The following is a 57,671-nucleotide window of genomic DNA, read 5'->3' as shown; positions in this document are numbered from 1 at the left end:
TAATCAAAATCCTTTGTGGTGGATGCAGCAGCGGATGAAAGATTTTTTAAACCTGTAGTTAGGAGGTAGAAAAATGAAAATTTGTATGTAGTTAAGCTTTAGCTATTTTTTCAAGCAAAGAACCAATAAAGTATTAATGATTACCTAGTTAAAATAAATGAAAGCAATGGCTGAAAACTTAATTCTAACTACTGTTTCGACAAAAGAAGTGAGGTTGAAACCTGGAGGTGTACCAGCATCTTTTGATGTAAATGTGATTAACGACAGTCCGGGGTTTGCCAGCTTTCAAGTAGAACTATTGGCTGCCGGTGCTGATGAAGATATAACCCATGATTGGTACAAAATTTCTCCTAACGTTAGCAGCAAAAAACCGACCGGTGATGTAACGGATTTTCATGTCAGCATTATCGATACGCCGATACCGGGATTTGTCGGTTTACTTAGTGTTACGGTGCGGGTTTTTTCGATGGAACTACGCGACGAAGACCGAGTTCCGATCCGTGTAGTTGTCGAGCAAGGCAACACTATGCCGGCTGTGAAATTGAGTTTGCCGACGGGGGAATTTAATGTTTATCCGGGGGATCAAGTAGAGATGCCGGTGGTGGCGCACAACCCCAGCCAGTTAAATGCTTTGGTAACTCTCAGCTTTGTTGGTTTAGATCCCGCTTGGCTTGTGGGTGGGATTGAGCAATCGTTACAAATTCCTGCCGGAAAACGAGTGCAAACGAGCTTTGTCTGTCAGCCGGCGGCCAGCAATAAAAGTGTGAGTCAAATTTATTTGTTTACAATTAAAGCAAGTCAAAATAACGGCCCCTCTTCTGAAACTTCGGGCCGGTTGGAAGTGCGAGCAATTGGGTTTCTGGAAACAATTTGTCAGCCTAAAAAACAGTCTCTCCCGAATAAAACATCCTGGGCATTTTGGCGGTCTGACCCTGTGACTTATCTCATTTCTTTGAAAAATTCCAGCAATTTACGTCAGTCGGTAAGTGTGAAAATCGAGGCCGATGAGGAATACAAATGCAATTTAGAACTGGAGCAAAACACGGCAGAATTAGAAGCAGACGAAACTGGTGAGTTGTTATTAAAAGCTCAGAAAAGACGGCCTTGGGTGGCCAGAGAACAAAAACTACTGCTGGAAGTGCAAACGGTTTGGTCAGACCAGCGGGTAGAAACGCGCAATAGCAACCAAACTTTGGAATTAAAGGTGAAGCCGGTTCTGCCTAATTGGTTTTTAGCCCTCGGTACGCTCGGCATCCTGTGGCTGGCTTGGTGGGCTTCTTGGCTGAACCCTGACAATACCAGGTATGGGCATCAAGATGCTGTTACTTCGGTGCAGTTTAATGGCTTCGGACGGTCGCTGATTAGTTCGTCAAGCGATCAAACCACAAGGCGGTGGAAGATTGAGGGCTTCTTTTCCTCCTTGATTAACCCAGAAATTGGCGTAATAGAAAAAGTCGATAAAGCGGTGCGAGTCATCCGTCACAAACCTGTTAATAATGATCAAGTTGCAGGGGGTTTAGAAAATGGGGCGATTTATTTATGGGATTTGTTAGGAGACGATGCCATATTTAAGCAATCTTTTTTCTACGAGAAAGATGACCGAGTGATGAGTTTAGATTTCACCCAAGGCTCACGTTTTTTGTTTAGTGGTCATGGCAGCGGTATGGTTTTGCAATGGAAACTTTTAGAAGATTCTCCCCCTCCTCCTTCTGATTCGGGTTCGATTATTCGCCAAACTCCAGAACAGCGTGGGGAAGTATCAAGTAAGCAACCGGCCAAGAAAAAACAACTGGGTTTCGCGGTTTATGCGTTAAAATTGGCGGGAAAAGATGATAGTAATCTGGTGATAGGAGGCCGGTATAATCAGTTGGCGGTTTGGAATTGGGTAGAAGATAAATTACAGTCAATTCCTTACCCCAGGCAAGGCAGTCAAAATGACTACATTTTTAGCATTGATATTGCCGAATCAAAGCCTAATTTGATGGTGACTTCTGATAACCAAGGTTACATTACTTTATGGGATATGGAAAAATGTTTTACGAATCCAACAAAATGTAAACCTCTCGATGAGTGGTCTGGGGGTCACGGTGGGCAAGCTGTGCGAACGGTAGCTCTTAGCCCTAACGGTTGTTATCTGGCTAGTGGTGGCGATGACGGGCGGGTTTTACTGTGGTACTTAGGCTCTGATGGCCGGCTCAGCAGCCCCAAGAGCAAAGAAGTCATCAAATCATTTGATGGCAAAAAAATTAACAGTACCGATATCAGACTTACGAAAAAATATGTTTTAATAGCCAGTGGAAGTGATGATACTCAAGTGCGCGTAAACAAGTCCGAACGTATCTCACAAGGGGGCTGTGACCGGCCTTAACGTTGCCAAAACTGATTTTTTACCTCCTACCAAGTTTTGCTGTTTTTTACAACTTAAAAACCCTAATTTCTAGTTTTAGTTGGGGGTGGGGGCTAGTAGAGGAGGGTATGGTTTACGCCATGTATGCCCCTAAGCAACATTATTCAAAAATCTGCCCCTACTTTGCTAAAAAATCCAACCTTCAAATGTCAAATGACATGAAAACCAAAATCGCCTCACACCACCCTCAAAAAGGGGATACTTTGGACTAATGACAAACTTAAAAAAAAAGAGTTATTAATTATGGCAGTTCAAAATTTTAGTTTAAGTGCATCTCCTCACAATGGCTATCAAGAAAACGACCGTTTGGGGACTCTGGCGAACCCTTTAGCGATAATTCTTAACCCTTCTGGCGACATAAATGTGATGGCCGGCAGCGTTTTTGAAATTAGCATTACTATTACTAATCAAGGCGACCGCAGTGCCCTAATTGATATTTTTATTGACGAAAGCTGTGAGGTGGCGCAGTGGTGTTTGTCGCCCGGTGAACGGGTTGGGTTAAACCGCTACCAAAGTACAGAAGTAGTTTTGCAATTTGAAGTCCCCCTAGAAACACCAAGCGACACCTACGATTATTTACTCAAAATTGATGCCCCAAAACACTACCCGGAAGATACTCCTATTGATCGCAGGGGTCGGGTTGTGGTTATGCCTTTTATTGAAGAAACGCGCACCGCAACAGACCCAACTTTTAGCCTACAACCGGCCACAAATTCTGTCGCACCGGCTCGCTTGCAACCAGGTTCTCAACTTCAATTACAAGCATTTGTTCATAACCGTTCTGATCGCGTTGACCGATTTTATTTAAGCTGCTCGGACGTTCCTGATAGCTGGTTAACTGTTATTTATCCAGAAAATTTGCCCCTAGAAGGACTTTTTGCCTCAACCGGCTCGCTGGAACTCAACCCAGGCGAACAAAACCAAATATTGCTGATGTTTAACCCGCCTCTAAATACACCAGCAGGAATTTATGCCCCCACAGTCCGCCTCCACTCCACCAACCATCCCGATTTAATTCTGCTTGATCTTGTTCACCTAGAAATTTTGCCTACCTATTTACTAAATGTGGAATTAGTCACCCTCCAAGGCAAAGTAAAAAATAAACCCGGCCTCTATGAATTGCGTTTTCAAAACTTAGGAAATACTCCCCGCTCTATCCAACTGCAAGCCAAGAACACTGAGGAAGAACAAACCTGCTCTTATACCTTTGCCCCTGATTATATCCACCTAGGTTTATCCCAAGAATCCCTAGTAGGTTTACAAGTAAAACCCACTAAAAGATGGCGGCCATTTTCTGGGCAGTTATTTAACTTTATTATCGAGCTAGAAGACAAACAGCAATTACCCCTAACCCTAAACCGGTTTCAAGGATCTTTGATGTGGGAACCTCGCCCCTGGTGGCAATTTTTGCTGCTTGTTCTTGCCATCACCGGCAGCATCGCCTCAGTGATTTTTCTGATTTTTTGGTTGTTAACTCGCCCCCCCAGAACTCCAAAACTACTTGATTTTTCCCCTGAACGCAGCTTTTACCAAGAATTTGTAGGTGACAGAATTCGCTTGAATTGGAAAATCGCTAACCCAGATAAAATTCAATCTTTAAAAATTATCGGTTTATCTCCCGAAGGAAAAGTTATCAGTGGCCCCTTTAATTATGATTTGAGCGCCAATTTTCCCCCGTCTCTGCAAAATTTTTGCCAGACAAAAAAAGAAACCGGCACGACTGTTTTGCTGTGTCAAAATGTCTGGACAGATGCTCGCGCTGCCGGCAATTATATTTTTGAGCTTACGGTTACTCCTAAACAAACACAACGGCCTTTTTTTGCCAGAGATAACTCGCCGCAGGTACTCAGTCTGAAAACAAATACGATTACAATTTCTGCTACCCCGCTACCCAAAATTGTCGAATTTTCATCCGACCAACCAGTGTATAAAGAAGGAGGGGGAGTTTCATTGACATCTATGCCTTTAAGTTTAGGGGCCGGTTTATCCTTAACTGCTTCTCTTCCTAATACTCAAACTCCTAATATAACGCCACAAACCGGCAGCATTCTCCTTAATTGGAAAGTAATTAATGTTTCGGAACTTAAAGAATTAACTTTGATTGGTCGCGCTCCTGATAACTCAGTTAATAGCCCTTTAAAACGCTACGATTTCAGTCAAGGTATCCCCCCAGAACTTAAAGGCTATTGCCTTACAAACCAAGTCACAGGAGAGTTGCCGGTTTTGCTTTGCCAGAAAATTCCAACGGGCGCAACTAGCCCCGGTGATTATGTGTTTGAATTAGCGGTTATTCCCAAAACCAGCAGTGGGGTTCCTTCCGAAATAGTTAAAACTAATACCCTAAAAATTTTACCGCTTCCTGGGGCAAAAATTCTCGAATTTGCCTCTACACAACCGGCTTACCAAGAAGCAGTAGCTTCCACCGCTACTCCTAGTGATCCAGCCTCTCAACCGCCGGCCACAAGCAGTAATTCTGTGCTTTTAAATTGGAAAGTTGCTAATCCCAAACAAATTAAAGAATTAACTTTGATTGGTCGCGCCCCGGATAACTCGGTCATTAGCCCTTTAAAACGCTATGACTTTAGTAATGGTACACCGGCGGAACTGCAACCTTATTGTGTTGTTCCACCGGCCACAAATGAAACTTCCGCACAGGAGGTTGAATCGGAAACTTTAGTGTGCCAAAATGTGCCAACAAACGCGACTCAAGCCGGAGAGTATATTTTTGAGCTAACGGTGATACAACAGCAAAATTTACCCGAAAAATTAGAATCTCAAAAAACAGAAAAAATCAAAGTTACCGCCGCTGCGGTTGTTACAGAAATTACGGAATTTAATATTAATGGCAAACCGGCTCCGCCTAAATATATTGTTGATTTGGCAACAAATAAGGAGCGTTTTATTATTTTTTCTTGGCAAGTTCAAGGCAGCAAAAATATAAAAGTGGAACTGGTACCCTCTCCTGGTAGTGTGCTGGCACAGGGGCAGGTGGCTTACCCAATCAGTCCAGAAGCGGGGACGGAAACGCTGACTCTTCAAGTTACAAATGAGGAGGGCAAAGAAATTAAAAGATCGGTGATTATTGAAAGATTGGCTCCACCGCCACCTCCTCCTCCGGCTCCACCAAAAGATGGGGCTACTTCAGGGAAAGATGGGGCGGCTTCAGGGAAAGATGGGGCCGGCGGTGATGGGGCGGCTTCAGGGAAAGATGGGGCCGGTGCCGGTGCCGGTGCTGATGGGGCCGGTGCCGGTGATGGTGCGATTAAACCACCGCCAGATGTGCCTCTCGAACCGGCAGAATTATCGCCACAAGTGAATTGATGTTCTAAACCGGGCTGATGCCAAAAAAGGGGAGAAAAAGAAGCGATGGAGGGTAAATAATATGATGATGATCGGTATTTTTTGGGGGATAAATTATTTAGTTAAAAAGGCCGGTTTTCCGGTCAAAATTTGGCTAGGAATTCTGCTATTTTTGGGATGTTTGTATTTGCCAACACCCACACGCGCTGCCAGTCAGCGACAACTAGAACAGTTAGAAAAAACAGGACAGTGTGCCGAGTGTAATTTACGGGGGGCGAGGCTGGCCGGTGTTGAGCTTCGCGGTGCAAATTTGAAAGGGGCAGATTTAACTGATGCCGATTTGGGGGATGCCAAATTGGAAGGGGCAAATTTGGAAGGAGCAAATTTGGAAGGAGCAAATTTAAAAGGAGCAAATTTATTTCGGGCGAATTTGAAAAATGCCAAGCTGAATGAGTCGGGGTTGACAAATGCCAATTTAACCAATGCAAATTTGGAAAAAGCCACTCTTAAGCAAGCAATTTTAGAAGGGGCGAACCCAGAAAATGCCAATTTAAAAGAGGCGGATTTGTCGGAAGCAAATTTGAAAAATGCCCAAATAAAAAATGCCGATTTGGAAAAAGCAATTTTAAAAAGTGCGAACTTGGAAGGCGGAAGTTTGGAAGGGTCGAATTTAAAAGGTGCAAATTTAGAAGCAGCGAATTTATTTCGGACAAATTTAAAAGGCACGACTATAGACGATGCAACAAAACTCGATAGCAAAGGTCAGCCGGTGTGGCAACTTGTCAACAAAGGTGCTGCCGGTGAAACAATGGTGGGGGCAAATTTAAGTGGGGCAAGTTTACAAAGTTTGGATTTACAAAAAGCAAATTTGCAAAGGGTGAAACTAGAATCAGCTTACCTGTTTATTGTGGACTTGCGGGGAGCGAATTTAAGCGGTAGCAATTTGACAAATGCGAGTCTGCTTTATGCTGATTTGAGGGGTGCTTCTTTGGCTGGGGTAGATTTGGCCGGTGCTGAACTTAAAAATGTCAATTTGGAAGGTGCTAATTTAAAGAATGCTAATCTGAAAAATGCCAAATTAGGAGAGAAAGTTTTATTAGAAAGTAAGTGGCGATTAGTCTGGGAAATTGTGAATAAAGAAGTAGAAGAGAGGGATTTAACCGGCGCTGATTTGGAGGGTGCAAATTTGCAAGGATCTAGCCTGAAACGTGCTAGGCTGAGTAATGCAAGTTTGGCCGGTGTTAATCTGAAAGAAGCAAATTTACGGGAAGCAAATTTGTTTAATGCGGACTTGAGAGATGCGAATTTGCAAGGGGCAATCTTGGAGTGGGCGAATTTAAGTGGAGCCAATCTCAAGGGTGCTAATTTAGAAGGCGCTGATCTAAGCAAAGTTAACTTGTGTGGAGCAATTATGCCCGATGGAAAACAACAAAGTTGTCAGTAAAAGCCACCCATTGTCCATAAAAATTGGGCATAATTTTATTGTTTATTTCTCAATTTTTGGCTTGACTTTTGGCGGGCAATGTGCTAAGTTAATGGCTGCCGAAAAGGTGCAAGATTTTAAATACTGGGCTGATTTGTGTGGAAGTTTGGCAGCCACAGGAAAATATGAAGAAGCGTTGAAAGCTTGCGATCAAGCGTTGGGTTTGAATCCTAATGATCCGGCCTTGTGGTCTGAGCGGGGGGATGTGCTGCTGGTGCAGCGTCAGTATGAAGAAGCGGTGGCGTCTTATGACCGGTCTTTGCGTTTGCAACCGGCCAACTCTCAAGTATTAACAAATCGGTGTCAGGCGCTATCAGAATTGGGTAAACATAATGATGCTGTGCAAACTTGCGAAACAGCACTAAAGTCTGATGCGAATTGGGGAAAAAATAGCCCGCCGGCAGCTTGGTATTATCGAGGGGAAGCCTTAGCAAAATTAGGAAAATTTAGCGAAGCTTTGGTGGCGTATGATTGGGCGATTCAGCTAAAACCTGATTACTCTTTGGCTTTTGCCGGTCAGTGTGTTGTACTCTGGCAGCAAGGCAAATCTTATGAGGCTTTGGATGCTTGTGATCGGGCGCTCCAAATTAATGCAAATTGGGGAACTGGTACAGCGGCAATTGCTTGGCTTAATCGAGCGCAAATTCTAACAAAATTGATGCGGTATGAAGAAGCAATAACAGCTTATGACAGGGCGTTGGCAATTGAGCCTAAAAATGCTGATGCTTGGACACAACATGGAATTCTTTTAGGAATTATTGGCCGGCATCCTGATGCTGCAAATTCTTATCAATGGGCTCTGAAAGTTAATCCTAAATATTCTCTGGCTTTGGTGAATCAATGCGCGACTTTAAACCGGCTAAATATGTACAAAGAAGCTTTAGAAGCTTGTGATAAATCCATTCAAGAAGGAGATGGAAAATGGGGAGAGTTCGGGTTAGCTTATGCTTGGAATCAACGGGGAACAGCACAGACCGGCCTAGGCAATTTTGAGGAGGCGTTGGCGTCTGCTAACCGGGCAATTGGTTTAGAGGCAAATTATGCAGATGCGTGGAGTAACCGCAGTGGTATTTTGTGGCGTTTAGGCCGGTATCAAGATGCTTTGGCATCAAGTCAGCAGGCAATTGCTATTAATCCAAATTCTTCTAAAGCTTGGTTTAATCAAGGTAGAATTTTAACAACTTTGGGGCAGCATGAAGATGCGGTGGCGGCTTACGAACGCGGACTTAGGGGTGATGCGAATGTGGGCGACTCTCCAACATTGGCTGATTTGTGGGTGAATCAAAGTGCTGCTTTGTGGCGGTTACAGCGTTATGAAAGTGCGATTGAAGCCGCAGATCGCGCTCTTGGAATTAATCCAAATTTGGCTCAAGCTTGTTACAATCGAGGCTTGGCTTTGATGTCTTTAAAACGTTATGAAGAAGCGGTGACGACTTACAATCGCGCCCTTAAAATTGATGGGAAAAATGCTGATTTTTGGGCCGGTAAAGGAATAGCTTTAAGATTTTTGGAAAAATATCCAGATTCTTTGCTGGCTTTGAATGAAGCTTTGAAACTGAACCCATCTCACCCGCAAGCGCTGCAAAATCGAGAGTTTGTGCAGAGGAAATTAGTTGCTCCTCCTGCGAGGTAAAAGGTTTATATTTGTTCTGCTACGCTCACACCTATTTTTTTTTCAGGCGGCGCGTAGTAGGCGCAAAAACATAGCTGTTGTTGGTTTAAGTTTGGGGAAGTAGTGCAGGCAACATGATCTGTTAGTTGCGTCGCAGGCATATATACAGATATGAAACTTATACCGAAGTCCGAGGAATAGCAGTAAACAGTCCAAACTTATCGAATTTCCCTGCGGTGATCTCCTGTTTCAATATGTTTGGCCTAGCTAACATCAACGCCATGAAAATTATGCGCGTGCGCGATTTCAAACCATTGCTCAACAAGATTGTATAAAAAGGAGGCAGTCGAAAAATCACTCAATCGCAAGTCTTACCCGGTTTATAAATTTCCATCCTAGAAGAAGCATTACAACGCAGCCGCCAACAAAATCATGGAAAAGCCGGTTCTTGGTTACTCGCCCAATTTCAACAATAAACTACCCACCATCAAACGCTTAAAATCCACCTTGAAATTTTCAATAAAATTTTCAAACCTTCCCAACACTTAAACCTTTATAACCCCCGGAGGGGGTTTTCTTCTTGTAGACACCGATTTTAATCGGTGGTTTAATCGGTGGTTTAATCGGTGGTTTAATCCGTACCAAACCTCAAACAACCAACCGCGCCAAACCCAAAAACTTAACTCCTTCTGGAGACACATCAAACCGGCACGGCAAAACCTCCAAACCCCTCTTAATCCCCTCCCTCAACAACTCCCCATAAACCCGATCAAACGCATCCCCCGGCGAAAACTCCGTACAATCTCCCCGATTAATAAAATACAACATCACCCCCCGCGAATGCGGCAACAAAGCCATCAACTCCCGCAAATGTTTTTGACCCCTTTCCGTCACAGTATCAGGAAACAAAGCCAAATTACCCTCAGATAAAGTCGTATTCTTCACCTCCAAATAAATAGGCCGATCCACATCATTTCCTAACAACAAAAAATCTACCCTACTCTTCTTATCCACCCCATACGGAACCTCCCCCTTAACCTGCGAATAAAACCCCAACTCAGGAAAAAACTTTTCCTCAAGCGCCAACTTAATAACCCGATTCGGCAAACCCGTATTCACACCCACCCAAACCGGCTGACTTTTCCCCAAATCAATCAACTCCCAAGTATAAGCCAACTTCCGCTTAGGATTATCCGAGCAAGAAACACAAACCCGCGCCCCAGGCACACAAACCCCCGTCATCGGGCCGGTGTTCGCACAATGTGCCGTCACAACCTCCCCACTCTCCAACTCCACCTCCGCAAAAAACCGCTTATACCGGCGAATCAAAATCCCCGACAACAAAGGCGGATACTTGTAAACAAACTTCATCATTAAGCTTAAATAAACAACGGTAGCCCTAACTATTCTCAACCATCAGTGACAAAACCTAAAACCCGTTCCCTCATCAACATCGCCGGCATCGTCGCCGCCGCCACCCTCATCAGCAAAATTTTCGGCCTCATCAGGCAACAAGCCATAGCCGCAGCCTTCGGAGTCGGCGCCGCCGTAGACGCCTACAACTACGCCTACGTCATCCCCGGCTTCCTCTTCGTCCTCTTGGGCGGAATTAACGGCCCCTTCCACAGCGCCATCGTCAGCGTCCTCGCCAAACGCAAAAAAGAAGACGCCGCCCCCCTCGTCGAAACCATCACCACCCTAGTCGGCGGCATCCTCCTGATCGTCACCATCCTCCTCATAATATTTGCCGCACCCGCCACCGACCTCGTAGCCCCCGGCCTCACCAGAACCCCCGAAGGCCAAATCATCCGCGACATCGCCATCCAACAATTCCGGATCATGGCCCCAATGGCCGTACTCGCCGCCCTCATCGGCATAGGCTTCGGCACCCTCAACGCCGCCGATCAATACTGGCTACCCTCCATCAGCCCCCTCTTCTCCAGCCTCACCCTCATCCTTGGTTTGATCGGGCTCACCGTCCACCTGGGCCCGAACATCACCCAACCCCAATACGCCCTCCTCGGCGGACTCGTCCTTGCTTGGGGAACCTTGGCCGGTGCCATCCTCCAATGGCTAGTTCAAGTCATTGCCCAATGGCGGGCCGGTCTTGGCACCCTCCGCCTGCGCTTCAACTTCAACCAACCCGGAGTCAGCGACATCCTCAAAATCCTTGGCCCCGCCACCTTCTCCTCTGGAATGCTGCAAATCAACGTCTACACAGACCTTTGGTTTGCCTCCTTCATCCCCCAAGCCGCCGCAGCCCTTGGATACGCCGGCCTCCTCATCCAAACCCCCCTCGGCATCATCTCCAACGTCCTGCTCGTCCCCATGCTCCCCATCTTCTCCCGCCTCACCGACCCCCAAGACTGGCCCGAACTTAAAAACCGCATTCGTCAAGGACTAATCCTCACCGGCTTGACAATGTTGCCCCTCAGTGCTATAATGATCGCCCTTGCCTATCCCATCGTCCGAGTCATCTACGAACGCGGTGCCTTTAACCAAAACGCCTCAAACTTTGTCGCCCCCGTCCTCATCGCCTACTCAGTCGGAATGTTCGTCTATTTGGGAAGAGACGTATTAGTGCGAGTTTTTTACGCCCTAGGCGACGGCGAAACCCCCTTTCGGATCAGCATCATAAACATCTTCATCAACGTTGTACTCGACTACATTCTAGTTAAATACTTTGCCGCCCCAGGCTTAGTCTTAGCCACCGTCGGAGTCAACGCCATCTCAATGATCATGCTCTTGTTTTACCTAAACCGTAAACTCAACGGCTTACCCTGGCAAGACTGGGGATGGCCGCTTTTAACCCTCACCGGCGCAAGTTTTGTCTGCGGAGGAGTCACCTGGGGAGCACTATTAGCAACCCAAAAACTCCTAGGAACCGAAGGATTACTAATTCAACTTATCCAACTTTGCCTAGCCGGAGGGGCCGGTTTAGCCATTTTTGCCCTCCTCGCCACCCAGCTAAAATTACCCGAAGTTGATATTTTCGTGGCCCGTATTCGCCAAAAACTCAACAGATAACCCATAAAAACTAACCACAGATAATCGCATTTATCTGCGTTTATCTGCGTTTATCTGCGGTTAAAAAAATCCCCAACTACATATTCCGCTGAAACTCTTCCAAAACATCCATCAACTGAACTTGAGCTTGCACCGGCACCAAATCAGACAGAGGAAGCTCCCTTTTTCCCCCACCCAACTTAACAATAGTCCCCTGCAAAATACGCAAAACCTCATCCTCATTCACCCCATTCTTTTCTAACAGAGGAAAAAGCTGCTGAGCCAAAACCGTATGCAAATGAGCCTCCCGCAAATACAAATGCCATTTGGCAATATCGATATAAACATTTTCCCCAATTTCCGCAGCCAACGCTTCCACCGATTCAGTCGTATTAACTTTAGCCATAATCTTTTTATCCTCCTTTCCAAAAAAATCTTATCTTGCTGTTTTGAAAACGCCGTCCGCCAAAAGGCGGACTTTGTTGTGGATTTAGCCTTTAAGGAGCCGTTTGAATGCCCAGATTGTTTTTGAAATTACGCGGGCCGGTGTATCCAGAAATATCTGCCAACTTTTCAAGAGATTGTACCCCTTGCAAAATTTGGCCTTTAATTTCCCAACTTGGATAACCCTTAATTCCCGCATCTACACACATTTTAGTCCGAGATTTTTTGCCCTCTTGGTCACACTCCACATAATCCAACAAAGCCGAAGCTTCTTTACCAAACAATTGCTTTTGATCATAACAATGCGGACACCAAAAAGCCCCGTATTCCTTCGCTCCTACTTGGGTTAGATGACGAGCAAGGGCAATTTCTGACTCACCCGAAACCGTCGTCACCGCTGGCGCTTCTCCCTTACCCGGCGCTGCATTCGGAGCATTGGCCGTATTCGGTGAAATGACATTATTAGCATTAGCATAGACTCCCAACGCCGCAATTATCGTCACCATCGCCACAATCACGCCATTAAAAAATAGCTGACCAATATCATCCCAATCTCGCCCAACCAAACTCAGAACAAACAGAGACAAAGAAAACAAAGCCGAAGCCAAACAATAAGGACAAAACGCCTTAATATTAAACGCCAAAATATACATCAAATAACCGCTGAAAACCACCATTGCCGTAGCAAGAATAAACATCAGCGGCCAAGTGGTATTTTCTAACTTAAGGCGTAAATCCTTATTAGTTGACTGATTCACAGCCAAAGGCGCCGCCGCCAAACCGGCCATCGTCGCATAAGCCAAAAAACCAAACAAAGTCAGCGGTACACCAAATATCTTTGCATAAGGACTCGTAAGCACCTGCTCACAACCGCTGGTTGGACAAACCGCACTCGCCTTACCAGCAAACTCAACCACCGTCAAAAAAGCAGTTTCCAAAGCCCCCGCAACAGCAATCCCAGCCATAAGCAACCGAGACCTGCGGTGAATCCAAGGAGTAGAACGTTTGCGAGCCATAACCCTTTTTTAGATTTAACGATTTTAGATTTTAGATTTTAAGTTGTCGTTGGTTGTTTGTAACCGGGCCGGTGTGACAGTGCCGGTGACAACTAACCAATCTCGTTTTGATTCTATCGTTTGCAAATTAAAAATGACGACGTATGCGGGGCAAAGCTCAGCATTGAATTCTGGATATTAGATTCAAACTTTGAAAAATTTTGCCCACCATTAAAAGGCCGGTGGGCGTAGCCAAGCCTACAACACCGGCAGAGCTTTTGTCTGCACACTCACCGGCTTAGAAGCAACATAACGGCGTGTCGCCTCCACAAACTGACTAACCCGAATGGGATCAATAGCCTGGTCAATTTTGCCATGACGTTTCAGCGAAGAAGAAACAATCACCCCATCAGCCGCCTGCATCAGCGTCGAGATATTTTCCCAACTTGCGCCACTGCCAATAAACACCGGCACACCATCAGCCGCCGCCGTCGCCAACTCCAAATCTTCCAAAGTCGGAGGCGAGCCGGTGGCCCAACCCGACAAAATTACCCCATCCGCCAAACCTCGCTCAATTGTTTCTTGTACAGCCGTTGTTAAATTCGGGCTACCCAGCGGACGAGCGTGTTTAACCAAAACATCCGCCAAAATCTTTACATCACTGCCCAACTCGCGGCGGTAACGCATCAACTCGTGGGCTTGACCTTCTATTAACCCTTGATCCGTAGCCATGATGCCGGTTAAAACATTAACGCGGATAAACTTTGCCCCCACACAAGAAGCAATGGCCAAAGCACTTTTGGCATCATTCCGCAAAACATTAATCCCCACCGGCACCGTAACCAAATTCATCAACTCCCCGACGATCAGCGTCATCGCACTCACCACCGCCGGATCGACCGACCCCTTCGTAAACGGAGCATCAAAAAAATTCTCAACAATGATGCCATTCACACCCCCAGAAGCCAAAGCAGTCGCCTCTTGCTGTGCTCGGTCGAGAACAGCCCGCAAACTGCCACCCCAACGGGGCGAAGTTGGCAGGGGCATCAAATGAACAACACCTATAATCGGGTTCGCTGTTTTAAAAATTTCAATTAAGTCCACAATCTACCCTTCGGACGCGGGCTACCAGTCACACAAAAAAACACAGGCATATAAAACACCTTAAAGTAATATAGCCGGCAACCTCCCCTACCACAAACACAACAACCAAAACGCCACCCCCGTAGAATTCCCTCAATCAATGAAACTATCTCTCGTCTTGGTGTTTGTAACCCTCCTCAGCAGCCTTTTGCTGAGCCTCGAACTAGCAGGCAGGCTCATCTTTGGTCTGGGAAACCCCCTGCTCTACATTCCCCATCCGCGTATCGGCTACCTGCTGAGCCCGAACCAAAAAGTTAAACGCTTTGGCAATCAAATTTCTATTAACCAATATTCAATGCGGAGCCAGCCGATCTCCCCTATCCCACCGGCCAATACTAAGCGAATTTTACTCCTGGGTGATTCTGTGGCTAATGGCAGTTGGTGGACAGATCAAAACCAAATTCTCTCTGCCCTCATTGAGCGGCTATTGGTAGAACGCCTCCAAACAACCCCCAACCCCCAACCTGTCGAAGTTCTCAACGCTTCTGCTAATTCCTGGGGGCCCAGAAATCAACTTGCCTATTTACAAGAATTCGGCATTTTTGGCGCTGAGGCTGTGGTTTTGCTGATCAATACCGATGATTTATTTGCCACCGCCCCCACAAGCGAGCCGGTGGGCCATGACCTCAACTACCCTGACCGCAAACCGCCCTTGGCCCTCGTTGAGTTATTTACGCGCTATCTTTTGCCTAAACCGGCCCCCTCAAAAGCCCTCCAAGCCATCCAAGCAGAAACCGGCGACCGCGTAGGACGAAACCTGGCCTCTTTACACCAAATTAACGAAATTGTCAAGAGCCAAAACAAAGTTTTTTTGGTAGGAATGACACCCTTATTAAGGGAAACCGGCGATCTTGGGCCACAAGAGTATGAAAAAATAGCCCGTCGGCGACTTGAGGAATTAACCAAGGCAGAAAACATTCCCTACATTGATTTTTTGCCGATTTTTAATGCAATCGAGCAGCCTAAAAACCTTTACCGCGACCACATCCACCTCAGCAGTAAAGGCAACGAAAAAGTAGCGCAACCTATCGCAGATGCACTGGCTCAGTAGGGTTGCCGGTGGCCGATAGCCGAAAAGGCCGGTCGGCAGAGCATCGCCCTACAGATTAGGCTACCGGCACTGAGGCTGTATTCAAAGCATGAGAACCCGATGGGGAGTGCCAAACTTGACCATCGAGAGCCATTTGCTCAATCAAACTAGCTAAACGTAAAGCCTTAAGAGCTTGTTCGCCTCCCACCGAAGGTTTTTTGCCACCGCGTACACAGTTAACAAAATGTTCTAATTCGGCGTGTAGGGGTTCGATGTTGCTGGTATAAACCTTTTCAATCAAACCGTCTTGACGATAAAGCACTTGGCCGTAGTCGGTCATGTAATTGGCGGTTGTTTGCCGGTGTATCAAAATTTCGTTATTGAGAAAATCAGCCTCCGTCAAAGAATTTTTGCAGTGGGCCACAATCCGCCGCAATTTACGGTGAGTGACTTTGCTGGCAGTTAAAGTACCAACAATCCCATTAGAAAAGCCCAGAGTCGCGGTGACATAATCTAAATAGCCGCTTCCAGAAGCACGACTGCCACTGGCGGTTAATTTAATCACCGGCGCACCAACCACTTCCAATAGCAGGTCAATATCGTGGATCATTAAATCCAAGACCACCGACACATCATTGGCGCGATTGGAATAAGGACTCATTCGGTGTGCTTCCACTGCCAGTAATTCTTCAGTGTTCAGCACTTTGCTGAGTTCTTGGAAGGCTGGGTTAAACCGCTCAATGTGTCCCACCTGCAAAATACACCCCGACTCAGCCGCCGCATTCACCAGCGATTCAGCCTCGGCAATACTTGCGGCAATCGGTTTTTCGATCAAAACATTGACCCCCGCCTGTAAACAGGTCAGACCGACCGGGTGATGCAGTTTTGTGGGAACTGCAATACAGACGGCATCGACACGCGGCAGCAAGTCCCGGTAATCTTCAAAAAAGCGGATTCGGTATTTGCTGGCGGTATCTAAACCCCGCTCAACATTGATATCGGACACTCCCACCAATTCGACATCTTTTAGCAAGCTAAGGACGCGGGTGTGATGTTGTCCCATGTTTCCTACCCCAATGACGCCAATGCGAATGGGTTCTGGTTGGGATCTAGGCATAGAAATATTGGAATATCCTACTGACATTCGTTCTGGCACTCCTGGTTTCTCCTCCACCACCACAAGGCTCAAGCCAATCGGCAGCCTCAAGCCGCCTTAAACCATCCAGATACTATCACAGCCTTTCCATTTGTGAAGAATTCCAAAGTACAGTTATGGTTGTGTCCTAAGTAATAATACTTGTTGGGTGTTTATGGTTTAGGGTGGGTGACTGCCTGTTTTTGCTTGAATACAAAGGCTCTCCAGCGGCACAGCTTGCACGAAACCATTACAGCTTGGCAAGGGATACCAATTCTGTTAACGCCCTTGTCGTGGGTTTAAGATTTGTTACCGATTATTAACATTCTTGTAGCCGCCGTCAAGACTGGCACCGGCCCAAATGATGAAATTATCAAAGCCGGTGTCAAAGAGCACGAATCAAGGTGCCATTGTTGGCCAACCCTTCAAAACTGCCCTAGAATTCCACTTGCTGCTGGTTATTGGGGTTACTGAATAAAACAATAGGGCTGGGATTTGCTGCTTGGATAGGCTCGACGATATATTGTTGGCTGTCAGATAAGCTTGGCAAAGCAACCGTTGTGGCATTAACTTTAACAGTTAATTCAGAAAAATATTCGCAAAAAATAAAACTTATTCAATATATTTTCTATTTATTGGCACAACAAATTAAATATTGGAATAAAAAATTGGCCCAACAAAAAAATCCTTGTATAAACCATGCTCCCCACAAATAACCTATCCGCGTTCATCTGTAGTGGAGCAGGCATCTTGCCTGCTATACATCTGCGGTTAAAAAATCCCCCCATAAAAACTACAGTAAACCCTCAAAAACCCAGCCTTTAAATCCCCAATTATGTTAAAATAAAGCGGTTTTTCCCAAAAATAATTATGGATATAAACTCTTTAAACCCTCAGCCTACAAATTTCTTAACACCGGCTGTTTACATAGTAGGTGCCGGCCCTGGTGATCCTGACTTATTAACCGTAAAAGCCCAGAAAATATTAGCAAAAGCTGATGTAATTATATTTGCCGATTCATTAGTACCCCAGCAAATTTTAGTCGGCGTGCGTGCGGATGCAGAAATTATCCCAACCGCTGACAAAACCCTCGAAGAAATTGTGCCGCTGATGGTAGAAAGAGTGCGACAAGGTAAATCTGTGGTGCGCTTACATTCAGGAGATTTAAGCCTTTACAGTGCGATGAGCGAACAAATACAAGCCCTCATAAACGCAGAAATTACGTTTGAGGTAATCCCTGGCATTAGCGCTTTTCAAGCAGCAGCAGCAGCGCTAAAGGTTGAGTTAACTGTACCTGGCTTAGTTCAAACTATTATTTTATCGCGAGTCTCTGGTCGCACCGGCATTCCAGACTCGGAAGATTTAGCAAATTTAGCAGCAATCAAAGCAAGTTTATGTTTATATTTAAGTGCTCGCCATCTGGAACAAGCACAAGAAAAATTGATGCGATATTATCCCTCAGATACGCCGGTGGCGGTTTGTTTTCGTTTGGGTTGGCCGGATGAGAAAATATGGTTAATTCCTCTTCACGAAATGGCACAACATACAAAGCAAGAAAATTTAGTCCGCACGACGCTTTATATTATTAGTCCGGCTTTGGCTGCGTCGCAATATCATCAAACAGCGAGGTCGCGTTTATATCATCCTGAACATAGCCATTTATTTCGCTCGATTTCTGACGGCCAAAGCTGAACTCGAAAACGCTGAGTAGCAACTTGAGAAATTTGTTAAAGTTTATGATAAAATGAGCGGAAATTTTAGAGGGAAGTGTAGCGATCTCATGCTGGACGAACAAGCGAAAAAGACGATGTTACGGAAAATTCCGCACGGTTTGTATATCTGCGGGGTGAAAGATGGGGATGAGGTTAATGGCTTTACGGCTAGCTGGGTAATGCAAGGATCTTTTACGCCGCCTTTGGTGGTGAATTGTGTTAAAAATGATTCGACTTCCCACGCGATGATTAAAAGTAGTGGGGTGTTTGCTTTGTCGGTTTTGGAGGCCGGCCAAAAAGATTTGGCGCAGAAGTTTTTTAAGCCTTTGCGTCGCGCCGGCAATAAGTTTGAGGATGTGGATTTTTATTTGGGTAAGGAAACAGGCTGCCCGATTATTTCTGATACTTTGGGTTATGTAGAATGTCGTGTGATTGGTTCAGTAGAACATGGTGATCATACGGTGTTTGTAGGCGAAGTTGTGGGGGCCGGTGTTCATCGAGAAGGTGAGGCTTTGTTGTTAGAAAGCACCGGCTGGAATTATGGCGGCTAAAGCCGTTGGGTGGGCAAATGCCCACCGGCTGTTTATTTTTTTTGCTGTGAATTAAAAGGGAAAATTTTATGCCATTAATTAAAGTTAAAACTTCGGTTTCTACACCCGAAAAATCCACAGTTGAGCAATTGCTAAAAAGTCTTTCTGCAAAACTTGCTAAACACACCGGCAAACCGGAATCTTATGTGATGACGGCTTTTGAGCCAGAGGTAGCGATGACTTTTGCCGGCACAGTTGAGCCGGTTTGTTATATCGAAATTAAAAGTGTTGGTTCGATGAGTGGGGCGCAAACAAAGACGATGAGCCAAGATTTTTGTCAAGAAATTAATCGAGTTTTGGGAGTACCGGCAAATCGTATTTATATTGAGTTTGCTGATGCTAAAGGCTCGATGTGGGGTTGGAATGGTTCGACGTTTGGTTAAGCAATAACCCGTAGGGGGGCCGGTTTATCAAAGACGTTTTTTTACATTGGTTCTAAAGCGATCACTCTACTCGTCAGAATGATCGCCTTAAATTTTCTTTTAGCGCACGGTTTCCCGCATGGCTTCGGCATCAATTCCTTTAAGTAAATAAATCCGCAAAAGATGGCCGCCGATGGACAATTGTAAGGGCAATTTCCGCAATTTTTTAATCCACTTCGGTTGAGAACTGCTCTCAATTTCAGCCATTTGCAAATTCAAATCCGAACAGCGGTGTAAGCGTTCAAAAAACTCTGGATTTTCTGTGTCGAGAACGGAGGGAAAAGCACGCGCTGCTGTTTCGTTGGTTTTACGAATTACTTCTGCATCAAACTCGGTGGGATCGAGTCCTAATATTTCATAAAATTTCGAGCGTTCGTGTACGGTTAGTGTATGGGTGGCAAAGACGGTTAGCAAGAAAAACCGGCTCCATAAACGCGATTGCCAAGTTTGCCAAAGTTTGGTTTGGGAACGCAATAAGACTTTAAAAATATCTCCATGCCGGTTTTCATCCTGACACCAGCTTTCAAAGTAGTTGAACAGGGGATAAAATTGATTTTCTGGATGTTTTTCTAAATGGCGATAAATAATGATATAACGCCAATAACCAATTTTTTCTGACAGATAAACGGTATAAAGCACCCATTCAATAGGGAAAAATGTATAAACTCGATTTTTTGTCAAGAAGGCTAAATCCATCGTACAGCCAAAATCTGACATTGCTTTATTGAGAAATCCAGCGTGGCGGGCTTCATCTCGCGCCATTAAGCTAAACATTTCGGAGAGGGAGGGATTTTGATCTTTGAGTTTGCGAGATAATTCTTTGAAAAGCAAAAAGCCGGAAAACTCAGAAACGCAGGATCTCTCAAGGTAATCGATAAATGCTTGTCGCGCTTCGCCGGTAATATGATCCCAGGAGCCTTCAAAGCTGTCATCGCGGATAAAATGGTGCCGGTTGTAGTCGGCTCGCATTTCGTTGAGCATCACCTCAAACTCTGTCTCTTGCGAAGATAAATCTAGCTTTGCCGTTTTTTCAAAGTCTGTGGTGTAAAACCGGGGCGTAAGAATGTTTTCCTTAATTGCTTTTGTCTTGGCTTGAGATAGATCCAGCTGAGGTTTTGGGGCAGATGTAACCATCGTCTAAGGTTTCCTAAACTCTATAGCTATTAAGTTATAGCTATTCGCGCTTCTTGAACAGACCCTTGGGGGAAAACTGTAAAAAATCTTTACTCAACAAGGATTTTATTAAGTTTTGAAAAGGTGGGCTGCTTTTATAGCTCAATAGCGATATAATGGGCTGCTTTGGTTAAATAAATTGGCCAAGAAAGCGGGTTTGTTTTATAATGTGGAGATTTTTTTAGGAAAAATTGCGTTTTGTTTGGTACACTAAAACCGGCCTGTCAATGCCTTTAAAACGGTATTCATCCATGAGCAAAAAGTCTTGGGGGGATTGCAATAAGCTATAGGTTGTTTCGCTGATTACGCATTCACCGGGAGGACAAATGGCTTCCATGCGTGAGGCTTGATTAATGGTGGCTCCTAAGACGGTATAATCGACGCGAGATTGACTACCTACATCACCAACAACGGCTTTACCGCTATTAATTGCGATGCGTAATTGTAGGGGTTCTCGGAGGAGATTGTTGGCGTTAAGATAGGAGAGCCGGTCGAGCATTCCTTTGGCGGCGGCGACGGCGCGATCTGCGTGATCTTGTTGGGGTTCTGGGGCGCCAAAAAATGCCATGATGCAGTCACCAATAAATTTATCAAGGGTGCCACCGGCTGCAAAAACTTCTTGGAGCATTTCTTCAAAAAAATCATTGAGTAATTCGGCAATTTCGGCAGGACTTAAGCGTTCAGAAAGGGCTGTAAATCCTACAATATCTGCAAATAAGATGCTGAGGTCTTCTTCTTTTGGGGCAATGCGACCGGCTTGTAAGGCTCCTTCGGCCATCATTTGTTGCACAACTCCGGGGGAGTGATAGCGCTCTAATCGGTGACGAATTGTTTCTTCGCTTCGGAGTTTGCGAGTGAGTAACCAACGCTGAACGCTGGAGGCTACTAAGTTTGCTAAGGTGGAGAAAAAACTAAGGTCGTCTTCGCCGCCTTCTGTCCAATTACTAAAGGAAAGATGGGCATCTGCATAGAGAACTCCGACGACTTTTGTTTCATCCCACAAGGGTACTGCCATTGCGCTATGAATGTTGTTTGCAATGATGCTTAATTCATGTTCAAAGCGCTTATCCATTTGGGCGTCGGCGGTTTGGATGGCGAGTTTTTCGGCAAAGACTTTTTGACAAATACTTCGACTGATCCAGGTGCCATTGGCGGGGAGGTGATGTTGTTGGGCTGCGTCGCGGGTGGCGCAGTTTAAAAGTTCGAGTTTTCCGGTGCCGGTGATGTCGATTAATAGGGCGAGCCGGTCGATGCTGCTGAGTTCGCGGAAGACGACTTTTTGAACTTGAGAAAAAATGGCTTCGATAGATTCGGCATAGTTTAATCCTTTGGCGATATCTACGAGGTCTTTTAAACGGCCAATTGCTTTTTCTTTTGTTCTGATGTTATCGCCGCCGGCATCGGCATCAATCCATTGTTTTTGCAGGTCTTTGGCATTTCGTAAAATCGTCATGCCGGGGCCGAGAGTTGTGGCTAAAGGGTTTGTTTTGATTTGCGGGCGAACGTTCATTACTGCCTGCAAATTTTGGGGTGGATTTAAAAGAATAGTTAGATTAATATTGCCTAAGTTAATAAGATCGCCGTGTTTAATTAAGGAAGGTGATATTACGGGTAGCTCGTTTAATTTTGTGCCATTTTTGCTTCCCAAATCTTCAATAAGCCAGCTTCCGTTTTCAGTTTTTACAAAGCGAGCATGGCATCGAGAAATGGAACCGTAGGGTAAATGTAAATGGCATTGGGGAGAGCGCCCCATTGTAAATTCATCTCCATCTACTGTAACGGTTTTTTCTATATTTCCTTCTAACTGTACGCGCAGATTTAGCTCTGCCATAATTATTAAACCTCCATGAACTGCGGGGCATTTAGAATGTGCGAGAAAAACCGGAGGGGTAGAGGCCGGTTAAAAATTTAATGCTAGAAGAATCTGGCGTTTTACCGGCAATTCCTGAGCATATATTAACGCGCTAAAAATATAATTTAGTTTTCCAGCGATTGGGCGGATGTGTGTGCCCCCCAGAAGGATCTCGCACCCATAAGACCCTTATTGCAGATCGTCTTTGACCGTGAGTTTTTGGCGCCGACGCCAAGGACGTGCGCCTGTGTTATTTCTGTGATAGCACAGTTGGGCAAGCACCGGCACTCTGTGGGGTAGGTGAAAGGGCAACAAGGCTCGTGTTTTTAAGGCCGGCATCGGATTTTTATTGCTGGCGCTCAACTTTTTGGGGCGCTTAGATGGAATTTTAATAAATAGAAATATCCGGCCAAGTTTCGAGGGGTTGGGTGGAGGAAACCAAGTGCATACCGGCATCAGCAAAGCGTGTAAATGCTGCATCTGCTTGTTCTGTAAAATCAATAATGCCTGGAACGACAACCGGCGAGGTGCAATCTTCTAATAAATAAACTTTTTTGGTTAAGTTGGCATCAATGGCAAGGATTTCTGTTAGTAAATCGTCAATTGTCCAAGCCACGCAATGACTTTTTGCTTGACCGGCAATCACAATTTTATCAAATTCCAGCAATTTATGAATCAATTTTGTATTTTTTTGATCGATGGGTTCGCCGTCGTGGCTATCTAAAACTTCGGGTCTTAAAACTGAATAATTTTCTGTTAAGGGATTGTTGCCTTTGATTTCAAAAAAAGTTTGGGTATGGCGGGCAATGCTATGAAAAAATATTGCTTCTTCTACGGCAGAAACTAAGGCGTGTCCGATGCCGCCTAACATAGAGTGATAAGGCCAAACTGTGAGGGGATATTTGCCTTCGTCACTGAGTTTTTTAACATAGTGAAAAGCGTGTTTTTCCAGGCGTTGATAATCTCCGTTGGTGAGGCTTGCTGCCAGGTTTGGGTTAACTTTCCACTGGCCGGTTTTTACGTCTTCTAGGGTGATGTTGGTGGCGCTGGGGGTGGGGTGTTCTCCGCTTTGGTTTACCCAAAAAATGGGATGGAAAATTTGCAGGGCGCTGTGGGTGTCTAGGGTGGGGGCTATGCTGGTGATGATGCCTAAGTTGCGGTAAATAAATTCACAGAGGCGGATGTTGTCTTCTATGGCGCCGGTGCCGGTTTTTCCGCCTACAAATAATTCAAAATCATGCAGGCAAAATGTGTTCTGCACATCGATGGCTAAAAGGCAAATTTTGGTTTGATCTTTGGCTGCCGGTTGGATGTTGTTTTGTCTTGCCCAGTTGCGGGCTTCGGCGGCGCGTTGTTGGTAGGGAACTCTCCAAACTTCAGAGACTTTTTTGGGGTGAAAGTGGGGAGGTATTGAGAGGGGGATAGACGTCATATAAGAGGTGGAGGTTTTGGGTAATTAAAGTTGGTTTTAACCGTTGTTTTTACAAAAAATTAGGGCGCTTTAAGTTGCGTCCTTTGGGTGGGCTTGTAAAGCGGAGGAATCGCCTTGTAAATTAATTCAATGTCTGCAATGTCGGCAGCATTTTTTAATTCTAGGGAAATCACTGTTTTGTCTTGGGGTTCTTTAGCTGGAAGGGTTTCAGCTTCTACGGTGCTGATATTTGTGGTTAAACTATCGAGGATTTTTCTGCCTTCTGGGGTTTGTTCTAAATAAGGCAATGCTGCTTCAATATATTGATAAACGACGTTCCAATAAAATTTTGGAAAGCCGGCTCTTAAGTCGCCTGGATTTTTGTATCCCAGGTGTTTATTGGTGCCGGTTTCTTCAAATTCATAAAATAAGGCGGGAAGTTTTTGTAAATATTCAGGATCGCTCAATTGTCCGATTAAGTCTGCGGCGCGAACTAACCCCGGATAAGTGACAGTATCTTTGTGGGTTTCGCCTGGGGGAACGGGGAAACGGGTATGTTCAATGTTGCGCTGGATGACGTTAATATCGATGAGTTGGCAATTGCTTAAATATTGTTGGACAAATAGTTTTCCTCTGTCTATATGATAGGCTGTGAGGCTGGCATCGGTGGCGGAAGTTGGGACAGAAATCATGTCTTTATTTGTGCCGGTTTGATAGAGTCTTTCTGCGGGTTTGTCGCACCGGCAAACGCCTTTTACATAGCCGATATCATGGCACAACCAAGCTATTATGCAATGCACCCAATCTTCCGGGGATACGTTACCTTCTTTAATTTGTTTGCCTCTTAAAATTTCTTGTCCTACGAGGGTGACAAGAATTGTATGGTCGATGTTGTGATAAAGTGCATCGGTTTTAGCAATATTTTCTAGGGCTATGTTGGCAATGCAAGCGATGAGATCAGCATAGGCGGGGTTTTGGTTGCCGAATGTTTGGCGATAGCCGGTTTGTAAAGGGCGAATAAGGCTGTCGATTTTTAATTGAATAAGATTAAACATTGTTTTTCCCCTGACGAACTTGATGGCGACTTTGTAGGCAGTTCTTTTTCATACAATGTGTGGCTGGTTGTGAGGGGAGCATCTCAGCAATGACGAGACTAACCCCCCTACCTCCCGTCCCTAAGAGGGGAGGTGGGTAGGGGGGAGAGGTTTCTTTGGGTTTGATGCCAAAGTGAGAGGCTCTTGGTTGTGAGTTGTGGGTTGATTTTTGCTTGCCTAAGTGAACCGGCACGGCGATGGCTTTTTTTTTATGGTGATTCATAGTTGGCAAAATTGTCACCAGAAAGTTAGGTTTTTTTTAAAAAAAATACAGAAAACTCCTGTAAAATTTTTCTTCATTTCATCAAACCTCAGAAAATCTCAAAAAACCGGACATTCTGGCTTTGCTCAGGCATTCTTTAACCGGCGCTCAGTTGCTCCTCTGACGAGGGGATGCCTTTTTGAAGCAAAGGGCTGGGTGAGCGCTTGGGTTTAATCATAAATTTTCAACGATTTTTATGAAAACGTCAATAATAAGATTATAGTTTAGAGTTTAGATTTTAGATTTTAGAATAATTTTTGCTTGGGAGTTTGGCAAGACGAATTCTCTAAGCTTGCGCCGCCAAAATTACCGCTGAGATTGCCCTTACGGTTGGGGATTTCTCTCATTGTTTAAGATACATTAAATTACAGTTATCTTGCCACAAATTATGAACGAAGAAAATCAAACCATTAGACTCGGACAATTTTTAAAATGGGTGGGTGCCGTCCCCACCGGCGGCCAAGCCAAATTAGTCGTTCAAGGCGGACAAGTGAAAGTTAATGGCCTCCTTGAAACTCGGAGAGGCCGGCAATTAATTTCTGGTGATTTAGTGACATTTCAAGGCAAAACTTATGAAGTGGAATTAGAGCGATGGGGCTATTTTATTGAGTAATAAATTTTCAATTCTTCCCTTCCTTTTTACTAGGAGAGGGGGAAGGGAAGTTTGGTTATTGCATTGCCATTCTCTGCCGTTCTTTGGCGGCTTCTTGTTGCAATCCGCCTTGCTCTAAAAGGGTAATTAAACTGTTCATAAAAGCTGGATGGTTTGGCTTAGTTGCTGATAGTTTATAAGTCGTTTCTAGGGCATCGTACCACAAACCGGCACTGGCATAAATTTCGGCTTTGTCTTGCTCAGATGTTGCGGTGGCTAATTTTGCCATCACTTCCGGTGCCGGTGAAACCCGCTCGATCCAAGAGTGAGCAAACACATCCGCAGAGCGGCGATTGGCATTGCAAATAATGCTAACTGACCATTTATATTTTTGCCCTGCTACCAACTCTGGCAATTCTTTGGGCATTTCTATTTGCACAATACCCGCTTGTTTTGGCTGCATTTGTTTAACGAAAAGCGGTTTGGCCACCCCAGGCTGAACCAAAGCAAACTCAAGCGGTGCAGCCGGCACGTCGGACAAATACCAAAAAAACGCGGGATGACCGGCTGCCGTCAGGCCGGTGTGGTCATTAGGGGCCAGCAAGCTCAACCCCACCGGCCCCGCATCAGGACATCCCCGCGAGCCGGTGCCTTGAGTGCTGCGCGGTGCTCCTCGGTTCGGCGGTCTGTAGGTCATTGCCGTTTGACCGGCCTGTGCTGGTGATGTTAATTCACCCAGAAAATTGCCGCTAAATAGGGAATTTTGCGGAGAATTGATAGCCGCCATTAACTGCATTAATAGCAGCGATGTTGTGCCGGTCAAGATTGTTGTTATTCGGCGGAAATTCACGATGCTTTTAACTCCAGATTCCAATTTTTTGCTTTTTTGTTCTGCCTTGTACCACAGCCGAAATTTATTTAATAGCTTGGCAGACTGTCACAAATTTAATAATTTTGTTGCTATTATAACTCAACTTTCCCTCACTGCCAAATACTTTTTTGGTCAAAAATCCATAAAAAAAGCCAAATAATCATAAAAATCCCCTTTCTCAGCCTACTTTATCCAAAATGCTCTAGTAAGCAGCCAGCCAATCTTATTAAAATTCGTCACAAAACTTTTATGATTATTTTTCGAGCATAACATGATAAATATCAACCGGCTTTTTGCGACCTTTCAGCAATTCTGAGCCTAAATATCGCGTGGCAAATTTATCTTTGATATGAACATAAGTTTCTTCACTAATTAAAATCCGACAAATTCCCCCATCAATAGATTTATCAAAACTTTCTAACCGAGCAGCAATATTTACACTATCCCCAATTACCGTATAATCTTCTCGTTCTCGACTACCCAAACTGCCAATAACCACCGGGCCGGTGCAAATACCAACCCGCATCGCTATCGTCGGGTCTCCTTTTTTTTGCCAATACTGATTAAGCAAGCGCAATTTTGAAGCCATTTCCAAAGCACAACTCACCGCCGCCACAGCATCCGAAGCAACTCCATCTGGCGTGGTGCGAGCAAAAGGCACCCCAAAAACCGCCATCACAGAATCGCCAATAAACTTATCAACGACTCCCCCCTTTTCTAAAACCAAACCCGCCATTTCTTCCATATATTCATTAAGCCAACACATTAACTTTTCCGGCTCCAAATTTTCAGCAATACTGCTAAAATTTTTAATATCAGTAAATAAAACAGTCGCCGTAACTTTGCGGCCAGATAACCGGCCTTGTTTAAGAATTTGATCACGTTCGCGCCAAATTGCCTCAGCAATTTTTGGAGAAACATGACGACCAAATAAATTCATAACCGTGTAGCGGTCTTGGCGTTCAAGATAAGCCAAATAGCTATTAATAATCGCAAAAGAACTCAATAAAGAAAGAACCGGGGGCACCACAGGAAGCCACCACCCAGCCAAAAAAGCCACATAACAAATACCAACAACCTTAACCTTTGCCACCACCACCACCAACACAGTCCAGCGCCGCGAACCCACCACCCAACTAATCCCAGAACCCACCCCACACCACAAATAAAGCCAGAAAATTTCCAGCTTGTCATCCCACACTTTAATCAGCGGACGATTTTGCAAAGCAGCGTTAATAATTTGGCTAGTTAAAGTTGCTTGAACTTCCACCCCAGCCGTTTGTTGAGGCGTACTAAAAGGCGTATAAAAATAATCTTTTAAACTCGTTGCCGTCGGGCCAATAAAAACAACTTTATTCTTAAAAAAATCTTGAGGAAGCCGATTTTCCATCACCTCTTGCATAGAAACATGAAAAAAAGTCCGCGCCGGCCCCCGATAATTCAACAAAATTTGATATCCCCCAGCATCCGCCTTAACATACGCCCCATCGTTGCTTTCAAAAGGCACAAACTCCGCCTTATTAAACTTCAAATTAACCGAATTAGGATCAGGAGAAACATTTTTTCCTTGTAAATAAATCATCGCCAACATCAAACCCAAACTCGGCAAAGATTCGCCATCAGCCGTATCTAAAAAAAGCAACCCCCGACGCAATTTACCATCATTATCAACCACCACATCATTAACCCCAACTTGACCGAGTTCTTTCAAAACCGGCGAAGCCGCAACCGCCGAACTATATTTATCCCCAACTTTTTTTTCAATACCAATTAAATTAGGAGTCGATTTAAAAACCCTTACCAATTCTTCATAACCAGATTTAACCGGCATATCCCGATACAAATCTAAACCAATCGCCACCGGCTTTTGTTTCCTCACCTTATCAATCAATTGCGCCAAATTTTCATCAGAAACCGGCCAGCCATATTTTTGTAAATCCGACTCCTCAATCCCCACAATCACAATTTTCTCATCCCTAGACTCAGGAGGACGCAAGCGAAAAAACAGATCCAAAGCCATCCATTCCAAAGGCTGCAACCAGCCAGTCAACCGCACCGCCAGCAACACCCCCCCCACCACAGGAGTCGTCAGCCACACCCCCCGCCATTGCCAAATTTGTTGTTTCAGCTTTGCCCAAACCATCCCTTAACCCCATTGCTATATGCTTTAAGCGGTTGGCTTTTCATCTTAAATTGTAGGGACGTTTTACCAACTAAAATTTTTCTCAAACGCTAAAGAGTAGGGGTTAAACAGCGTTCAGTAAGAGATAATTTTGCCCTAATCAAAATCCCTCTGATTTCTAACAAAAAAAGAACTATAACCAATTGCCAATGACAATAAAAGGAGACCAAACCGCCGGATGAGCATAATCTTCATTTTTAATTAACATTAATTGCGCTCTCCGCAGAGCCTCCGCCTTAGTAATCTCTGGTTGCCGCAATTGACGATAAAACTCCTCAATCAGCGGTACAGTTGACGCATCATTAATATACCACAAAGAAGCCAAAGCACTTTTCACCCCCGCACGCACCGCCACCCCCGCAATACCCAAAGCCGAACGATTATCACCCGCCGCCGTTTGACAAGCACTTAAAGTTAATAACTGCACCGGCTGCCGCAAATTCACCCGCAATAAACGGTCAATTTCCTCCACAGAAATTCGCGTATCATAAGCCAACAAAAACGTACTTTCCGTATCCACCCCAAACTTTCCATGCGTAGCCAAATGCACAATAGGATAAACACCTTCCGCCAACGCATTCTCTAAATTTGCCAGCGTAAAATCCTTATCCAAAATACTTTTTCCCCCCAAAATCTTCTCTACCCCATTAACCTCAGCCTCCACATTACTCAACGCAGAAAAAGGCGGTTTGGCAACCGTTAATCCAGCCATCAAAGCCTCTAAATTTTGACGTTCCAGCGGTAAAGAAGCCGTCAAACTTAAACTAGCAGTTGTAGAAATCGCATATTTCTCAATAAAAAACCTTTCCCCATCATGCAGCGCCGCCATAGGAACCTGCCGCAAAACCCCATCATTTACAAAAACCAAAGTCTTCGGTTTTACCGCAATCAAATCAACCTCAAGAGGGCGAATTAACAACTCATAAACTTTTTGAGATTGTGTTAAATATTCATTCGTACTCCGCCTTTCCAACAAACTCCGCAAAGCATTAATTTCCTCTTTTATCTCCTCTTCTTTCACCAGCACTGTAAAATTTTTTAGCCTTCCATCCGCTAATTCCAAAATCAGATAAGTCTGATTAGGCAAAATTACCGAATAAACAATCGCCGCCGATTTATCCACTAACCGGCCATCTTTTTTCACCGTATCTTGTGCCACCTCCACACACTCATCGCCAAAAAAGTTTTGCAACTCCGCCAACTTCAGCAAATCCAAAACATCCAAAGCCTTGCGAATATTTTGTTGATTATTTGTTGGTAAATTAATTTCTGAACTCAACAACAAATCAATATACTGACGATAAACCGGCTCAACCGAATCTCGAAAATCAAACTGCAATTCCTTATTAGCCGCAACCAAATCACCCCTAATACTTTCTAACGTAGCAATAGCCTCCTCAAAACCCACTTTTGCCGCCAAAAACTCCCCATTTTTTCGCAACAAACGCGCCCCTTGCCACTGCCATAAATAGAGACTTTCAGCCGCCCTCACTTCCTGCGCCGCCAACTGCGCCAAACGGGTAAATTCCATTGCTTTTTGATCATTTTTTGCCGTTTCATAAAGCTTTCCTAATTCTCCCAAAGCAAAAGATTCTGCCCGCCGATCAGCAATATTTCTTGATACCTGAATTGCCTCGTTTAAAATCTCCAAAGCCTCAAGAGAAAAAACCTTTCCCCCATAGCTCATTTGATTTCCTATCTCAATCAACCCAAAAGCCTTATCCCTAGAAGCCGGCAAAGACCTTAAAATTCCCAAAACCTTGTTAATATTTCGCTCTAAAATATTAGGATCTGGTTCCTCAATTTTTTGCAAAAAATTGTTATAACCAAGCAGCGCCCGCACCTCAGAAAAACCCCCAACCGCCGAACTTTCTAGCAGATTAACTTCAAAAACATCCGCTGCCGAAAGCCGATCATTTTTAGCTAATTTTTTCAAATTTTCCTCTTCTTTATCATCCCCTTCTAATCTCGCAGAATTCGCTTGAATTGCATATCTTTCCGCACGCTTTATATACAAATTACCCACATTATTTAAAAGCGTAGAAACATAAACTTTTTGATTCAATTCCCGCGCCAGTTTTAATCCTTCTTGGTAACGCTCAATAGCCCTATCATAATCACCCGCCCCCGAAAAAGCATTTCCCAACGCCCCAAGCGCCGCAGCCCGCGTAAATTTATCATTAGAAGCCAAATCAAGAGCCGTTTTTAACAACTCAATTGCCCTGCGATATTGTCCCAAATCACTATAAGTTTGTCCTTGCTCAATTCTAATCTTTGCTAATAAAATCCCATCCGAATTTTCCGATTTTTGATAAAAATCAGCCGCCAAATCCCAAACTTTAATCGCCTCCGATAACTGACCCACCTGCCGGTAAGCCATCCCCAAATTCCGATAAATAACCGCCGCCTCCTTAGCCGGCAAACTATTACCAGAAAGCGCCTGTTTCCAAACAGAAATCGCCTCTAAATAATCTCCCTTCTCATAAAAATCAACCCCTTGGCGAATCAAAACCGGCACCTCTTGACTGTTCGCAGGCACTTCCATCGCCAAAACACCCAAAAACCCCACAAAGAACAAAACAATCGCAACCTTATAAAACCTCAATTTGCTTAAATAAACCACCCGCCGCCAAAATCTAAAACCATTTGCTAAAAAAAACGCAAATTTCCGCCATTTTTTGATAAAAAACTTATCCATCACTTCCCTTTAATAACCCTAAAATTTACCTACTTTCAACACAAAAAACATCCCTCACCGACACACCCCCATTTTGAGCCAAAACACCCAATAAAACCCGACCATCAGCAGTTTTAACCAAACCCTGAGCCTCCTGAATAGGATCACCAAACTGCCAACCCAAAGCCGGCAAACTTAACCGGCTATCACTCATAGAAACCTCACCATAAAATTCCTCAACCCCTAAAACATCAAACCGGCCATTTATCCGATCAAAAGGAGTCACCGGCACCCCACCAGTACCAGAAACAGTAAAACTCCCCCGTTGTTCATTTCGCCGAGAAATACAACTATTTGCCACCAACTGCTCAGAAGAAACAAACTCACCCGATAAAGGAGTAAGCGTATTTTCCAACTGAGTATCAGGCGTTTTAATCTCCACCACCCCACTAATACCCCGCTGAGAAGAAGCAGTAATCAAACTATCAGGCGACAAAAAAACCCCCTGCGTATTAATCAAAATATTACCCCCCCTACCTTGAAAAGCATTCGCCACAATATCGCTATTTTCCAAAGAAGTAACCGTATCCGCATCAATCGTAATATTCCCCCCATTCCCAGACCCCTCAGCCTCCGTAGAAATTTGACTATTTTGGCGTAACTGTAACTGCTGCGTGAGAAGCCGAATATTACCCCCCTCACCCGACGCAGTAGCCGCCGTCAAAAACCCATTATCTAAGCGAATTCTCCCCGCCTCAATTTGCAAATTTCCAGCATTTCCTGTACCCGATCCACTAACCTGAATTTGACCTTGATTTCGCACAATTAACTCAGACGTTTTCAAAACCAAATCACCCGCCGTCCCCTCCCCACTCGTAAAAGCAGAAATAGAACTACGAACCCTCCCCTCGCGCACTTCATTAGTCAAACCCAAACTTTCTAACCCAGTATTATTAGAAACCCCAAAACCGCTGATTTCCAAAAACTCCGAAGCATTCACCCTCAGCGAACCGGCAGAACCCTTTCCCCCCGTTGCCGCCGAAACTTGCGCCCCATCCCGCACCATCAAACGTTGCGTATTTACCGCCAAATTTCCCGCCGCCGCATTGCCCCGCTGACCGGCCACAATCAAAAGCGAAGACGACGTAAACAACCCCCCCAACCACCGGCCATCCTCCGAAATTCCCCCCAATTCTATATCCTCAGCATTCACTGTCAAATCGCCACTTTGACCGGCCCCCGAAGCCGCCGCCGAAATTTGCGTCCCATTAAGCACCCTCAACCTGCGCGTATTTACAATTAACTCGCCTGCATTTGCCGCCCCCAGAGTCGTTGTAAACAACCCCCCCGGCACAGGATAGCCAACCGGCACACCATTAAGTTCCACAGACTCAGTTGCATTCACCGTCAAACTACCACCAGTTCCCGTTGCCGTTGGTGCCGGCGAAGTAGTAATCACACCCCCATCATTTGCTGTTAAATTGCGAGTATTAATAAAAATATTGCCAGATTTACCAATTCCCGCCGTCCCATTATTAATTAACGAACTTCGCAACACAGACATTGATTCACTAGCATTAAAATTCATATCTCCCCCCGAACCAGTGGCCAAAGCTACAGACAATAAAACAGCCCCATCTCGCACAGTAAAAATGCGGCTATTAATATTAATTTCTCCCGCCTTTCCAGCACCTAAACTCAGGGTAAATAAGCCATTTGACTCATCGGTGAGGGGGTTAAAAGTTCCCGATAACAATTTGCCGATAACATCGCTGGTACCAGCGCCGACAATTTCCACCGTATCCGCATTAATATTAATATTCCCAGCCGCACCCGCGCCAAAAGTAGAAGAAGATAAAAACCCTCCCGCCGAAACACTTAATTGATTAGCACCAATATTAATACCGACGCCTGAATTTTCCCCAAGCGTATTTGCTAAAAGTTGTGATTTGCCGGTAATATTTATTTGGTTTCCTTGCAATTGAATTCCACCCCCACCGCTACCACTGGTATTTAAAACCGCATTATTTGATAGCAGAATATCCCCAGAACCAAGTTCAATAGTTCCTCCTGGGGTTGCCAGTTTGCCACCTTCGATAACAATATTTCCCCCAACCAGAGAAATTTTTTGCCCCGCAGGCACCTCTAACTGCGAACCCTCAACCCGAATAGGTGCAGAATTTGACCCCAAACCCAACCCCACCGGCACACTCACAGTTAAAATCGGTTCAGTTTCGCTTGCTTTTGCCCCAAACTGCGCCCCATCAGCAAAATTAAAACTCTCTGCGGTGGTTGCTAAAAAAGAGCCCCGCACATCTAAACGCGCATTTGGGCCAAAAACAACACCATTCGGGTTAAGCAAAAATAAATTAGCATTGCCCAACACTCCCAGAGTGCCGAAAATATTGGAGACAGAAGAGCCGGTGACTCGTGTAAAAATATTCTCAACATTGCTGGGGTTAGAGAAATAAACACCTGTCCCCTCACCGACATTAAATTGCTCAAAACTATGGAATAAATTTATCCCCCGCAAAGCACCGCCATCGATGCGGTTGATAACTTGACCGTTAAATTCAACATTTCCTCTTACCGTAGAATTTTCTCTTCCCAAGCTTGCATCAGGGATAATTTGGGCGGTCACACCTGCCGGCCACAACAATAAAATCATAGGGATTAATAATTCTTTACATTTTGTCAGCGGAGAGTGAAATACAGTTTTTGTTGATCTTGCGTTGTTTACAGGCATGGCAGGGGTATTTTTTTGCAAGGGGAGTGCGTAAGTATTTGTACTTTTATATACTAGAGTTAACAAAAAGATAAAAATATCTGTGGTAAGTAGAGACGTACCCCTCCGGGCTTGGGAAAACTACATAAATGAAAACGGCAAATAACAGCATGGCTCAGCAGACATTCAGAACACGCACCCAAGATAACTTAGGAGCGACAAAAAAATACGATGCGGAAGCAATACGCCGGTATTACCGCTTCCGTCCTTGGAAAGTCATCGGGCGAGCTATCAAAATCTTTTGGTTCTTCACCGGCTTTGTATTAGGGATGTGGCAAGACAGCCGACAACACCAACAAAGCGAACACAAATCGCAAAGAGCCGAACAACTAAGAAAAATTTTAACCGCCCTCGGCCCGACAGCCATCAAAGTCGGTCAAGCATTGTCTACAAGACCCGACTTAATCCGCAAAGACTTTCTCGAAGAACTGGTGAAGCTACAAGACAGCCTACCGCCATTTCCCAACGAAATCGCTTTTCGGATCATCGAAAGCCAACTAGGCAAGCCGGCCAGAGAACTCTACAGCGAAATTTCAGAAAATCCGGTAGCAGCAGCATCATTAGGGCAAGTGTACAAAGCCAAACTGCACACCGGCGAAGATGTAGCAGTAAAAGTTCAGCGACCGAACTTAAGACCTATTATTACGTTGGATCTTTATTTAATGCGTTGGGCTGCCGGTTGGATAGCACCCTGGCTACCGCTGAATTTAGGACACGACCTCACCCTAATTGTCGATGAATTTGGCATCAAACTTTTTGAAGAAATCGACTATATAAACGAAGGAAGAAACGCCGAAAAATTTGCCGTCAATTTCAGCAACAGCCCCCAAATAAAAGTCCCTGATATTTACTGGCGTTATAGCACGAATAGCGTTTTAACCCTAGAGTGGATTAACGGCTTTAAACTAACAGATACAGTTCAAGTTAAAGCTGCCGGTCTTGATAGCGACACCCTAGTAAGAATAGGAGTAGAATCCGGCTTACAACAACTCCTAGAATTTGGATTTTTCCACGCCGATCCTCACCCCGGAAACTTGTTTGCCATGCCTGATGGACGACTGGCTTATATAGATTTTGGGATGATGGATCAACTAGAAGAAAACACCAAAGAAACTCTAGTCGATTCTGTCGTGCATTTAATTGACAAGAATTACATAGCACTTGCTGAAGATTTTGTCAAGCTCGGATTTTTAACACCAGAAACCGATATTTGGCCAATTGTGCCGGCTTTAGAAACAGTCTTAGGGGACATAATAGGAGAAAGCGTCGGCAACTTCAATTTTAAAACTATCACCGACCGATTCAGCGAATTAATGTATGATTACCCCTTCCGAGTGCCGGCCAAATTTGCCTTAATTATCCGTTCTTTGGTGACACAAGAAGGCTTAGCCCTGACCTTAAATCCTGACTTCAAAATTGTAGAAATCGCCTATCCTTATGTAGCAAGACGCTTGCTGACCGGCGAATCAGCGCAATTAAGACGCCGGTTAATAGAAGTGTTGTTTAAAAATGGTAAATTCCAATGGGAACGCCTAGAGAACCTGATTGCCATTGCCCGCGCTGATAAAAGCTTTGATCTGCTGCCAACAGCCCAGTTAGGCTTGCAGTATTTGCTCTCCGAGGAAGGCAAATTTCTCCGTCATAAATTGCTGGTAGCCCTCACCGAAGATGAGCGCCTCCACACCGAAGAAGTGCGGCGTTTGTGGAACCTTGTTAAAGAGGATTTACAACCTAACCGCATCTTTAATGCAGCCTTGGTTGCGTTAGCAGAATTTGGCAGCGAAGGTGCGGCAGCAATTTTACCGGCATTTTCCCGTTCTTAAATTAGGCAAAGCCCCTATTTTTTCACAACACCCAGGAGTCAATTCGTGTACTACTACTATTACATCCCAGAACCCCCGTATTTTTTATTTGTAGCGAGTTTGCTGGCCGGTATAGCAGCCGGTGCAGCCTTTGACAAAACCCTGCGTCAATTGGTGCAAGAATGGTCAAAAAACCGCTCAACTCAAACCCTAAAAAACCTCCAAGGCGCTCAACTTTTAACGCCATTTTTAGGCATTTCTGGAGGGATTGCAGTTTTTCTAGCTTCTGGGTTACAAGTTTTTGGAATTCCTGGTAAATTCGCCTATTTTGTTTCAGTCGCACTCACCCTTTTAGTCGCCCGTTTAGTGTGGTCACAATTAGGCCGAGTTTTAGCAGAACTCGAACGCGGTGGATCAGAAGCTCTCGACCTCGATTCAATGCGCTAAATATAGATTTTTGACAAACGCAGAGAAAAAAATCTCTGCGTTTTTTAAATTTCTTATATTTGTTAAGACGGGGTGAGGATTGATCAAATTACATCAGATTTTTATCAGTCTTTTGTGAGGTTTTTTAGCTTTTTGGATAGGGTGTTATTTTTTAACCGCAGATGTAAAGCAGCGTCGATGCCTGCCCCACAAATAGGTTGCTTGTTTTAATCAGAGTTGGTATGGAAGCAAAAATTGCCGGCATGGTGACAAGTTACGTTACCTTAGGTCAAAATGAACCCCTCGCCCGTGCTCAAAGTGATTGGTTATGGCATCAAACACCGGGTAATTTTGGCCGGTGGGGAAATGTTCAAATGATAGCCAATGCTGAAAAACCGGATTTTTTAGTTTTATATAATTTTGAATTTCCTCAACTTTATCCGCCTACAAAAAAGCAACGTTTAAAGTCTTTTTTAACTCAAGGGTGGAAACCGGCACCCAGCCGAGATGAAATAATTTTACCTTTGTTTCGCGGCGTTCCCAAGGAGCGGATTATTTCTTTATGGCGCGAACCTCCTTTAGATGAATATGTGGAGATTTATAAGATAAATTATCAGGTGTCAAAAGACTATTGTGGTTATGTTTATGCGCCGGATGATTTAGCGCCTATTCCCGATTATATGCCGGCTATTTGGTATCATGGTAACTCTTTTAGAGAACTCAATGAAATGCCGGCTCCTGAAAAAGTTAAAGCTTGTTCGTGGATTACATCAGGGATAGATCGCAGCAACAATCACCGGCAACGTTTGGATTTTCTAAAAACTGCCCAAGAACAAGAATTAAATTTTGATTTGTATGGTCGAAATTTGCCGGTTTGGGCAAAAAGTAATGGCGCTCTCAGTAATAAGTGGCACGCGATGGCACCGTATTATTACAATTTAGCAATAGAAAATTATGCCGGCAATTCTTGGTATGTAACAGAGAAATTATGGGATGCTTTACTTGCTTGGTGTTTGCCTATTTATTATGGCGGGCCAGCCGCAGATAAGCTCTTACCAGCCGGCAGTTTTCTACGTCTGCCTAGCTTAGATAAAAACGGCATTAATTTTATTAAAGAAGCCATTGCCAGCCCTGATTTATGGCGCGAATCTCTACCGGCTATTGCTGAAGCAAGACAAGTTATTTTACACGAACTTAATCTCTTAAACTGGCTCTCCAATCAAATAATAAAAAATCAATCAATCTAAAAAACAAACAAAAATCTGTGGGGCGAGCATCCTGCCTGCCTTAGATTTGTGGGGCGGGCATCCTGCCTGCCTTACAGTTAAAAAACTCTTAAGTAGAAGCACTTAATTATTTGTAGGATGGGTAGAGCGTAAGCGATACCCATCAAAGCGTCGAGAGTGTTGGGTTTCGTTCCTCTACCCTACCTACATTACATATAGAGTTTAATTAAGTTGACTTACTTAGCTCATCCTAAACTATCAAACCCAAAAAAAAGACCCTAAATAAATTTGATCCGCCTATCATTTAAGAACCCCGGCGCAAGCGTACATAATCTTCAATTTCTTCTAAAATTTCTAAAATGCGAGAAGCTGAAACAGAAGACTCTTTGACTAATTCATCTCGCTCTTCTTGAGAATCTACCATATCATCAGCCAGCAATCTGAGAAAACCCATCATCGGATTTAACCGGCTTCTAATTTCATAAGAAGCGCGAAACAAAGCTTCATCGCGCGTGACTTGCTGCAAAAACTGCATCGAATATAACCGCGCATAATCGCCACCTTTTTTGCGTAAAAGTTCTTCATGGGAACCTAATTCTACAACTCGGCCTTTTTTTAACACCGCTATTTGATCAGCTTTTTGAACAGTAGAAAGCCGGTGAGCAATCACCAAAGTTGTACGATTTCGGCTTAATTCTTCTAAGGCTAATTGTACCAACCTTTCGGAAACAGTATCTAAAGCACTTGTAGCTTCATCTAAAATTAAAATTTCTGGATTTTGTAACAAAGCTCGCGCAATAGCAATTCGCTGACGTTCGCCACCAGAAAGCCGGTCGCCGCGATCACCAATCACAGTATTAAATCCTTCGGGCAAATCTACAATAAACTCATAAGCATTAGCGCGATTTGCAGCTTCCATAATTTCTTCTTCGGTTGCTTCGGGACGCGCATAGGCAATATTATTGCGAACCGTATCATTAAATAAAAAAGTATGTTGGCTAACAATTCCCATTGATTGGCGTAAAGTTTTGAGATCAAATTCTCGCAAATCACGGCCATCAATTAAAATAGAACCCCTAGTAGGGTCATAAAATCGGGGTAACAAATCTGCTAAAGTAGTTTTGCCGGAGCCGGTTCCTCCCACCAGAGCTAAAGTTGTTCCTCGCGGCAAATATAAATTAATATCACTGAGGACAATTTCTGCATGATCGGGATAAGAAAAGGAAATATCTTTAAAATGTATGGCTTCTTTTAAACCACTATAGGGAAGTCTGCCATTTACCATAAAATGCTTATTATCCCGCCGCAAAAAATCATTAACAACTTCAACGCTGGCGGAGGTATTAGCAAGGTGACTGCGGGCACTATTGAGTTGAGAAATTTGCGGTAATAACCGAAACAGAACTAATAAATAAGTTAACAAAACCGTTGAAATAGATTGCATTTGCTCGGCAAAAAAAGTCCGTCCTAAAAACACAATTAATAACAAAGCAATAATACTGCTGACTTCTGTTAAAGGCGAAATAGCAGCATAATTTGCTTCTGATTGAAAATCTGCCTTTTCCCGTTCGCGGATTAATTGTTTGATTTGTTCATATTCGCGTTCTTCATTACTCGTGGATTTCACCAACCGGATACCGCTGAGAGTTTCTAAGACGCGAACAGAATAAGCTTTAGAAGCTTCTGAAAGCAGTTTGCCAAAATATTTTGAGCGGCTAATTGCAAACTGATTAACTAAAGCCACAAAGGATAATAACAGGGAAGAAACCAGCGTCAACTCCCAAGAAATTGCCACCAATAAGCCAATAAAAACAAATACCGTAATTGCTGTGATAATCAGTTGAATAGTCGTACTAATTGCATTAGCAGTGCGTCCCACCTCTGCACCAAGCCGGTTAATTAAATCACCGACTTTCATTTTAGAATAAAAATCTAAATCTACATCTAAAAGCAATTTTAAACCAGCTTCGCGTAAATCTGCCGTTAAATTTCTTGTCAAAGAAACTGAGAGTAAGGTACTGCCATAACCGGCCAAATTTTTAAAACTAATCGCCAACACAATCGAAATAGCCATCACCGTGATCCGGTAGTCAGCGGGGACACCGACAAACGGCATTAACAAAAACTTGATAATCGGCGGAGCCTCTTTTAAATCTACCGTTTGATTTAGCAAACTTAAAATAACCGGCACAATTAAAGTCGTGCTCACCCCATTAAATAATGCTCCCGAAAAGCCAAGAGCAATCGTTAAAAAAATTTTCCCAGGATAGTATTGAGCGAATTTGAGAATTAGCTTATTAGTAAACATAGAGCCATCCCAATTGTGGACAAGGGGTCGGTGGTAAAGGAATCGATACAGACACAGAGCCGGTCAAAAAATTTGCCGATAAAACTGGCATGATAATCAAATAAGTTTTGTCAGTGATTATGGTTAGTTTAATTTAACCGCAGATTAACAAAGCTCAGTTATATTTTAGATAATTGACACCCCGATATATGCAAAATTTTATCTGCGTTAATCTGTGGGGCAGGCATCGCCGGTGCTAGACATTTGCGATTAAATTAAAAGCTTTCCTTCTCAGAAATTCTCTAATTTTTAAAACTTGGAAAACCCGAAAATTTTTTCTAATTATTAACACAATCCTAGCAAAAAACCACCCTTTATAGGGGCCGCTGCGGGGTGACGACCCCATACCCAAAAACCCAAATACTTTTAGCATTAACCCTCATGTAATATCCAAAAATCAACTATAACAGAACCGAACGCAGCACCCCAGATAAAATCTCCGCCATCGCATCAAGACTATAGCTCTCAATACAACGCGCTCTTGCCATCGCACCCCGCAGATTAGCCTGTTCTAAATCCTGAAAAATCGCCTCCAGCGTCGCAGCAATTTGGTCAGGCCGGCCGGCATCCACCAAAAAACCAGTCTCCCCTAAAATTGCCGGAATATCCCCCACACGAGTTGCCAAAACCGGCTTCGCCATTGCCATCCCCTCAGAGAGTTTAATCGGAAATTGCGCCACCGCCGTCAATTCATCGCGTTGGGGGACAACCACAACGTGCGCCGCCGCCACCACCGCAGGCATTTCTACCACCGGCACCGCAGGTAACTTTACGATCCAGCGACCCCAGCGAGAAATCAAAATTTCGTCGTAGTTATCATACGGATTTTCGCCGACAATTATCAATTTATAATCGGGATGATTAAGCCGGTCAAGAGCCATCAAAACATCCTCCAGTCCCTTATGAGGACGAGGAGCCCCCGGAAACATCAACACCCGCAACCCAGCCAAACCATAGCGAATTCGACTTGCCTCAGCATCAAAATGCTCTGGATTAAACAAACAAGTATCTTTCCCATTCGGCACATAAACACCCCCAAAACGCTGTTGCAAAAAACTCGTATCCACCGTCACCGCATCCGCTTGTTTTACCAGCTTTTCCATCCACCGCAAATAAACAGGATGAGACACATCCCGCAACGCCCCATCTTTTTTGAAAATATCTCTAGCCAATTGTTTCAAACTTGGCCGGTAACGCCCCTCATCCCCTCCACACCAACTTAACTCCCAATCATCAATATCTAAAATAATAGGCCGCTTCCCCAACATTTTCCCGCACAAACCTACCCCAAAACTCGTAGGTTTTGGCTTAACTGCATAAATAATATCTCCCTCTATTTTATTTAAAATTTCTGCCCCATACCTCAACACCTGCGGCAAGCCCGAAGCCTGCACAGCCTTAACTTCCAGCGTTGGCGGCGGTTCAGGATAAATTTTACCCCCAAACAAAAACCCCAGAATTTCTACATCAAAATTCAATTTTTGTAAAGCTTGACCCAAAACATAAGCCCGGTCTACTCCGCCTTTACACAAAGTAGGCGACAAAATCGAAATTTTTAGTCGTTTTCCTTTTTCATTTTTCATTTGTCATTTGTTTAAGTGAAACCGGCATTTTGTCTGCGATACATCTGCGGTTAAAAAAATTAATTCCCCTGTTGCCGGCTAACAACCTCTCGATAAATTGCTGCCATTTCTGCCGCCACATCTTCCATCGTTCGCACCGGGATGTGGTGAATATTCTCACCCAACCCCACCACCATTAAGCGATTCCGGGCCAAATCAGCCAAAGCATCAGCCCAAGCTTGCACATCCAAAGCAGGAACCAACAAACCATTTACCCCATGCCTTACCAACTCAGCAATTCCGCCAATATCGGAACCCAGCACCGGCACCCCCAGTTTAAACGCTTCGAGCACCACCAACGGGCCGGTTTCCAAACACTGCGAAGGCACCGCCAACACATCAAAATTCATCAATGCCGGTGTCACCTCAAGGCGAGATAACTTTTCCGCCACCCGGATGCGCGAGTCTGTCTGCGAAATAGCCAGCGCTCGGTCGCGGGCTAAACGGTCACTTTCTCCGTGTACCATCCCGTGTAAAGTCAGTTCGATGTTGACATCACCAGGCAACCGCCGTACAGCCTCCACCAAAACCTCAGCCCCCTTGGTTTCGTGCCACCGGCCCAAAAAACCCACCCGCAAAGGCTTTTCGATAGGCGATACCCGCTTCTCAATTTTTAACAATTCCCCACCAATATTAGAAGCCACACCCTGCCGGCATAACACTACTTTTTTCTCAGGAACGCCATTAATTAACAGCGCCTCATAAAGCCATTCACAAACCGCTATAATCCGATCTGCTAAAGCTGCCATTTCCAAAAGCTTGTGCCGGTGCGCTTTGACGCGGCCCGGAATGCCGATGGCCCTGCCAAGCTGGCGCAGCCGGACTTCGGGAGAGTTCAGCAGATAAGTTTCTAAGCTTGAAGATTGGGCAGGTAAATTACTTAACGCCCCAATTGCCCAATCGGGGACTCGTGGCGGCACTCCTACACAGCGTCCGCAGAGTGTTTCATCAATACGTCCATCACAAACCGTCTCTCCGTTTCGCATCATCGTACCGCGTAAACAAACGGCTTCTGACAGGTGGATAGTGACAATAGAGGGTAAACCCAGCCGGTGCGCCAGCCGCAAGTGTTGGACACCACAACCAAATCGCCAAGAGTGCTGGTGATAGATATCGGCTTTTTGCCGGTTTATCCAATCAGCGAAATACTCAAAATCTTTTGGCGGGATTTGTTCTTGATATTCTGCAATGCTTGCCGTTTCAGGGTTGCAGGGATAACGGTAAACGTCCGTACCGTTATAGGTGTAGTTGTCTGGTTCGGTTGTCTTGCGGGCGGCGGCGACGGTGCTAGAAATGCCCAAATCTCGCAAGTTTTTTACTAATTCCTCAATATAAACCTCAACGCCGCCAGAGGTATCAGGCAAATACCAACTGCTGCCATGAAGAATTTTCATTACATTTTTAGGTTTTTAGTCCACTATCGAAATACGTTTTTCTTGAATTTGCTCAAAAATCAAGTTAAGGTCTTGGCGCATCTCCGTAGTGAGTTGGTAGTCTCTGAGCAAGGCTGAGGTAATTTCCAGATGCTCTTGAGTGGTAATTCGCTCTTGGGTAAGAATGCGATGAGCCAGTGCATCGAGGTTAAGGTTGGATTTATTTGATAGGTTTCGTAACATAAGACAATAGGGGTCAAGTGTCATTGGTCAGGGCAGGCAGAGGGGCTCGTTGGCATTGGTCATTGGAAAAAAAACACATTCGTACAAAGGACAAATGACAATGGAAATTTACCGGCTGGCTGCACTTTCTAACAACTATATATTTTTACTCTACGACAGCCAGGAAAATATCGCGGCTGTGGTTGATCCGGCGGTTGCATCTTCTGTGCTTGAGCAGTTAAAAAGTTTGGGTGCAGAGTTGGTGGCGATTTTTAATACTCACCATCACAGTGATCACGTTGGCGGGAATGCGGAGTTAATGCAGCATTTTCCTCTGGTGCGGGTGTATGGTGGGGCGGAGGATCGAGGACGCATTCCGGGCCAGCAGGTGTTTTTGCAAGAAGGCGATTTTGTTGAGTTTGCGGGCCGCACGGCGAGAGTGTTTTTTGTGCCGGGACACACAAAGGCTCATATTGCTTATTATTTTCCGCCGCTGGCCGGTGAGGAGATGGGGGATTTATTTTGTGGGGATACGATATTTGCGGGGGGTTGTGGCCGGTTGTTTGAGGGTACACCGGCCCAAATGGTTGATTCTTTGAGTAGATTACGAGCTTTACCGGATAACACGCGGGTTTGGTGTGCCCACGAATACACGCTTAATAATTTGCGATTTGCGCTGACTGTGGATACTGCCAACCCGCAATTAAAAGAGCGTTTTGAGCAGGTTAAACAAGCGCGTAGCAGGGATGAAGCTACAATTCCTTCTGTTTTGGGGTTAGAAAAGCAAACGAATCCTTTTTTACGTTGGGATGAGCCTGGGTTGCAAAACGCTGTCAAAGCCTCCTCTGAAGTGCAAACCTTCAGCCGGTTACGGGGTCTCAAAGAGCAGTTTTAGCCTCAGAGGACAAGCGCAAAGAAACTGGCTTTATGAGAATATTGTCTGAGTTTCCAGCAGATATTTCCTCACAAACCCGGTTTCTAACTTGGTGGGTGTCCCCTGAAGTCCCGAACTCTGCCTACTTGCCGGCTCAAAGCCAAATCAGCTATGATATGATGTTTTGGTTTGTGTTTAAACGCCTCGAATCGACCGAGCGGCGCTGTTGACAACGGGAAAAAATCATGTCTAAACGGATTCAATTAGTTTTAACCCAAGATGTAAAAAAACTGGGTAGTAATGGCGACCTTGTGGAAGTTGCCCCTGGATATGCTCGCAATTATTTACTGCCCCAAAAAATGGCAGTCTTGACTACCCCTGGCATTCTTAAACAAGTTGAACGCCGGCGCGAAAAAGAACGTCAGCGGCTTTTGGAAGAAAAGCAACAGGCGGAAACTCGCAAAGCCGCTCTCGAAGCAGCCGGTCGTTTTACGATTAATAAGCAAGTGGGTGAAGGCGATGCAATTTTCGGCACTGTGACGACTCAAGAAGTGGCTGATTTGATTTTGGCTTCTACCACTCAAGAAGTAGACCGGCGCGGAATTACTCTGCCAGATATCCGTAAGTTGGGAACTTACAAAGCAGAGGTTAAATTGCACCAAGACGTTACCGCAGTGGTGGAAATTGTTGTGGCGGCTTTGTAAAAAATTTCCGATGTGGGTTTTGGATTTTGGATTGGATGCCAATCTGAAATCTAAAATCTACAGGATGGGATCTGCTGATGATAAAAGAAAATAGCTGCTAAAATTTTAAAATGGTTGAATCAGCTAACTTTCAAGGCAGTGGTAATCGTCTTCCTCCCCAAAATATTGAGGCAGAAGAGTCTATTTTGGGCGGAATTTTGCTTGACCCTGAAGCACTATCGCGGATTGCAGAAACTCTCCGCCCTGAGATGTTTTCGCTGATTGCTCATCAAACGATTTATAAGGCAACGATTGATCTGCACAGCAAGCACCGGCCTACGGATTTTTTAACGGTAACGGCTTGGTTGGCTGACCGCAATTTGCTGGAGAAGGTTGGGGGACAAAGTAAGTTATTGCAGTTGGTGGAGCGGACGGTATCGGCGGTTAATATTGACCAATATGCAGGGTTAGTTGTTGATAAGTTTTTAAGGCGTAAGTTGATTGGGGCTGGGAATGAGATTGTCCAGTTAGGATATGATACGGCGACGGAGTTGCCAACTTTATTAGATAAGGCTGAGCAAACAGTTTTTGATGTGACGCAGGTGCGTCCGAAGGGGGGGTTGGTTTCAATTTCGCAGACTTTGATTTCGACTTTTCAGGATATTGAAAATCGTAATCAAGGGGTGGCTTTGCCTGGTTTGCCTTGTAATTTTTATGATTTGGATGCGATTACCGGCGGGTTTCAGCGTTCTGATTTAATTATTGTGGCGGGCCGGCCGGCGATGGGAAAAACGGCTTTTGCTATCGGTATTGCTTATAGTATTGCGGCGATTCATAGGTTGCCGGTGGCGGTTTTTAGTTTGGAAATGTCGAAAGAGCAATTGGTGCAACGGATGCTTGCTTCGGAGGCAAGTATTGAAAGTAATCGTTTGCGAACCGGCAGAATTAGTCAAAATGAATGGGAACCCCTCAGCGATGCGATTGGAACGTTAACGGAGTTGCCAATTTTTATTGATGATACGGCGAATATTACCGTGACAGAAATGCGTTCTCAAGCCCGCCGGCTGCAAGCGGAAAATGGGGGAGTTTTAGGGTTGGTTTTAATTGATTATTTGCAATTAATGGAAGGTGCAAACCCGGATAACCGAGTGCAAGAGTTATCAAGAATTACGCGGTCTTTGAAGGGTTTAGCGAGAGAGTTAAATGTGCCGGTGATGACTTTATCGCAGTTGAGTCGGGGGGTAGAGGCTCGCACGAATAAACGCCCAATGTTATCAGATTTAAGAGAAAGTGGATGTTTAACCGGTGACACTTTGGTGACTTTAGCAGATAGCGGTGTTAATGTAGCAATTAGGGAATTAATAGGAAAAGTTGGTTTTGCTGTTTGGGCATTAAATGAATCTACTATGAAATTAGAAAGGGCAATTGTTAGCAATGCCTTTTCGACAGGAATTAAGCCGGTGTTTAATTTAAAAACTAGATTAGGGAGAAAAATTACAGCCACCGGCAATCACAAATTTCTCACAATTCATGGATGGAAAAGACTTGATGAATTAAAACCAGGGCAACATTTGTGTTTACCAACTCTTACCGATAGCGAGGTTTATTGGGATGAGGTAGTTTCAATAGAATACTGTGGGGAGGAGGAAGTGTACGATTTAACTGTTCCTGGTCTGCATAATTTTGTAGCAAATAATATAATTGTTCACAATAGTATTGAACAAGACGCGGATTTAGTAATTATGCTTTATCGAGATGAATATTATAACCCGGATACACCCGACCGAGGCATAGCAGAAATCAATATTGCCAAACACAGAAACGGCCCCACCGGCACCATTAAACTGTTATTTGACCCGCAATTTACCCGATTCCGAAACCTGGCAGTTCCAGGCCGGCATTAAATACCCAAAAAACCTAAAATTGGAGGTTGGGGATAGACCCAACCTAGCAAAAATTAACTGCCAATTTTCAGCAATTCGACATCAAATTTTAAAGTTGCATTAGGAGGAATAACACCACCGGCACCCCGCGAACCATATCCTAATTCAGCCGGAATAATTAACTCACGCTTTCCACCAACACGCATCGAGAGGACACCTTCATCCCAACCTTTAATTACTTGACCCACGCCAATTTTAAAAGAAAAAGGCTGGCCTCGGTCGCGGGAACTATCAAATTTTGTTCCATCTTCGAGAGTGCCGGTGTAGTGTACAACTACGGTTTGACCGGCTTTTGGTTCGGCGCCGGTTCCTTGTTCAATATCAACATATTTCAATCCTGAAGGCGTTGTTTCCACTTTTTTATTCTCCGAATTCTTTTCAGTAGTCGCGCTTGGCGACTGAGCAAGCAAAAATTGAGCAATGGGATCATCCTTACTCGGTGTTGTCACAACCACTGGCGTTTCGGTTGATTTAAGACTTGCAGCCACAGCCTCAGAACCGTTGCCGGTGAATTGGGCCACCACAAGTACCAGAAAACAAACCACCATCACGCTGAAGGTAATTATAATTTCTCGCAAAACCAATCCTCCCTTAATTGTGAAAAATCCCTAAAACTACAACCTTAAGTTTAATGCCAGATTATTGCGCCTGAACGCAAAATTTACCCACTCTCAACTTAACGCCAGAGTTTATTTTCCAAATCTCGTATCTGACGCTCTAAGCGATCAAGCCGGCCCCGCAACTCATCCATTTCTGACTGACGAGGGACTCCCATATCTTGCAAAACATTTTTGAGATGTCGCTGCACTTGTGTTTCCCAGCTTCCCTGCTCAGACTTAAGCTGCTGCATCAAATCATCAGCAAACTTTTTTGCTTGTTCTGGGTTGAGATTACCATCTTTTACCCACTCCTCGCTGACTTGGCGGATTTTTTCGGCCACCAGCGAAGTCGTTCCGATGCCAATCATAACAAGCTGCCTGAGCAAATCATTACTATCCATGCTCTGTCATCCCCTACATTTATTAAAAAAGCCGGCCAGTAGATTTCCAGCTTCCCACTCTATTTTGTCAAAATATCAAAAACTCCCCATTAGCAAATGCCGAACTGTCCTAAGTGTAATCAACCCATAAAACCCGGTACTATTACCTGTCCCCATTGCCGTACTGAGCTCAAAGCCTTTGGCCATCCGGGGATTCCGTTGTATCGTTCGGTTGCCGGTAAGTTTCTTTGTGAGAGTTGCACCTACCACCATGATGATACCTGCACCTTTCCCCAGCGTCCCTACGCTGAAACTTGCACTCTGTACGATGATATTTCCCAAGAAAAGAATAGACTGCAACAAAGGCCGGTTATTAAACCCTCTCAGCAGTTGCGGTTGTGGTTGGAGAGAAACAGCGGTTTGTTGAGTTTGTTAGGATTGCTGTTGATTAGTGTGGTGGTGGTTTTAGTGAGCCGGTGATTTTTATTAGGAGACCGAATTTACGGAGCCAGGTAATTTTTTCTGTTGGGATTCAATCAATGGATTTTAGTGTAATTGAATTCACTCAAAAGTCATCATATTTGTTAAACAAAAGGGCGCTCAGGCTTTGCCAAATGTCAGATTATCTGGCATAATTAAACAATGTTTAAATCTGGTAAAGAATGCAGAAAATCATTATGAAAAATCAAACAGTCAGCACAACAATAACTATACCGGCGGAACTTTTAGATGAGCTAGAAGCACTCAAACAAGCAGAAATTGAAGCCGCACAGATTGAAATGTCACAAGATTATGAGTATCAAGCGCAAGTGATACAGATGGAGGCTGAGTTTGCGGTAGCAAGTTGGGAAGCGTTGAAATTTGGGGAATCTGAATATGAAACGGGGAGAAGTCTATGATGCTCGAATAGAACCTATGGAGGGTTCATCAGCAAGAGTGATCAAGCATTATTATTGCTGATGAATCAAGCTTTATTAATTGCGTTGTTGGATTTGCCTGGTCACGTTTAATCCCATTTTGGGAAGATAAAGGTGATCCTATTTTCCTCGCTCCTAAATTGCTATAATAATACTCAGCCCAAAAATATGAATGAAAAATCTATGTCTACTTACAGCGCCGCATTGACTCAGGTTCTAAAACTTCCACCAGATGAGCAACTGCGACTCATCTCAGAATTATTAGTATATGTTCGTCACCGTTTTCAATCTAAACCCAAGCGGAGTATTTTAGAATTAGAAGGGTTGGGTGAGGAAATTTGGAATGGGATTGATGCTCAAGAATATGTGAATCAGGAGCGAAATTCATGGAATGGATAGCTCAGCTACAGGGAAAAATAGTGGGATTAGACACCGCGCCTTTGATTTACTTTATGGAGAAAAACCCCAAGTATATAGAAATGATGCGGTTTTTCTTTAGAGCCTTTGAACGCGGTGATTTTAGGATAGTGACATCAACAGTAACGCTTGTAGAGGTGCTAGTACATCCCCTGCGACAGAGAAACACTATATTGGCTCAAGAATATCGAGAAATATTGCTCAATCAAGAAAGTTTAACAGTTGTTGAATTAACTCCAGATATTGCTGAAAAAGCAGCACAATTGAGAGCAACTTACAATTTGCGCTCACCAGATTCTATTCAAATGGCTACAGCTATCTGTGAGGGTGCTTCGTTTTTTTTGACAAATGATGCGTGGTTGCCTTCTTTACCAGAGTTGACGGTTATAGTATTGGATAATTTGAGAAGTTGACGGATTATTTTTGGATGGGAAGAGAGGGGCTATCGCGCTTTAGGGAAGATAAAGAGAACCGTATTTTGGACAGATAATGACAATCAAATTTTGCAATATTTTCGATTATATGATACACTTAAATAGGTAGATATAATTTCTACCAAAACCCTCGCAAATTAAGCCAATTAATTATGACAGCAGTGCAAAAAACAGTAGATATTAGTGTAGCACAAATGAGTCTGCAAGAATTGGTAAACCTTGTTGATGAAGGAACAGAGATTTTACTAACAGATGGTAATAACGCTCTGGCTCGTCTAGTTCCTATTTCCCAAAAAAAATCTCCTCGAATAGCTGGATTACACCAGGGAGAAATATTGACAACTAATGATTTTGATGAACCATTACCAGAAGAGTTTTGGACAGCCGGTGCATGAAATTATTATTGGATACTCATACTTTTATTTGGTGGGATAGTCAGCCAAATAAACTATGTTACTTGGTAAGTAGTTTAACCCGATGACTTTTCCTTAGTTTTATAATAAAATCAATTAAGTCAAGTGTAATTTAGGACAACAGATGTGGACTGTTGAACAGATATAAAATGCGATTTGGCAACTTCCACCCGATGAGATGTGAAAGTTGTTAGAGTGGTTTTTAGATTTGGATTACCAATGATTTTATGAGTTGCTGAAGGTAGATCCGTCTCATCAATCATCCAACTTCAAACTTAATTCAACCCTCCCCTCAGTTTTAAGTTCTGCAAGGATATCAGGGGGAATATTTATCACGCGCTTGATTTTAGCCGTCACAGTATTGACAAAGCTTTTCTCTCCTTTTTGGCTATAAATCTCAATTTCTATCAAATCTTTATTTTTATCAATAACTAGACGGCTTCCTAATACCGAGTTTCCATCTTCTCCATTTTTTTTATAGATATTTTTAATATCATCCTCCAGTAAATCAAAATCTAAAATTTCTCCCTTTATACTATTGAAACTGCTAATATCACTGTCATTATCTTGGAATGCTTCTAATATTTTAGAGCGAATCTTTTTGAGAGTGTTAACTAATCTATTAAACTTAAATCCTAAATTTTCTTCTTCATGGATTGACATTGCCAAATTAACCTCAAGATTTAAAATTATCAAGTATGCCAAACAATCAAAACTTTAAGGGTAAAATTTTGATTGTTTGAAGCAGGGTATAGGGGTTTCCCTTTAAAGTTTAAGTTTTCATCTTCATCAATTTTATTTTCATCTTTTGCTCTAGTTCTTGTCGTATTTCTTCAGGAATTTCTGAATATTCTATTATTTCCTTCTCTATGACTATTTTCACATTATTGGTGTTTATGTTCATCACATAAACTTCTACTTGCTTGTAATAGCGGTTTTTCTCCTTGAGTAAATAAACAATGGCATCTGAAGCAACCTCCAGAGCTTTATTAATTGTATCTAGGATATCCCCCACTACACGGTTAGCCCAAGCTTTAATATCCTCCATAATTCTGTTCCAATCATAATTAATAGCACTTCCACCCCCAAAACCTATGGCAAAAATAATAATCCAACTGATAGGATCGAAAGGCATAATTTATTGCTCCTCTAAATGTGAAGTTTTTTCCTCTTCTACCAAAACTGCATCTGCTAAATTAATTTTTTTGTGACGCAGTTTGATAGTTTTGTATTTGTTGATTTCTTCGGTGATGAGAGCTTCATCAACAACGTTGGTTTTCCCAACTAACAATTTTAGACCCAGTTTAATCGTGATATTTCTAATATCACCGCCACATAAACCCTCGCTGATTTCCGCCGCTCTCTCGTAACTGATATTTTTGGGAATCTTTTTAGATAAATGAAACTCCCACAGTTGAGTCCTCATTTCCATATCTGGCACAGGAAACTCAACATTAAATATGATCCTCCGTAAAAAAGCCTCATCGTAGTTTTCAAATAGGTTAGTTGCAAAAATAATCACCCCATTAAATTTATCTATCAGCGTTAATAGAGTGCTTTTTGCTGAATTAACCCCATGATCGGCAGCTTGCGATAAATTTGAAATTCTTTTGCTTAATACAGCATCCGCTTCATCAAAGAATAATAAACTACCGCTTTTTTCCGCTTCTTGAAAAACCTTTGAGAGATTTTTTGAGGTTCCACCCACTAATTCAGATTCTAACTCTCCATAGTTAACTTTAATGATACTCATCCCTAATTTTTGGGCAATCGCTTCGGCGGTAATGCTTTTACCAGTACCCGGTGGGCCAAAAAAATTGATGCTTAAACCATTACCCGTTTTCAGAAACCGATTGAACTCCCATTCCACCAATAACTTATCCCGATTTTTTACATAAGCAATCATCTCCTCAATTTGCTCAAGGGTACTTTTTGACAAGGCAATTTCATCTAATCTCCACTGAGGTGTCTCGCTCAGGCTACTTGCCGGCTCTTTGCTGCTTGAGTCTTTTTTGTCCTTGACTATTTCATATTTCATGGTTTCATGCTTTGCCGGCTGGCTTACCCCATCGCTAGGACTTATTGATAACAAGGCATCACTTTATCTTAGAAGTAACTATCTCTAGCGTAAAGTCTGAAAAGTACGAAAAATAGTCACCCAATGAAAGTACGAAAAGTATGAAAAGTATAAAAAGTAGGATATAATCAATTTTAATTAAGCATTAACTTCTTAACTTATGGATATCGAGGAAGTATTAAAACAAGCCGAAGCTTTGGTTTATGCCAAAACCGGCAAGAAACTAGAGCATTTACAAAAAACTGTCCTCAAAGGTACTATCCAAGGTCAAACTTACCCAGAAATTGCCAAAGAAAATGGCTTTAGTGAAAGTCATGTTAAAAATGTCGGACATGAATTATGGAATACTCTCTCATCAGCATTAGGCGAAAAAGTTACTAAGTCAAACTTTAAAGCTATATTTAAGAGTCTAAAAAATAATAATTTTTCGCCAGCAATTTCAGGAGTTTGTCAAAATAATTCAACATTCAATAATATTAATATTTTCACATCTGAAGATCCATCGCGCACTCCTCCCCTACAACCTCAACAAACCCCAACTCAACCCCACATCGACTTAGGCGACGCACCCGAAATCTTCAACTTCTATAATCGCACATCAGAACTCGGAACCCTAGAAAACTTTATCACACAGAAACAAACACGCCTCATCGCCCTTCTAGGAATAAGTGGCATAGGAAAAACCACCCTAGCCATCCGCCTAATAGACAGAATAAAAACCGAATTTAATTACATCATTTATCGCAGTCTCCGGTTTTCCCCAAACCTAGAAACAACCCTCACCAACCTCCTAAAAATCTTCACCGGCTCATCAGAAATACCCCAAAACATCGAAACCAAAATTTCCCAAACCCTCGACTACCTGCGAAAACACCCATGCTTAATTATCCTTGATGATCTACAGGCACTTTTCAATAGCGGACAACTTGCAGGAGAATATAAAACAGGATATGAAGATTATCCCCTATTTTTCAAACTAATCGCCCAAGTTCCTCATAATAGCTCATTACTCTTAATTAGTTCCGAAAAACCAAGAGAAATTGCCCAATTAGAAAAAGAAAGTTATCCCTTTAACAGCTTAATTTTAGGAAGTTTAGGCATAGCCGCCAAAGACATTTTAAACTCCCATCAGTTATTAGATCAAGAAAGCTGGGAAACCCTTATTAATATTTATCAAGGAAACCCTCAATGGTTAAATATAACCGCTACCCTGATTAGAGAATTATTTAGCGGGAGAGTCGCTGATTTTTTGAAATATGACCCAACCATTTTAGATGAATCATTGCAAAATCATTTATACCAACAACTTCAGCGATTAACAGCCCAAGAGCAATCCCTCATACTTCACCTAGCTAATGAAACAGAACCCCTTGCCCTATCACAAATATTAAACAAAAACCACATCTCTACCTCTGACTTAATAAATGGCATACAATCCCTCGGAAGGCGATTTTTAGTAGAGAAAAAAGACATGGAACAAAGCACATTTTTTAGTTTAAATCCGGTGGTGGCGCAATATGTCAAAACAAAAAATTACCCCCACTAATTTTAGTAGTAGGGGCCGGTTAACCTAGATCCCTGGTACGAATTAAAGATATTGATGAACCCGCCCCTACCCCAGGCCGGCACTCACCTTAAATACCCCCAGCACTCAAAGCAATTGTTTCCTTTTCCACCGGCATCTCAAGAGGAATAACCGGCCCCTGCGTCTCCTGATAAACACTCAAATCAAACCAAAAAGTCGTTCCCACCCCCACCTCACTCACCAAATTTACAGCAGTTTGGTGCTTTTCAATAATATTGCGAACAATCGACAAACCCAAACCCGTACCTTCCAAAGTATGCACCCGATTTTCTACCCGGAAAAACCGATCAAAAATCGCCGCCTGATCTTCAGGATCAATACCAATACCAGTATCCGAAACTTCAATCCGAACCACAGAAGGTGAAGCCGTATGATCGCCATTTTTATTACTATGATCAAGCAAACTAAATGACTCACCTTCCCCATTAAACCTATTCCCAGAAAGCTGTTTTGCCTCCAACAAATAAGCCCTCAAAACCACCCGTCCGCCAGACTCCGTAAACTTCAAAGCATTGCCAACTAAATTAGCAAAAACCTGTAACAACAAATCATAATGCCCCAAAACCGGCGGCAAATCCGCTTCAATTTCATGGCCTAACTCAATACCCTTATCCCGACAATTCAGTTGATAAGTTCGCAAAGTTTGCTCAATTGGCTGCGCGATATCCACCGCTTCCAAATGATAAATCCGACACGACTCTAACTTCGACAAATCCAAAACATCATTCACCAACCTTGTCAAACGATCCGTTTCATTATTCGCCGTCTCTAAAAACTCCCTCCGCTGTTCCTCCGTCAAATCTTCCCCATACTCATGCAGCGTTTCAATAAAAGACTTAATATTAAACAACGGCGTTCTTAACTCATGGGAAACATTACTAATAAACTGACTTTTTGCCTCATTCAACTCCACCTCACGAGTAATATCTTGCACCGTCATCGCAATGCCTTTTATACTCTCACGATATTGGTCAAGAACCGTCGTAATTAAAATCCGAACCGTCCGATTAGCCGGCTCTAATAAAGTCACCCGAAACTCACCGCCCTCTCTCTCGCCTCTTGCCGTTTGATAAAGCGGCCTTGTCAGTTCAACTTGCACCTGCACCGGCAAATGATGTAGCACATTTTCTCCTACCACATTTCTGCCTTCCCAGCCAAAAATTCGCCGCGCCGTAGGATTAACCAAAATCACCTGCAAATTCGTATCAATCAAAACAGCACCATCAGCAATCGTCGAAACCAACGTTTCTAACTTCGCCTTTTCTGCCGTTAATTCCTCAATATTTTGCTCTTCATAACTTTCGAGCCGTTCCGCCATTTCATTAAAACTAACAATCAACTCACCCAACTCGCCACCCAAAGGCAAATCAATTCGCTGATTAAAATTTCCTGCCGTAATATTTTTTACCCCAACCAACAATTCCCGAATCGGTTTTGTAATAGTTAAAGCATTAAAAACCCCACCCAAAATTGCCACCACCCAAATTGAAACAAACACCGCTATCGTAAAATCTCTTGTCAGATGAGAATAGCGTCCTAAAGTTATATTCGGATTAATCCCTACAGCCAAGACACCCAAATATTTCCCCTCATGGGTTAACGGCACAAAAATATCCGTCACTTCTCCGTCAGGAGTGTGGTGTTGGCGGACTAAAGGCAATTCCGAAGAAGCCGAATAATTTTCTGGTAATTGTATGCGCCGGCGAATCGTTAAAGAAGTTTGAACCTCCGACTCAGAAAAAGGAATTCCTAAATAAATATCTCCATCTTCATCGGCATAAAGCATATAGCGAACACTAGAAGTGCTGCTATAAAAACGGTGGGAAAACTTAGCAACTTCAGCGCGATTATTTTCACCAATGAGAGGGGCCACATTTGCGGCAAGGAGCAAGCCTAAATCGCTGCCAAAGCGAGTATCATTCAAGCGAGCATCATACTCAATTGTGTTGACCGCCCAGAACGTTAGGCCACTCATCACCAAGGAGAACACCAGAGTCGCCGCAGCCAGCAAGCGCGTGCGGAGGGTGGACTCCGACCACCAACCATCGATAATTTCTCTGATTCGTTTTAGTAGGGCCAGCAAAGTCTGTCGCTATGTAAAGAATAGTAAATGTATTCAGGATTATACTCGATAGCTTTATTTTCGCACGATTTGCCTGTCCAATTCTTGGAGCGAGCGATCTACCCACCGGCCCACTATGAGTCTTGGTGCGGGCCAGTTGGGGCCGGTTGGGGCCAGTTGGGGCCGGTGGGCAGAGCAATAGCCTAGAGAGCGAGAAGCCGGCCTTTTAAGCGTTCTGGATCGCCTTTGTCCGCAAGTTCACCTTGTTCGAGCAAAAACGCCCCATCACAATAATTTAATTCATCGAGCCGGTGAGTCACCCACAAAGCCGTTATAGCGCGACTTTTCACCAACGAACGAACTTGCGCCACTAAATCAAGCTGAGAGTCAGGGTCAAGCAAAGCCGTTGGTTCATCCAGCAACAAAACTTCACAATGCCGCGCAATCGCACCGGCAATAGCAACCCGCTGTTTTTGGCCGCCAGAAAGAGCATAAATAGGCCGGCGTTCCAACATCTCAAGGTTAACCGCCGCTAAAGCCTCGCGGACTCTAGTTTTGACCTGCCCAAAAGACAATTTTTCTTCGACCAAACCAAAAGCCACATCAGCCCCAACAGTAGGCATAACAAGCTGGTGGTCTGGGTTTTGAAAAACAAACCCCATCTGGCCCTCAACCCTAATCTCGCCTGAATTTGGCTGCAACAAACCGGCCAACAATCGCAGTAAAGTAGACTTGCCGCTGCCATTGGTACCCAAAAGCATCCAGAACTCGCCTTTAGGAACCTCCAGAGAGCAGGATTTTAAGACTTGTTCTCCCTTGGGCCAACTAAAGCAAAGCTCCCGTACTGAAATTGCCGGGGCCGGCCCGTTTGCAAGCGCATCGCTCATTCTGACAAAATACCCGCGAAACCAGGAGCTCTGCCAGAAGCAGCCGAAGTCCCAGGTTTTTGATAAATCTGGACAGCATTAATTTCACTGCTGCGGAGAGTGACTCGTTTATTAGGGACTTGTTCGCAGGTAAGTTCCAGCAGATCCGGCTGGCCGGTACGCATCGCCTCTAACACTTGCTGGTAAGCAGCCTCAGCATCTTCTTGGTTTTTGCGTTGGATGGACGCCGGCATCGGAGTCATCTTTAAAGAAATATCAATTGTAAACATGGGCCATTAAATTTCCACAGGAGAACCTTTTTCTATAGTATGTCAGGACTTCATCGTTCATAATTCATCCCTCATAGTTAGCTCTGCCGCCTCCGCGTGTCTTGCCCGTGTCCATAGTGGCATCCCCCGTTCCCATATTGTTAAGAAATTTCATCAGGGGGGTTGGAAAATTAGAAAACTTACCCCTATAATGAGAGGCACGGTAAAGAAACGTAAAGATACCTCGCCAGAAGGCAGATTTTCTGCTAAGCAGCAAGACGCATTCAGGCGAGACTGTCAACCCCCCGTACTTATATAAATCTGGAGATTCTCGGAATGACCATTGCAGTCGGACGCGCCCCAGCCCAAAGAGGCATCTTTGACGCCCTCGATGACTGGTTAAAGCGTGATCGCTTCGTATTTATCGGCTGGTCTGGCCTGCTGCTTTTCCCCTGCGCCTACTTGGCCGTCGGCGGCTGGCTCACCGGCACCACCTTTGTCACTTCCTGGTACACGCACGGTTTAGCCTCCTCCTATTTGGAAGGCTGCAACTTCCTAACCGTAGCCGTCTCCACCCCGCCCAACAGCCTCGGCCACTCATTGGTGTTCTTGTGGGGCCCTGAAGCACAAGGCGATTTCTCCCGCTGGTGTCAGCTTGGTGGGTTGTGGACATTTGTCGCCCTACACGGTGCCTTCGGTTTGATCGGCTTCTGCCTACGTCAAATTGAAATCGCTCGTTTGGTCGGAATTCGTCCTTATAACGCCATCGCCTTCACCGGCCCGATTGCCGTGTTCGTCAGCGTGTTCTTGTTGTACCCCTTGGGACAGTCCGGTTGGTTCTTTGCCCCCAGCTTCGGCGTGGCCTCGATCTTCCGCTTCTTGCTGTTCTTCCAAGGCTTCCATAACTGGACGCTGAACCCCTTCCACATGATGGGAGTAGCCGGTATCCTCGGTGG

At 44.1% G+C, this 57,671-nt stretch carries 50 protein-coding genes and 1 pseudogene (1 of these 51 running past the window's edge); 25 read left to right on the top strand and 26 right to left on the bottom strand.

The annotated features are described in order from the left end of the window. The 5 genes from NG798_RS00255 to NG798_RS00235 form a co-directional block, all read left to right on the top strand. On the top strand, positions 1–58 hold the end of the coding sequence (locus tag NG798_RS00255) for a cyclic nucleotide-binding domain-containing protein (protein WP_261219765.1). 1,766 nt of this gene lie to the left of the window's left edge; 58 of the gene's 1,824 nt are visible here — the last part of the coding sequence; the start codon falls outside the window, past its left edge; it ends in the stop codon at positions 56–58. 108 nt (positions 59–166) lie between these two features. Continuing rightward, on the top strand, positions 167–2,368 hold the full coding sequence (locus NG798_RS00250; protein ID WP_261219764.1) for a hypothetical protein: 2,202 nt from the start codon (positions 167–169) through the stop codon (positions 2,366–2,368). Positions 2,369–2,650: 282 nt separating this feature from the next. Next, a complete protein-coding gene (locus NG798_RS00245) occupies positions 2,651–5,728 on the top strand; it encodes a hypothetical protein (protein ID WP_261219762.1) in 3,078 nt (1,025 codons plus the stop codon). A gap of 61 nt (positions 5,729–5,789) precedes the next feature. Next, the gene (locus tag NG798_RS00240) at positions 5,790–7,151 is read left to right on the top strand and encodes a pentapeptide repeat-containing protein (RefSeq protein WP_261219761.1); all 1,362 of its coding nucleotides are present in this window, start codon (positions 5,790–5,792) and stop codon (positions 7,149–7,151) included. Further along, complete coding sequence (locus tag NG798_RS00235; protein WP_261219760.1) at positions 7,126–8,823, top strand: tetratricopeptide repeat protein; 1,698 nt, start codon at positions 7,126–7,128, stop codon at positions 8,821–8,823. The genes NG798_RS00240 and NG798_RS00235 overlap by 26 nt, the downstream gene beginning before the upstream one ends. A gap of 627 nt (positions 8,824–9,450) precedes the next feature. Here the strand turns inward: NG798_RS00235 and sfsA are convergent. Beyond that, positions 9,451–10,176: a DNA/RNA nuclease SfsA gene (gene sfsA, locus NG798_RS00230; protein WP_261219759.1), complete on the bottom strand. Its 726-nt coding sequence runs from the start codon at positions 10,174–10,176 to the stop codon at positions 9,451–9,453. Between the two features lie 45 nt (positions 10,177–10,221). On the opposite strand from sfsA, the gene murJ reads away from it, so the two are divergent. Continuing rightward, entirely contained in the window at positions 10,222–11,829 is a 1,608-nt protein-coding gene (murJ, locus tag NG798_RS00225; RefSeq protein WP_261219758.1) for a murein biosynthesis integral membrane protein MurJ, read from the top strand. Between the two features lie 76 nt (positions 11,830–11,905). Here the strand turns inward: murJ and NG798_RS00220 are convergent, their stop codons facing one another. From NG798_RS00220 to btpA, 3 genes are all read right to left on the bottom strand, one after another. Then, the gene (locus tag NG798_RS00220; protein WP_261219757.1) at positions 11,906–12,214 is read right to left on the bottom strand and encodes a DUF3181 family protein; all 309 of its coding nucleotides are present in this window, start codon (positions 12,212–12,214) and stop codon (positions 11,906–11,908) included. A gap of 91 nt (positions 12,215–12,305) precedes the next feature. Next, entirely contained in the window at positions 12,306–13,268 is a 963-nt protein-coding gene (locus NG798_RS00215; RefSeq protein ID WP_261219756.1) for a vitamin K epoxide reductase family protein, read from the bottom strand. 237 nt (positions 13,269–13,505) lie between these two features. After that, positions 13,506–14,351: a photosystem I biogenesis protein BtpA gene (btpA, locus tag NG798_RS00210; protein ID WP_261219755.1), complete on the bottom strand. Its 846-nt coding sequence runs from the start codon at positions 14,349–14,351 to the stop codon at positions 13,506–13,508. A gap of 139 nt (positions 14,352–14,490) precedes the next feature. Here btpA and NG798_RS00205 point away from each other — a divergent pair, with 139 nt between their 5' ends. Continuing rightward, positions 14,491–15,441 carry an SGNH/GDSL hydrolase family protein gene (locus NG798_RS00205; protein WP_261219754.1) on the top strand — a complete coding sequence of 317 codons (951 nt, stop codon included), beginning with the start codon at positions 14,491–14,493 and terminating at the stop codon, positions 15,439–15,441. A 55-nt stretch (positions 15,442–15,496) separates the two neighbouring features. On the opposite strand, the gene NG798_RS00200 is transcribed toward NG798_RS00205, so the two are convergent. After that, positions 15,497–16,564 carry a Gfo/Idh/MocA family protein gene (locus NG798_RS00200; protein ID WP_261220521.1) on the bottom strand — a complete coding sequence of 356 codons (1,068 nt, stop codon included), beginning with the start codon at positions 16,562–16,564 and terminating at the stop codon, positions 15,497–15,499. 861 nt (positions 16,565–17,425) lie between these two features. Here NG798_RS00200 and cobM point away from each other — a divergent pair. The 3 genes from cobM to NG798_RS00185 all read left to right on the top strand — a co-directional run bounded on the left by cobM (position 17,426) and on the right by NG798_RS00185 (position 19,240). Beyond that, positions 17,426–18,247, top strand: a complete 822-nt coding sequence (gene cobM, locus NG798_RS00195) for a precorrin-4 C(11)-methyltransferase (protein WP_261219753.1) — start codon at positions 17,426–17,428, stop codon at positions 18,245–18,247. 88 nt (positions 18,248–18,335) lie between these two features. Continuing rightward, a complete protein-coding gene (locus tag NG798_RS00190; RefSeq protein ID WP_261219752.1) occupies positions 18,336–18,818 on the top strand; it encodes a flavin reductase family protein in 483 nt (160 codons plus the stop codon). A gap of 68 nt (positions 18,819–18,886) precedes the next feature. Then, complete coding sequence (locus NG798_RS00185; RefSeq protein ID WP_261219751.1) at positions 18,887–19,240, top strand: phenylpyruvate tautomerase MIF-related protein; 354 nt, start codon at positions 18,887–18,889, stop codon at positions 19,238–19,240. A gap of 99 nt (positions 19,241–19,339) precedes the next feature. Here the strand turns inward: NG798_RS00185 and acsF are convergent, their stop codons facing one another. The 5 genes from acsF to NG798_RS00160 form a co-directional block, all read right to left on the bottom strand. Continuing rightward, positions 19,340–20,413 (bottom strand): magnesium-protoporphyrin IX monomethyl ester (oxidative) cyclase, encoded by a 1,074-nt coding sequence (gene acsF / locus NG798_RS00180; RefSeq protein WP_261219750.1) that lies wholly within the window; start codon positions 20,411–20,413, stop codon positions 19,340–19,342. A 220-nt stretch (positions 20,414–20,633) separates the two neighbouring features. Next, on the bottom strand, positions 20,634–22,283 hold the full coding sequence (locus tag NG798_RS00175; RefSeq protein WP_261219749.1) for an adenylate/guanylate cyclase domain-containing protein: 1,650 nt from the start codon (positions 22,281–22,283) through the stop codon (positions 20,634–20,636). A gap of 409 nt (positions 22,284–22,692) precedes the next feature. Continuing rightward, positions 22,693–23,736 (bottom strand): isochorismatase, encoded by a 1,044-nt coding sequence (locus NG798_RS00170; protein WP_261219748.1) that lies wholly within the window; start codon positions 23,734–23,736, stop codon positions 22,693–22,695. Between the two features lie 59 nt (positions 23,737–23,795). Next, positions 23,796–24,770 (bottom strand): Npun_R2479 family HD domain-containing metalloprotein, encoded by a 975-nt coding sequence (locus NG798_RS00165; protein WP_261219747.1) that lies wholly within the window; start codon positions 24,768–24,770, stop codon positions 23,796–23,798. Then, the gene (locus NG798_RS00160) at positions 24,763–25,032 is read right to left on the bottom strand and encodes a hypothetical protein (RefSeq protein WP_261219746.1); all 270 of its coding nucleotides are present in this window, start codon (positions 25,030–25,032) and stop codon (positions 24,763–24,765) included. The genes NG798_RS00165 and NG798_RS00160 overlap by 8 nt, the downstream gene beginning before the upstream one ends. Before the next feature lie 427 nt (positions 25,033–25,459). Here NG798_RS00160 and NG798_RS00155 point away from each other — a divergent pair, with 427 nt between their 5' ends. Continuing rightward, on the top strand, positions 25,460–25,684 hold the full coding sequence (locus NG798_RS00155) for an RNA-binding S4 domain-containing protein (protein ID WP_261219745.1): 225 nt from the start codon (positions 25,460–25,462) through the stop codon (positions 25,682–25,684). Positions 25,685–25,739: 55 nt separating this feature from the next. Here NG798_RS00155 and NG798_RS00150 read toward each other — a convergent pair whose 3' ends face one another. The 4 genes from NG798_RS00150 to NG798_RS00135 all read right to left on the bottom strand — a co-directional run bounded on the left by NG798_RS00150 (position 25,740) and on the right by NG798_RS00135 (position 34,139). Next, complete coding sequence (locus tag NG798_RS00150) at positions 25,740–26,537, bottom strand: DUF928 domain-containing protein (protein ID WP_261219744.1); 798 nt, start codon at positions 26,535–26,537, stop codon at positions 25,740–25,742. 250 nt (positions 26,538–26,787) lie between these two features. Next, positions 26,788–28,677: an adenylate/guanylate cyclase domain-containing protein gene (locus NG798_RS00145; protein ID WP_261219743.1), complete on the bottom strand. Its 1,890-nt coding sequence runs from the start codon at positions 28,675–28,677 to the stop codon at positions 26,788–26,790. A gap of 172 nt (positions 28,678–28,849) precedes the next feature. Beyond that, positions 28,850–31,414 (bottom strand): CHAT domain-containing protein, encoded by a 2,565-nt coding sequence (locus NG798_RS00140; protein WP_261219742.1) that lies wholly within the window; start codon positions 31,412–31,414, stop codon positions 28,850–28,852. A 25-nt stretch (positions 31,415–31,439) separates the two neighbouring features. Next, on the bottom strand, positions 31,440–34,139 hold the full coding sequence (locus NG798_RS00135) for a filamentous hemagglutinin N-terminal domain-containing protein (protein WP_261219741.1): 2,700 nt from the start codon (positions 34,137–34,139) through the stop codon (positions 31,440–31,442). A gap of 149 nt (positions 34,140–34,288) precedes the next feature. On the opposite strand from NG798_RS00135, the gene NG798_RS00130 reads away from it, so the two are divergent. From NG798_RS00130 to NG798_RS00120, 3 genes are all read left to right on the top strand, one after another. Further along, complete coding sequence (locus NG798_RS00130) at positions 34,289–36,001, top strand: AarF/ABC1/UbiB kinase family protein (RefSeq protein ID WP_261220520.1); 1,713 nt, start codon at positions 34,289–34,291, stop codon at positions 35,999–36,001. A 45-nt stretch (positions 36,002–36,046) separates the two neighbouring features. Then, positions 36,047–36,427 carry a hypothetical protein gene (locus NG798_RS00125; RefSeq protein WP_261219740.1) on the top strand — a complete coding sequence of 127 codons (381 nt, stop codon included), beginning with the start codon at positions 36,047–36,049 and terminating at the stop codon, positions 36,425–36,427. Positions 36,428–36,648: 221 nt separating this feature from the next. Next, complete coding sequence (locus NG798_RS00120) at positions 36,649–37,653, top strand: glycosyltransferase family 10 domain-containing protein (protein WP_261219739.1); 1,005 nt, start codon at positions 36,649–36,651, stop codon at positions 37,651–37,653. Positions 37,654–37,936: 283 nt separating this feature from the next. On the opposite strand, the gene NG798_RS00115 is transcribed toward NG798_RS00120, so the two are convergent. The 4 genes from NG798_RS00115 to NG798_RS00100 form a co-directional block, all read right to left on the bottom strand. Further along, positions 37,937–39,940 carry an ABC transporter ATP-binding protein gene (locus NG798_RS00115; protein WP_261219738.1) on the bottom strand — a complete coding sequence of 668 codons (2,004 nt, stop codon included), beginning with the start codon at positions 39,938–39,940 and terminating at the stop codon, positions 37,937–37,939. A gap of 440 nt (positions 39,941–40,380) precedes the next feature. After that, a complete protein-coding gene (locus tag NG798_RS00110; RefSeq protein ID WP_261219737.1) occupies positions 40,381–41,562 on the bottom strand; it encodes a glycosyltransferase family 4 protein in 1,182 nt (393 codons plus the stop codon). Between the two features lie 59 nt (positions 41,563–41,621). Continuing rightward, entirely contained in the window at positions 41,622–42,995 is a 1,374-nt protein-coding gene (locus NG798_RS00105; RefSeq protein WP_261219736.1) for a glycosyltransferase, read from the bottom strand. 15 nt (positions 42,996–43,010) lie between these two features. Further along, positions 43,011–43,217, bottom strand: coding sequence for a hypothetical protein (locus NG798_RS00100; RefSeq protein WP_261219735.1), 207 nt, complete (start codon positions 43,215–43,217; stop codon positions 43,011–43,013). Between the two features lie 100 nt (positions 43,218–43,317). Here NG798_RS00100 and gloB point away from each other — a divergent pair, with 100 nt between their 5' ends. From gloB to dnaB, 3 genes are all read left to right on the top strand, one after another. After that, complete coding sequence (gene gloB, locus NG798_RS00095; protein WP_261220519.1) at positions 43,318–44,091, top strand: hydroxyacylglutathione hydrolase; 774 nt, start codon at positions 43,318–43,320, stop codon at positions 44,089–44,091. A 224-nt stretch (positions 44,092–44,315) separates the two neighbouring features. Continuing rightward, positions 44,316–44,774 carry a 50S ribosomal protein L9 gene (gene rplI, locus NG798_RS00090; RefSeq protein WP_261219734.1) on the top strand — a complete coding sequence of 153 codons (459 nt, stop codon included), beginning with the start codon at positions 44,316–44,318 and terminating at the stop codon, positions 44,772–44,774. 110 nt (positions 44,775–44,884) lie between these two features. Beyond that, complete coding sequence (gene dnaB, locus NG798_RS00085; RefSeq protein ID WP_261219733.1) at positions 44,885–46,657, top strand: replicative DNA helicase; 1,773 nt, start codon at positions 44,885–44,887, stop codon at positions 46,655–46,657. Between the two features lie 53 nt (positions 46,658–46,710). On the opposite strand, the gene NG798_RS00080 is transcribed toward dnaB, so the two are convergent. Continuing rightward, positions 46,711–47,274 (bottom strand): FKBP-type peptidyl-prolyl cis-trans isomerase, encoded by a 564-nt coding sequence (locus NG798_RS00080; RefSeq protein WP_261219732.1) that lies wholly within the window; start codon positions 47,272–47,274, stop codon positions 46,711–46,713. A 98-nt stretch (positions 47,275–47,372) separates the two neighbouring features. Continuing rightward, a complete protein-coding gene (locus tag NG798_RS00075) occupies positions 47,373–47,696 on the bottom strand; it encodes a phasin family protein (protein ID WP_261219731.1) in 324 nt (107 codons plus the stop codon). A gap of 96 nt (positions 47,697–47,792) precedes the next feature. Between NG798_RS00075 and NG798_RS00070 the strand changes: the two genes are divergently transcribed. The 5 genes from NG798_RS00070 (at position 47,793) to NG798_RS00050 (ending at position 49,838) form a co-directional block, all read left to right on the top strand. Then, positions 47,793–48,155 (top strand): zinc ribbon domain-containing protein, encoded by a 363-nt coding sequence (locus NG798_RS00070; protein ID WP_261219730.1) that lies wholly within the window; start codon positions 47,793–47,795, stop codon positions 48,153–48,155. Between the two features lie 197 nt (positions 48,156–48,352). After that, a complete protein-coding gene (locus tag NG798_RS00065; protein WP_261219729.1) occupies positions 48,353–48,574 on the top strand; it encodes a hypothetical protein in 222 nt (73 codons plus the stop codon). A 186-nt stretch (positions 48,575–48,760) separates the two neighbouring features. Then, entirely contained in the window at positions 48,761–48,991 is a 231-nt protein-coding gene (locus NG798_RS00060) for a hypothetical protein (protein WP_261219728.1), read from the top strand. Next, positions 48,979–49,422, top strand: a complete 444-nt coding sequence (locus tag NG798_RS00055; protein WP_261219727.1) for a PIN domain-containing protein — start codon at positions 48,979–48,981, stop codon at positions 49,420–49,422. Before NG798_RS00060 ends, NG798_RS00055 begins: the two co-directional genes overlap by 13 nt. A gap of 173 nt (positions 49,423–49,595) precedes the next feature. Further along, the gene (locus tag NG798_RS00050; RefSeq protein WP_261219726.1) at positions 49,596–49,838 is read left to right on the top strand and encodes a type II toxin-antitoxin system Phd/YefM family antitoxin; all 243 of its coding nucleotides are present in this window, start codon (positions 49,596–49,598) and stop codon (positions 49,836–49,838) included. A gap of 273 nt (positions 49,839–50,111) precedes the next feature. Here the strand turns inward: NG798_RS00050 and NG798_RS00045 are convergent, their stop codons facing one another. The 3 genes from NG798_RS00045 to NG798_RS00035 form a co-directional block, all read right to left on the bottom strand. Continuing rightward, entirely contained in the window at positions 50,112–50,519 is a 408-nt protein-coding gene (locus NG798_RS00045) for a hypothetical protein (RefSeq protein ID WP_261219725.1), read from the bottom strand. Positions 50,520–50,628: 109 nt separating this feature from the next. Beyond that, positions 50,629–50,991 (bottom strand): hypothetical protein, encoded by a 363-nt coding sequence (locus tag NG798_RS00040; protein WP_261219724.1) that lies wholly within the window; start codon positions 50,989–50,991, stop codon positions 50,629–50,631. A gap of 3 nt (positions 50,992–50,994) precedes the next feature. Next, positions 50,995–51,894 (bottom strand): ATP-binding protein, encoded by a 900-nt coding sequence (locus NG798_RS00035; protein WP_261219723.1) that lies wholly within the window; start codon positions 51,892–51,894, stop codon positions 50,995–50,997. 199 nt (positions 51,895–52,093) lie between these two features. Between NG798_RS00035 and NG798_RS00030 the strand changes: the two genes are divergently transcribed. Then, positions 52,094–53,479: an ATP-binding protein gene (locus NG798_RS00030; protein WP_261219722.1), complete on the top strand. Its 1,386-nt coding sequence runs from the start codon at positions 52,094–52,096 to the stop codon at positions 53,477–53,479. A gap of 88 nt (positions 53,480–53,567) precedes the next feature. Here the strand turns inward: NG798_RS00030 and nblS are convergent, their stop codons facing one another. After that, complete coding sequence (nblS, locus tag NG798_RS00025) at positions 53,568–55,601, bottom strand: two-component system sensor histidine kinase NblS (RefSeq protein ID WP_261219721.1); 2,034 nt, start codon at positions 55,599–55,601, stop codon at positions 53,568–53,570. A 27-nt stretch (positions 55,602–55,628) separates the two neighbouring features. Here nblS and NG798_RS00020 point away from each other — a divergent pair, with 27 nt between their 5' ends. Next, positions 55,629–55,787: a hypothetical protein gene (locus NG798_RS00020; RefSeq protein WP_261219720.1), complete on the top strand. Its 159-nt coding sequence runs from the start codon at positions 55,629–55,631 to the stop codon at positions 55,785–55,787. Here NG798_RS00020 and NG798_RS00015 read toward each other — a convergent pair. Then, complete coding sequence (locus NG798_RS00015; protein WP_261219719.1) at positions 55,784–56,467, bottom strand: energy-coupling factor ABC transporter ATP-binding protein; 684 nt, start codon at positions 56,465–56,467, stop codon at positions 55,784–55,786. The genes NG798_RS00020 and NG798_RS00015 overlap by 4 nt on opposite strands. After that, positions 56,464–56,736 (bottom strand): hypothetical protein, encoded by a 273-nt coding sequence (locus tag NG798_RS00010; RefSeq protein ID WP_261219718.1) that lies wholly within the window; start codon positions 56,734–56,736, stop codon positions 56,464–56,466. The genes NG798_RS00015 and NG798_RS00010 overlap by 4 nt, the downstream gene beginning before the upstream one ends. 315 nt (positions 56,737–57,051) lie before the next feature. On the opposite strand from NG798_RS00010, the pseudogene NG798_RS00005 reads away from it, so the two are divergent. Beyond that, a pseudogene (locus tag NG798_RS00005) lies at positions 57,052–57,671 on the top strand (photosystem II D2 protein (photosystem q(a) protein)); the annotation flags it as partial.

It is taken from the genome of Ancylothrix sp. D3o, from assembly GCF_025370775.1.
In the GTDB taxonomy this organism is placed as follows: domain Bacteria; phylum Cyanobacteriota; class Cyanobacteriia; order Cyanobacteriales; family Oscillatoriaceae; genus Ancylothrix.
Note: the sequence above shows the minus strand (reverse complement) of the source record. Positions and strands in the feature narration are given on the sequence as shown.

Bases quoted from the DNA above. Each gene is read 5' to 3' on its own strand.
- NG798_RS00065 (WP_261219729.1), top strand. From the start codon at position 48,353: ATGAAAAATCAAACAGTCAGCACAACAATAACTATACCGGCGGAACTT.
- NG798_RS00060 (WP_261219728.1), top strand. From the start codon at position 48,761: ATGAATGAAAAATCTATGTCTACTTACAGCGCCGCATTGACTCAGGTT.
- NG798_RS00070 (WP_261219730.1), top strand. From the start codon at position 47,793: ATGCCGAACTGTCCTAAGTGTAATCAACCCATAAAACCCGGTACTATT.
- sfsA (WP_261219759.1), bottom strand. From the start codon at position 10,176: ATGATGAAGTTTGTTTACAAGTATCCGCCTTTGTTGTCGGGGATTTTG.
- NG798_RS00020 (WP_261219720.1), top strand. From the start codon at position 55,629: ATGTATTCAGGATTATACTCGATAGCTTTATTTTCGCACGATTTGCCT.
- NG798_RS00115 (WP_261219738.1), bottom strand. From the start codon at position 39,940: ATGTTTACTAATAAGCTAATTCTCAAATTCGCTCAATACTATCCTGGG.
- NG798_RS00240 (WP_261219761.1), top strand. From the start codon at position 5,790: ATGATGATGATCGGTATTTTTTGGGGGATAAATTATTTAGTTAAAAAG.
- NG798_RS00030 (WP_261219722.1), top strand. From the start codon at position 52,094: ATGGATATCGAGGAAGTATTAAAACAAGCCGAAGCTTTGGTTTATGCC.
- NG798_RS00235 (WP_261219760.1), top strand. From the start codon at position 7,126: ATGGAAAACAACAAAGTTGTCAGTAAAAGCCACCCATTGTCCATAAAA.
- NG798_RS00250 (WP_261219764.1), top strand. From the start codon at position 167: ATGGCTGAAAACTTAATTCTAACTACTGTTTCGACAAAAGAAGTGAGG.
- NG798_RS00045 (WP_261219725.1), bottom strand. From the start codon at position 50,519: ATGTCAATCCATGAAGAAGAAAATTTAGGATTTAAGTTTAATAGATTA.
- NG798_RS00105 (WP_261219736.1), bottom strand. From the start codon at position 42,995: ATGAAAATTCTTCATGGCAGCAGTTGGTATTTGCCTGATACCTCTGGC.
- NG798_RS00135 (WP_261219741.1), bottom strand. From the start codon at position 34,139: ATGCCTGTAAACAACGCAAGATCAACAAAAACTGTATTTCACTCTCCG.
- NG798_RS00165 (WP_261219747.1), bottom strand. From the start codon at position 24,770: ATGTTTAATCTTATTCAATTAAAAATCGACAGCCTTATTCGCCCTTTA.
- NG798_RS00220 (WP_261219757.1), bottom strand. From the start codon at position 12,214: ATGGCTAAAGTTAATACGACTGAATCGGTGGAAGCGTTGGCTGCGGAA.
- NG798_RS00075 (WP_261219731.1), bottom strand. From the start codon at position 47,696: ATGGATAGTAATGATTTGCTCAGGCAGCTTGTTATGATTGGCATCGGA.
- NG798_RS00190 (WP_261219752.1), top strand. From the start codon at position 18,336: ATGCTGGACGAACAAGCGAAAAAGACGATGTTACGGAAAATTCCGCAC.
- NG798_RS00140 (WP_261219742.1), bottom strand. From the start codon at position 31,414: ATGGATAAGTTTTTTATCAAAAAATGGCGGAAATTTGCGTTTTTTTTA.
- cobM (WP_261219753.1), top strand. From the start codon at position 17,426: ATGGATATAAACTCTTTAAACCCTCAGCCTACAAATTTCTTAACACCG.
- NG798_RS00120 (WP_261219739.1), top strand. From the start codon at position 36,649: ATGGAAGCAAAAATTGCCGGCATGGTGACAAGTTACGTTACCTTAGGT.
- NG798_RS00175 (WP_261219749.1), bottom strand. From the start codon at position 22,283: ATGGCAGAGCTAAATCTGCGCGTACAGTTAGAAGGAAATATAGAAAAA.
- NG798_RS00215 (WP_261219756.1), bottom strand. From the start codon at position 13,268: ATGGCTCGCAAACGTTCTACTCCTTGGATTCACCGCAGGTCTCGGTTG.
- acsF (WP_261219750.1), bottom strand. From the start codon at position 20,413: ATGGTTACATCTGCCCCAAAACCTCAGCTGGATCTATCTCAAGCCAAG.
- NG798_RS00185 (WP_261219751.1), top strand. From the start codon at position 18,887: ATGCCATTAATTAAAGTTAAAACTTCGGTTTCTACACCCGAAAAATCC.
- NG798_RS00010 (WP_261219718.1), bottom strand. From the start codon at position 56,736: ATGTTTACAATTGATATTTCTTTAAAGATGACTCCGATGCCGGCGTCC.
- NG798_RS00050 (WP_261219726.1), top strand. From the start codon at position 49,596: ATGACAGCAGTGCAAAAAACAGTAGATATTAGTGTAGCACAAATGAGT.
- dnaB (WP_261219733.1), top strand. From the start codon at position 44,885: ATGGTTGAATCAGCTAACTTTCAAGGCAGTGGTAATCGTCTTCCTCCC.
- NG798_RS00110 (WP_261219737.1), bottom strand. From the start codon at position 41,562: ATGAAAAATGAAAAAGGAAAACGACTAAAAATTTCGATTTTGTCGCCT.
- NG798_RS00130 (WP_261220520.1), top strand. From the start codon at position 34,289: ATGGCTCAGCAGACATTCAGAACACGCACCCAAGATAACTTAGGAGCG.
- NG798_RS00100 (WP_261219735.1), bottom strand. From the start codon at position 43,217: ATGTTACGAAACCTATCAAATAAATCCAACCTTAACCTCGATGCACTG.
- NG798_RS00040 (WP_261219724.1), bottom strand. From the start codon at position 50,991: ATGCCTTTCGATCCTATCAGTTGGATTATTATTTTTGCCATAGGTTTT.
- NG798_RS00160 (WP_261219746.1), bottom strand. From the start codon at position 25,032: ATGAATCACCATAAAAAAAAAGCCATCGCCGTGCCGGTTCACTTAGGC.
- NG798_RS00205 (WP_261219754.1), top strand. From the start codon at position 14,491: ATGAAACTATCTCTCGTCTTGGTGTTTGTAACCCTCCTCAGCAGCCTT.
- NG798_RS00170 (WP_261219748.1), bottom strand. From the start codon at position 23,736: ATGACGTCTATCCCCCTCTCAATACCTCCCCACTTTCACCCCAAAAAA.
- NG798_RS00155 (WP_261219745.1), top strand. From the start codon at position 25,460: ATGAACGAAGAAAATCAAACCATTAGACTCGGACAATTTTTAAAATGG.
- NG798_RS00055 (WP_261219727.1), top strand. From the start codon at position 48,979: ATGGAATGGATAGCTCAGCTACAGGGAAAAATAGTGGGATTAGACACC.
- NG798_RS00200 (WP_261220521.1), bottom strand. From the start codon at position 16,564: ATGTCAGTAGGATATTCCAATATTTCTATGCCTAGATCCCAACCAGAA.
- rplI (WP_261219734.1), top strand. From the start codon at position 44,316: ATGTCTAAACGGATTCAATTAGTTTTAACCCAAGATGTAAAAAAACTG.
- NG798_RS00015 (WP_261219719.1), bottom strand. From the start codon at position 56,467: ATGAGCGATGCGCTTGCAAACGGGCCGGCCCCGGCAATTTCAGTACGG.
- gloB (WP_261220519.1), top strand. From the start codon at position 43,318: ATGGAAATTTACCGGCTGGCTGCACTTTCTAACAACTATATATTTTTA.
- NG798_RS00245 (WP_261219762.1), top strand. From the start codon at position 2,651: ATGGCAGTTCAAAATTTTAGTTTAAGTGCATCTCCTCACAATGGCTAT.
- NG798_RS00035 (WP_261219723.1), bottom strand. From the start codon at position 51,894: ATGAAATATGAAATAGTCAAGGACAAAAAAGACTCAAGCAGCAAAGAG.
- NG798_RS00145 (WP_261219743.1), bottom strand. From the start codon at position 28,677: ATGGTTTGGGCAAAGCTGAAACAACAAATTTGGCAATGGCGGGGGGTG.